The following is a 57,671-nucleotide window of genomic DNA, read 5'->3' as shown; positions in this document are numbered from 1 at the left end:
TGTGACATTATTGCTGAGCAGACCCAATATCATCTGGGAAGTCGATTTGAAGTTGAAAGTGATGCATGGGCAGGTCACATATTAATAAACCAGCTATGGGATTCTAGCCGCAATAAAATTAACCAATTGACGAGTTACCCATTCGTTCACAAGCATAGCAACTACAGTTATTTTACCTTTGATTCTAGTGTGCGTTATCAAATTAATTCTTCGCAGCAAGCTAGTTTAAACGCGGCTAAAGGCGTTCGAATTCCCACTTTGTTCGAGCGTTATGGTGACAGAGGCATGTTCAAAGGTAACGATGATTTAATGCCAGAGGAGTCGCAAACACTGGCACTAAGTTATGATTACGCTACTAAAGATTGGCAATTTACTCCCAGTATTTATTTAACCGAACAAGAAAATGCGATTGTTGCAATATTTAATACAAGTGGTGTTGGGTCATACGAAAACATTGCCAAATCCACTATTATGGGTGTTGAATTAATAACACATTATTCCCTATCGAATAATCTAGATTTAGCTTTCAATTTGGCACTAATTGACTCAAATACCCAATCAGACAAAACACAATTCAATAATAAAATGTTGCCCGGCATTTATCATCAACAATACCAGGCAGAATTGAACTATAAAATTAACCAATTAACGACCCTGTCTTTAAGCGCCTCTCACGAACAAGACCTGTATTTTTCCCGCGCCAATATACTTACCGAAAAAGGTAAGGCAGAACGCACGCTAGTTGATTTTAATGCCAACTATAAGTTCGGCAATTGGCGAATCGCTTTTCAAGCGCTGAATTTATTTGACAAGACCTATCAAGACTTAGCAAATCGCCCTGCGATTGGACGATCTTTTAAACTTAGTTTTACTTTTGAGGATATAAACTAATGACTTCCGCTTTTTTTAAAGTTAGCTTAATTTCATCTGCCCTGTTATTGGCAGCATGTTCTTCAGACAATAACAACGAACCACAAGAGGTAGCAGCAATATCAGGGGTTGCTATCCATACAGTTGCAACTGATTATGTTAGTGGTCAACAAGTAGTCATTGCAGATAAAGACACATATCAACTAACCAATACAGGTGTTGCAGTAACAGACTCAGCGACTGACTATACAATTAGAACTTATCAAGATGACTTGTACCACATTGGTAGATGGAATATTGATACAATTGAAAAATTTAGCGCTGATGCTCTACAAAGCTCTTCATACAAGTTCTCGACTCAACAAGCAGGTGAAGAAGCGTCTGGCAATCCTTACGACATCGTATTTTTAAATGAACAAAAAGCATTTGTAATTCGTTACGGCTTAGATGAAATATTGATTATCAACCCAAGTGCCACTCAAGCATCCGACTTCGTTACTGGTAGCATTGACATTTCAGCTTACAACACAAACAAAGGTGAGCCAACGGCCGCAGACGGTTTAATTCACGATGGTAAGTTATTTGTTGCGATGCAGCGCCTAAATGCTTTGTGGACTCCTGAAACGGCTTATGTGGCGGTATTTGATGTAGAAACAGGCGTAGAAATTGAAACGAATGCCAGTACAACAGATACAGTTAAGGGCATTCCGCTAACTGGCACCAATCCGATTCAGGATAGTTTGAAGATTTATGCCGATGACTTGTATGTAACAACTCATGCAGAAAGCTACCCAGCGGATGCGTCACAAAATATATTGCTCAGTAAAATTGAAAAAATTGATTTGGCAACCTATTCATTAGATGTGGTTTTAACCGCTGCTGATATTACTGGCAACACCTCAAGTACACTAAATGAATCTATTATAATCAGCGACACAAAAGGCTATTTCTTTACAACAAATACATCTACCAATATTTCGGGTGTGTATCAGTTTAACCCATCAACTGGGGTCATTACCTCCAGTGATGTTGCTGCGACTGTTACAAACGCAGAAGGTGTTGCAGATATTGCATTAGACTCTGAAAATAGAATGTGGATTTCTGTGCAACATGCTGTAGCACCAGGCGTTGATGTTTATTCAGTAGATGATAATAGCTTACTTGAAAACCGCATCACAACAGTTTTGCCGCCAGCAAGAGTGGAATTTTTCTACTAAACACCTCAATAAAGTAGCTTTAAAATGCCTTGTTAAACACAAGGCATTTTAGTTTTTCCACCACCCATTCAGCGTTATCTAGCGTTAAATCGTGCCCGCCATACCCGCTTAAATAAATTGGTATTTGCCATTTTTCTGCAAGTGCGGTTGAACATTGATAACTAACCAATTTATCTGTTTTTGAAGCCAGCAGCTGTATTGGGCAGTTTGGTTTATCAGGTAGTTTAAACTTTGCTGCGGCTTTAAGTTGTATTAAAAAATTTTTAATACTAACGGGCGCATCAAGCGCAATATATTGCCTTTGTTGAATAATTGCAGACTCATTGAAACGCTCACTGGTCATTTTTAAAATTAGCTTTTCACGTTCACAAGGTTCATTGATGACAGCTTTTATAATATTGGTGTAGTTGTCGCTGCGCAGTCTTTTATAAAAAGGAATTAACCCAGATACACTTGTGTTTATTAATGTCATTGAGCTAATAGGCCTGAGTAAAGCCAACTCAATTGCCACCATTGCCCCCAAGCTTATTGCAACGACATGAATATTGGCGTCTGACAAGTTCAAACGGCTCAGTTCAGCATTTACAAACTCTGCATTGGCTCCAATAGTTGTCAGTGATTTCAACGTATTGTTTTGCCCGTTGCCCGGCAAATCAATACAAACAATTTGATGTTCTGGAAAGGCATGTTGCAGTTTAGCGATAAAATCGCCCCAGTGGCGCTGCTCTCTAATTAACCCGCGCAGCAATAACAATACGTTTAATTGTCGTACCATAGCATCGTAGCCTTTTGATCCATATTGAGACTTTTACCATCGTACAACCAATTCTGATACGAAGCACTTGCTCTAATTAAAAACTCCATCAACACCAAGTGCGAGCGCAATACTCGCTTCACTCGGTGCGGTTTAATCGGATGAAACAAGCCAACCGCACGTAATAGCTGGGCTGGGTTTTTGCGCACCCAACGCCACGAGCCCATTTCAAGTGTTAGTGGCAAAAAGGTTGTTGGTTTTTCCAATGACAAATCGTATAAATAGTCCCACAAATCACCATGACACAAATAATGTTTGGCTTGTGGCTCAAACTTATAAGAATGGTATGGGTAAGCTTGAAATAATAAATCGCGCAAATGAAAAACTTCACCTAAATGTTGAATAGGTTGAAAGCGACTACGTGCGTACGGAAACCAAATTCGGTCGTGTAAGCCGAATCCAGAGTGGCAATCAAGCACCAATGAAAAAGGAGAATTAAAGGTTTGTTGCTGAATAAAGTTTACCAAAGCTTGAGCTTCAGGCTGCATTGTTTCACCGGCTTTGCCCCTATACCATGGAATTCGGGGGCTAATTCGATGTCCGCCGACTAAAAATGATGTTTTTTCTTGGCTATTAACCGGAGCGTTACGCATTAAATCGACACTGTTGCCATTTGAACGCCTGTGCGTAGCCATGCCGACAGGGTTTAACAACGGAATAAAGTTTAATCTAACTTGCTCTAATAAATGGTGCAGTGATACATCCCATGCAAGTCGACCAATAATGCCTTCTAAAAACGCTAATAATACTTGGCTGCCAATGCGCTCTAACCCATGTACACCACCGACAAATGTCATGACAGGTTTAGAGGTATCGGTACTGCCCATACTAATCGCATGGATCGGCAACAAATGGTCTTGATAACTGACGTTTGCTAAAACTTGGCTTTTTATCAGTGGAGAAGCGAGTTCTAATAGGTGTTCAAGTTGTCGTAATTCAGGTAATGCACTGTCTACAAACTTCAAATTCACATTGTTCCCTTTTGACTTGCCTAACCATAGATTGCAGCATAAGTTTAGGTCAATTTTGTGACATCAAAGGAGGTTTTGAAGGTTTGTTTTTAAATAAAGCTATGCCAACCAAAAGTGAGGTCGGCATAGCTGGTTTTAAGTTTATTCGCTTTCGCTTTGTTGGTTGTCGTCTTCAAGCGGCTTTAAAAAAGAACTAAGTGATTTGTTAACCAAAGATGTTTGATAAGTCTCGAGGGCAAATTGCCATTTAGGCTGCATTTGTTGCTTATTGTCGACCATCAATAAGGTTTGTTCCCCTGCTTGATGAATAAACACCTCAATTGATTTATCGTCAACCAAGGTAACAGTCAACTTATTTAAACTTTCTTTGTCTTGCCAAATTTCAGCAGAAAAGTTTTCTACTTTAGCAAAGTTTAAATTGGCGATTGAGCTAATATGAGAACGTGCCACGCCTGCGTAAGTTAGCTCGCGCTCTTCAGGTGTGTCCAATAAAACATATTCTTGAACCTCTTGTTGACCCTCTTGTTCGGTCTCAGTCCTTTCAATCGTCCAATTTAACTCTGGGTCTGAAGCACTAAACGACTGCAAACTTTGGATATCGTCCAACTTAAAGTCAAATAACTTTGTATTGATCCAATCAGAGGCTTGATTTGGCATACTGATATAATCATCCAACAACCATGTCTGGTTTTCTGAAGCTAACCGTGCAAATTGACCACTACTAGCAGGGTTTCCAAACACTAATTCATGCTCATTTCCAGCAAGCGTTAAAATCACTAAGTGACCAGCATTTGCATTTTCCGTTTCACTTTGATCTATCGAATTGGGGTTAACTAAACCTAATAGTTCAAAGTTTTCTGGCTTGGCTGTTTTAGGTTCTATATTTTTCGCGCCAATAACTTGGTTGTACCACTTAGACAATTTACTTGTGTCTATTTGGTAGTTGGCTGAATTGGCCATTAACCAAGTATCATTAGCCTGTTGCGCATCAATAACTAACTTATTTTCAGGTGAATAAATCTTTACACCTGTCAACTGAGTTTTGTTGTCGAGTACACTTTGAATCCAATGCTCGACTTGTGAATTTTGCTCTACTTGTTCTTGTTGCGATACGAATAAAGCAGCAGCCATTGCAATGGCTGCGGTTAGTGACAACAAGGTAATGGTTTTATTTGTCATTATTTACCTCCAAAGGTGAAGCAATTAAGCTAACTTTTTGCGTTTAAATGCTAAGCTGAATAGCCATAACAAGAACGTAAGTAATAATGGAGCCACAATAATATTGGCAAATTTCAATTGTGTGCCCAAGCGCTCAATGTCTTGGTTTAACTGGTGCTGAACATTACGAAGCGCTTTACGAATGGATAACTTTTCTTGAATAAAGTTATTAATTGCAGCTTCTTGCTCAGGTGTAATAACCAGTGCACCGCCCTCACCTTGCTGGTTTTGTAGTTGTGCCAGTTGTGATTCTGTTTCTTGCAAACGTGCTTGCAACTGTTGCTCTTGAGTACGGAATTTAGCTTCAGCGGCGACTTCAATTTCTTTAACCTTAATAAATGGACGAGTAAATTTACCTCTAGCACGGATGCTGATTAAATCATTACTGCCACCTAAGTTTTCCACCGCATTTGCAACTAAGTCGCCGTTATTGGCAAATGCTGAGGCAACAGTTTGTCCAAAAAAGTTGCTTTTTTGCACCCAAAAACGGTCTGCAAGTAAGTCTGTATCCGCAATCACAATGATGTTTGCTTGAGTACTGCGAGACTTGTATCCATTTTGTTGTTTAGATTCGTCATCTTTAAAGCGCGAGTTAACTTCACCAGTTACACGCAATGCTAGTTGATATTGCTCGCCTGTACTTTGGTAATGATTAAATAGCGTTTTGGGATCAGATAATGTGGAGTATACCGCGCTAGAAGTTAACCCTGCGTTCTCACTTGAAGAAAGTAACACTTCGATGGATGCGCTAGCATCTTCTTTAGCGCTCAATACACCAAACGATGCGCCGTTAATACTTTCTAGCTGACTAGTAACAGGATCTGATTTATTGATCATTTGGTTTGGTAAACCCAAGTAAGCTAAATGTTTACCCACACCACCAGATGGCATTCTAATTTCAAGTGCCGACATAGAATCTAACACGATATTGTCGCTCTCAAATTCCAGTCCCCAGGCCGCCAAAAACTCTGATAGAGCAATATTGCTTGAATTAGCTGCCATCATTGGATTCATTTGCTGTTCTGCGTGTGGATCAACAAACGCTAATACACTGCCGTCATTAATAATATACTGGTCGATTGAATATGCTAATTCATCGGATAATTCTGCTGGGTTTATTAGCATCAAAACATCAGTATCCGCTGGTAATGATTCTGCATCAGATGCGACCATTTCAACTTCGTACATTTGTCTTAATTGCTCAAAGAAAACCCAAGGCTGAGGTCTTTGTTGCTGCATCATCATTGGGTTCATTGGTTGTTGCGGTTCACCAGCAATTGGCAAATCAGTAATAATGCTAACTTTTATTGAGTTTGGTTCGATAAGGTTTTGCAATAGTTTACTGATGTCGTATTCAAGAAATTCCTCTTTGTTCGGGTCAAAAAACGCTATAATTTCTTGTGCATCTAAAGCATTGCGACCACCTAAGCCGAAATATAAGTTCTCACCCAAACCACCTACTGGTGCGGCAGTTAAACCAAACTCAGCTGCTTTGTCTTCCTCCTCTGAAAAAGGCTCTGGGTCGATAATATGAAGTTTTAACTTTCCTTTACTATACAGCTCATATTCTTCAAGCAAGTTTTTAACCCGCTCAGCATAACTGCGAATTTGTGTTAACCCTTCTGAGGTTTTGTCCGAAAAGAAAAAGTACAAATGCACAGGCTCATCAATTTTGTCCAAGATGTTCTTAGACCCTTGCGATAAGCTGTAGACTTTATTTTCAGTTAAATCCAAACGATATGGATTTAGATAGGAATTGTTTAATAAAGTAACCGCAACAAATAAAACTAAAATCGCGGTTAAACCGACAGATAAACTCATTTTTTTCATTATTATTTATCCTTTTAGTCCGCTTTTTTGTATTCAACAATTAATAGACATGCTGCTAACCAAGCAAACATGCTCAAGATAAAATAGATTATGTCCGTTAGGCTTAGCACGCCTTTACTAATGGCTTCAAAATGCAACATAAAGCTAAACGACGCGACCATATCTAATACCAAAGTCGGAACAAAACCTTTTAAAGCATTTAAAACAATAGAGGTTCCGCTTAGTACAAAAGCAAAACAAACAACCACGGTTAATATAAATGCAATTATTTGGTTTTTACTTAAAGCGGACATGCAATGGCCAACAGCAAGGAATGCGCCCGCTAACAACCAGCCACCTAAATACGCGGCTAAAATAGTGCCGTTGTCCGGTTGACCTAAATAATTCACCGTAATCCAAAGAGGAAAAGTTAACAGTAAGGCTAAGCCCAATACTAACCAAGACGCTAAAAATTTACCCATAACAGCTTGACCTGTTGTTACCGGTAATGTCATAAGCAGTTCAATAGAGCCTGATTTGCGCTCCTCAGCCCAACTTTTCATTGCGATGGCAGGTACTAAAAACAGGTACAACCAAGGTAAGAAATTAAAGAAAGGTTGCAAGTCTGCTTGGCCGCGTTCATAAAAGTTTCCAAAAAAGAAAGTGAAAACACCACTTAACATCAAGAACATGAATATAAAGACGTATGCAACAGGCGTTGCAAAAAAGCTCGAAAATTCACGTTTAAAAATAACGCCAACCATGTTTATGCTGCCTCCTCTTTAGTTAGACTTCTAAACACATCATCTAATTGACCTACTTCGTTGTACATAGCTTTAATATGCCAGCCTTGAAGATGAACTAAATCCATAATTTGAGGGAATAAACTCTCATAAGATTCGTGGCCGATGACAGATACAGTATGCGAATCGCGTTCAATAATTTCAGTAACACCTGGCGCCAGTTTTAACTGAGAAATATCAGGTTTGTCGCCTTCAAACTCAATGGTTACCGCATTATGGAATTGTGAGCTTTGTTGCAATTCTTTTGGTGTGCCATCAAATACTTTTTTCCCATTTGCAATAATAACTGCTCGGTTACAAACCGCTGTCACTTCCTCAAGAATGTGAGTTGAAATGATCACAATCTTATCTTTAGATAAGTTTTGAATTAACTTGCGAACTTGGTGTTTTTGATTGGGATCTAAGCCATCAGTCGGTTCGTCTAAAATCAAAATAAGTGGGTCATGAATAATGGCTTGAGCTAAGCCAACTCGGCGTTTAAAACCTTTAGATAAGTTTTCAATAGGTCGATTAAGAACTTGTTGTAATTCTACTTTTTCTACAACGTCTTTGATACGTTGATTTTTTTCTTTGCCTTTAAAGCCCCTAACTTGCGCAATAAAATGCAAAAATTGCAACACCGTCATGTCGGCATATGCTGGTGCCCCTTCAGGCAGGTAGCCAATTTTCTTTTTAATATTTATCGGTGCTTTGGCCAGCGATTCCCCATCAATTAAGATTTCACCACTACTAGGCGGCAAAAAACCGGTGATCATCTTCATCGTAGTTGATTTACCCGCGCCATTTGGACCGAGAAATCCGACTATGTCCCCTGGTTTGACTTCCAGCTGTAAGCCATCAACAGCTACAAAGTCACCAAAACGTTTTATTAGACTTTTTATTTGGATCATAAGCGCTTGCTCTCCATTTTTAATTAGAGTTTATTAAACTCAACTTACATATGAACTTGCAAGGCTAATATCAAGGGATCAGTAAATGTTTTTATACTTTATAGGCGGTTAACAGAGATAATGTTAGAAAAAGCAACTAATGAGGCCAATTGTTGCTATAACAATTGGCCGAAGGAAACTAGAGATTAATAGTTAACATTCAGGAATTAAGATTTTTTAAAGATGCTTACTGTATTTCTGCCACCTTCTTTAGATTCGTAAAGCGCGTGGTCTGCAGCATCAATCCATTCATCAACATTTTTAATGTCGTCGTTCAGTTCTGCAATTCCCATACTGACGGTATATTGGAAGCTTGCATCTTGATAATGCACAGTAGAGCTTGCAATGTGCTCTCGTAGCCTGTCGGCAAATACTTTTGCATTTTCGGCAGAGGTATCAACCAACAGCATGGTATATTCTTCACCGCCATATCGACCTGCGATATCGGTTTCACGCATATTCATCACTAACTGGTCAGCTGTATTTTTAATAGCCGCATCACCTGCAGGGTGACCAAACTCATCATTGACCCGTTTAAAGTGATCAATGTCGAACATTAACAAAGAGATTGGACTGCCACTTCTTTGAGCGCGTTTGAACTCTCTTTCCGCACACTCTTGCCAGTACCCTCGGTTATATAACCCTGTTAACCTATCTGTACGCGACAAACGTTTTAGTTCATCGTTAACAGCTTTAAGTTCAATTCTGTTAACGGCTACATCAGTCACATCATAAACAATAATACCGATACGTTCGACAACTCCAACAGATGAATCAAGTGGAATAATGGTGATGTTTTGATACATAAATTCGGCAGAGCCAGTAATCGGACGGTAATTTTTAAACTTAAATAAGTACGGTCGTTGTTCCCAAGTTGTAAAAGCTCGGGTATTTAACTGAAATACACATTCAGCTTTGTGCCTAAACCACTCTTCGTTGATTTCAGGAAAGGTTTCAAATAGGTTCTTCTCTCTCACTTCATATGGGTGTAAGCCACTGTGGCTTTCCATAAAGTTGTTCCATAACTGAATGCGGTACTCTCTATCAAGTACCACTAGACCTACGTCCAAGTTTTGTAGCATCCCCATGTAGGAATGAAATTCTTTAAAGTTGTCAGACGAATTATCAGCCATTAATCTTCCAGTAAGTAGTTAACTTTTCTATTTAAAACTTCAATTGCATCTTCTGCAAATAGCAGCAACAAATCACAATTAATATTATAACCTTCAATTTTGTAGTTTATCTCGATGGCTAGCGTTTTAGTCCACCGATAATTGTTTGCTGCAACTAAATCATTCAAATTGACGTGTTGACCCAACACAACTGGGTGCCCTTGGCTAAAACCAACATCCAATTGTTCACCAATTCCTCTTAAGCATGCTCCAATTAAAATATTGGCAACGTCCATTAACAGCTCTAATTCCAAAGACTTGTCAGCAGCGCCGCCATATTTCAATAAGTCAGAAATATCGTTAAAGCTGGTATCATTAAAAATCAGCAGTGCTTCGCCTGATATGCCATTGCCGATAAACCCTTGGCACACACCAGACACAGTTTCACTGTTTTCAATGCCGCTCAACGCCATTCTTAGTTCATTGACTTCAATCAAATTTACGACAGGAATAGGCAGTATAACTTTTACATCCAACAACCTAGCCAAAAGATCGGCCGCTTGCCCCATGGCAACGTTGCTAATCTCTTGATAGCAGTCTCTCTGATCTTCTGTTATTGATACTTTCGGGGTTTGAGTCACAAATACTTTCTCTGTTTTCTATGTTAAATAACGCCAAAACGTTTTAAGACTTCTAATACTTTATCTTTAGAAGCTGGCTTTTTAATGAATTCCATAGCCCCCAATCCCATCACTTCGGCATGTGCTTCAGGCTGGATGTCTCCAGAGACAACTATCACCATCGCATTTAAATCTTGTTGTTTGATTTGGGCTAATGTGCCAAATCCATCGAGTACAGGCATGGTTAAATCTAAAAATACAATCTCGCCTTTGCCCTCTTTAATAGCTTGGATGGCTTCTTCACCATTACAGGCAAAGCTAATTTCGACATCCCATCCGTCGGGTAAAGCTCGTGCCATCTGTTTTCGAGCAAAACTTGAGTCATCACAAATTAAAACCGGTATCGACATACTGTTTGTTTCTTATGTATTTAGGAAAATTAAATATTTATACATCTAGTTTTGGTCACATTTTGCAATTAAGCAACCTTATTTTTACAACTTTTTGTTCAGGCGGATAAAAACTGCGCAATTTAAGCAAAGCGGTTGATATATTAACCTTATTGAGTATTTTTTATCTGGATTATCTATGGTAGTTTAAAACCTTACCGAAACTGTAAGCCTATAAATTTAGGAAAGTTTTAATGCATCAATTCGAGTTTGACCCAACTTATGGTTATTCTTTAGACCAATTACTTAGGGTCAGTTCTCCTGAAGCACCTGATGATTACGAGTCATTTTGGCGACATAAGTTAAGTGAATCTCTCAGTATTGCGCCACACCCTGAACTTTCGGACACGGGTATAACGCGAGATAATTTGCGTGTATTCGATATAACTTTTCGCTCGACCGACAACGCTAAAGTAAAAGGTTGGTTATGTTTACCAGCATCCGGAGAGATAAAACGTGGTTTTGTTATTGGCCATGGCTATGGCGGCCGCACCGAACCGGATTTCCACCTACCTTTTAACCACGACAGCGCATTATTATTTATTTGTCATAGAGGCTTAAGCCTCAGTCATCACCCTGGGGTATCTTCACAGCCTCACTGGCACGTTTTGCATGATATAGATAAACCCAAACACTATATTTTTAGAGGTTGTGTTGAAGACGTCTGGGTATCTGTCAGCTGCCTGCTAAGGTTATTTCCTCACCTTTCAGGCCACTTGGGTTTGTTGGGCATTAGTTTTTCTGGTGGAATAGGCGCAATGGCGCTCGCCTGGGATTCTCGAATCAAAAAAGCCCATTTTAACGTCCCAAGTTTTGGTAACCACTTGCTCAGACTCGCGCTAAAAACCACAGGTAGTGGTGCTGCGGTCCAAATCTACTGTAAAAAACATCCTGAGGCGGTTTTAACCACATTGTCATACTACGATGCTGCAATAGCAGCTAGATATATCAAGGTGCCGGTACATATTGCGGCAGCAAAATTTGATCCTATGGTCGCCCCACCCGGTCAATTTGCTATATACAATGCGTTGAATCATCAAAAGCAGTTAAATGTATTAACTGCGGGGCATTACGACTACCCAGAGCAGGAACAAGAATCACAAATATTACTCACCGAACTAAGTGAGTTTTTCGCCGACTTATAATTGTTAGGACAAAGGAAGATGAATCGAGAGTACCACAAGTGGTGGAGTAAAAACTTGGACCGAGATATGGAGTTGCTCGTATTTGGTCACTCTGGTGAGAAAGTCTTGGTTTTTCCAACTCGAGGTGGACGCTTCTTTGAGTACGAAGATCTTCGCATGCCCAAACAGCTGGCAGATAAAATAGAACAAGGAAAATTACAGCTATATTGTGTAGATGGTATTGATGGCGAATCATTTTATTGCTTTTGGGCACATCCATCTGGACGCATTCAAAGGTATCTAGCATATGAGCAGTACATACTCAAAGAAGTATTGCCCTTTATGAAAAAGAAGAATAAAAACCCCGTTGTGGTATCGCATGGTTGCAGCTTAGGCGCTTTCCATGCGGCTAATATTGCGTTTCGCCATCCAAATAAATTTAATAAATTAGTCGCATTTAGTGGCAGGTTCGACTTAACTTTAAACGTTGAATATTTTAAAGATTTATTTGATGGTTACTATAGCGAGGACGTTTATTTCAATACACCGACGCACTTTTTACCAAACTTACAATGTAAAAAAATTCTCAAACAACTCAGAGCTATGGATATAACCTTGGTCATAGGTGAAGAAGACCCTTTTTATGATAATAACCGCGCGCTGAGTGATATTTTACGCAAGCAAAACATCGAGCATAAATTATATGTTTGGGGAGAACGGGCACACAGAGGATATTATTGGCGTCGAATGGCTCCATTATATCTGTAAAAATAAATTGGAACTTATACTACACTGTAAAGTTCTTAATCTTTAAGACTCTTTTTATTTAGGGGGCATTCATGTCTGAAGCTATCAATAAGAATTCATCAACCCCGCTCGTCCTTGTAGGCGCCGGCATAGCAATATTAGCTGTCGGTGTCGGATACCTTGCTTTTTCTGGCGACGAGCAAGAAAAACCTCAGCCGGCACCTGTCGTAGTCGAAACGCCAAAACCAACTTACACACCGCCTCCGGTTGTTCAACCAGCAAAACCAGTCGCACCAATCGAGCCTGTAGCTGAAGTATCTCCTCCAGATACTGCAGACATCCCAGAGCCTGAACCCGCGAAGCCGCCCAAACCAGAGCTACCTGATTTGAATATGAGTGATAACTTGGTCCAAACAGATTTGTCACAAGTATATTCAGGTACGCAGGCTTCTAACTTGTTTGTAAACCAAGATTTGATCAGAAAGTTTGTTGTTTTTGTCGACAACGCAGCAAACGGTGATTTGATGCAAAGCCATGCGCCAGTTTCAGCGCCGTCGGACAATATCAAAGTCGTTGCTGGTGAAGACAATACTTATACTTTAGATGCAAGTTCTTTTAAACGTTATGACCCTTATGTCTCGCTATTCAGTATGATAAGCACTGACACATTGCTGGATATGATGAATAAGTACCAACCTCTATTAGATGAAGCTTACCAAGAAATTGGCTACACAGATCAAGGCTTCGTCAATAAACTAATTGATGCAATAGATGTTGCTTTGGCAACCCCTGTAATCGAAAAAGAAATTAAACTGGTTGCTCCTTCAGCCATGTATAAATTTGCAGATCCAGAATTAGAATCATTGTCAGGCATTCAAAAACTGCTTATCCGCATGGGCCCCAAAAATCAGTTAAAAGTACAAGCAAGGTTGGAACAAATTCGCTCTGAACTGATTAAATAAAACTAGGCCGTGTTGAACTTTCGTGTACAATTTTAGTATTGCCAGCTCGTTAGTGCTGGCAAGCTAAACCGCTCACCATGAGCTTTAATGATTACGCGTTGCTGACTAATTTCTTCTAATACTACGCCTGTAACTATTTGTTGTTGCTCCCTAATAATTTTGCCATTGACTTTAACCCAACGCTGCTCAGGTTCAGATGAGTATATGTGCGTTTGGAAATCTAATGCTGGAATACGCGCTTGAAAAGCATCAGGGAAATCAACTAAAGGTTTTACCTTAAACAATGCTGGACTCACTGTATTTGCAGTTGAATCAGCGCTTCCAGCCATCGTTTGCTCTATTGCTGCGTTAAACTTAGCCAAAAGACTCGGATCAATATCCATCTCTTGTAGCTGCTCTGTTTTTATCGGCGCTATTGTTTGTGTATCGTTCGCTTGTTGTGCTACTGGCTGCACGACATCTGTGTCGATTTCAGCTTCAACTTGTGCTCGGTTTTGTTGCGGAGCATTTACTGGCGGCGTCGCTTCAGGTTTAACTTGAGCTTTATCTTTGGTTGTTGTGGTTAAATTAATATCGCCTAATAAAACGGGTTGGCGAACATGATTAATGACAGTTTGCGTCTGACTCTCTATTCGTGGTTGTTCAGGTTTGACTTGCGTCACTGTGGGTAAGCTTTCTGGTTGATTAAACAGCAGTAAGAACGCGCCAAAAATCATCGCAACCAAAATAGCAACCAGCAATAGCAATACTAATCGATTGCTTGATTCACCTGAGGCAGATTCAGCGTAAAGATTTTCAGCAAGATAATTTGGGTCTTGCTGTTGTCGTTTTTGTGCCTCTAAAAGTATCGACATAAAATATTCCTAATAAACTTTAGCAACTTGATTAAGGGTATTTTGCTGAATGAATGTTTGCATCGGCAAGTCTGCTGAGCTCTTAGTTGCTAAACCATTGTTGGTTTGCACAATATTCAACTTGCTTAGTAAAGTTTCGTCAAAAGAATCGAGCAAACGTCTTGGTTTGCCAAGGATAAAACTAAGCTGGTTATCCAACCACTGAATGTGTGCTTGTGGGCTATCAGCCGAAATGCTGGCGACCCTGTCGATAAATGGAGGCTGCCATATGTACAGTGCCTGGCCACGCCACATACTGCTTAATTGCGCGTAATCAACTTTAATTTCAGCGTTATCTACCTGTAAAATAAACGAACTGCTTTGCCAGCCCATATCAGCGCTTTCTACAGCCTTTAAAACAGCATAGCGAATATTTTCTTGGGGCAAATACAACTCGATCACCGCAGGAACATTTAACGCCAGCAGTTGCTCCAAGGGGCCTGTCCAATTAGAACAACTCAATTGATAGTTATGATACTCTGAACACTGCTTTTGTATAAAAGATGTATTATCGATTGCCATTTGCCCGTCTGCAGGCAACTGCCATAGCTTGGCCAAAGTAGAAAACTGAGCATTTAAGCTACCTTGCGTTTGCGCAATTTGCTCAACAATATGACTATATTGCTGTTTCTCGGAAATAACTAGGGGCTCTAGTTCAGGTTCATCTGTAGTACCCACTTTAAAACTTTGCACATTGTAGGTATATGCAGCAGCGGCAATCAACGCAAAAATAACAACAGCAAAATAAATAGAATTGCGTTTTGCCCACACAACAAACGCATTCGAGTCATCTACTTCGTAGTCACCAACTTCTTTAGCAGCGGCCAATACTATTGCTTTATCTACTTGCAATTTATTCGCTGCATATGCGCCCATCAAAGCTCGATCGCACAATAAATTAATAATACGCGGTATGCCTTTGCTAATTTTAAAAATACTGGTGACTGCTGCCTTGGTAAAAATAGGCTTATCACAGCCCGCTACTTTCATACGATGATTGATATAAAATGCAATTTGCGATTCAGTCAGCGGCAATAAGTGATATCTTGCGGTAATTCGTTGAGCTAACTGACGTAACTCTTGGCGCTTTAACAGGGTTTGTAATTCGGGTTGGCCAATTAAAATAACTTGCAGGAGCTTTTTTGTATTGGTTTCCAAATTAGTTAATAAGCGCAACTGCTCTAAAACTTCTGGTTTTAAATGTTGGGCTTCATCAATTATCAATAAACATTTGTTATCTAATTCATGCTGTTGTTGCAAAAAACTTTTAATCGCATCTGTTAACGTTTTTATTGTTGCTGTATCAGGGTTATAGTGAATGTTGAATTCATCACATGTAGTTGCGAGCAACTCCCATTCAGTCAGTGTTGGGTTTAAAATAAATGCAATTTGAGTGTTGTCTGGAATTTGTGACAAAAGACAGCGAGAAACGGTCGTTTTGCCAGTTCCAACTTCGCCAGTCAGCAGTACAAAACCGCCAGTTTCATTTAATCCAAATAATAAGTGAGCAAGAGCCTCTTTGTGGCGTTCGCTCATGTACAAATATTCTGGATTCGGCGCAATTGAAAATGGAATTTCCTTGAGACCAAAAAATCCTTTATACATAATACCCCAAACTGTTTAAATGCAAGACGCGTTATAGTAGTGGGTCGAAGGGAAAATTCCAAGAGGTGTTAATGCAAGTCTATTTAGTTGGTGGCGCAGTAAGAGATAAACTTTTAAATTTAAAAGTAAAAGATAAAGACTGGGTGGTTGTTGGCGCAACCCCAAAACAAATGCTTGATTTAGGTTACCAGCAAGTTGGAAAAGATTTTCCGGTTTTTTTGCACCCTAAAAGCAAACAAGAATACGCATTGGCAAGAACAGAAAGAAAAATTGCTGGCGGTTACACTGGGTTTGAATGCCAATTTGGCACAGATGTCAGTTTGGAACAAGATTTAATCCGCAGAGATTTAACCATTAATGCAATAGCAGAAGATGATAACGGCCAATTAATTGACCCCCACAATGGCCTGGCCGATATCCAAGCCAAATTGTTGCGCCATGTGTCACCAGCTTTTGTTGAAGACCCATTAAGAGTACTGCGAGTTGCACGGTTTGCCGCTAGGTATCATTCTCTTGGTTTCACCATTGCAGCAGAAACCATTGAATTAATGCAGCAAATGGTTAACCACGGCGAGCTTAATCATTTGCAACCCGAGCGAATTTGGCTTGAAACTGAAAAAGCACTGATGACTGGTGCCCCGCAAATCTATTTCAAAATACTCAAACAAGTTGGCGCACTTAAAGTAATTATGCCTGAGTTAGATTGTTTGTGGGGGATCCCAAATCCTGAGAAATGGCATCCAGAAATCGACACGGGTATTCATTGCATGATGGTTGTAGAACAGGCAAGCAAGCTTAGTGAATCAACTGAAGTTAGATTCGCAGCCTTATGTCATGATTTGGGTAAAGGGTTAACCCCACCTGAAATGTGGCCTCGTCACCACGGCCATGAAAAAGCTGGTGTTCAACTCGTTAAAGATGTTTGTAGTAGATTGCGTATCCCTAATCACTTTAGAGATTTAGCCTGCATTACCAGTGAATTTCATTGTCATATCCATAAGGCATACGAGTTAAAATCAACAACCTATCTAAAAATGTTTGATAAAACCGACTTGTGGCGCAAGCCTGAAAGATTCAAACAATTTTTACTTTGTTGTTTAGCCGACTTTAAAGGCAGAAAAGATTTTGAAAATAGAGATTATCCCCAATTTGAGCATGTGAGAAAAATTGCTGACGCGTGTTTGTCGATAAAAGCGCAGCCATTCTTGCAACAGGGCTATAAAGGCTTGCAAATAAAACAAAAAATCTATGATGAGCGCATCAAGGTAATTAAGCAACTCAGCCCAGCTCCAAATTAGCATAAAAACAACCTGACAAAACTTGCCTAAATGCATATACACTGTCTACACTGTAACATTATGTTAACCAAATAAGACAGTTGATATGCCTTGGTCAATCATGCTCGTTGTCGCGTTGATTGTGTTCCTTTTTGTTATAGCAAATTGGTTAGTTTGGCATGTTCGGATTAAACCTTTAAAGCAATTTGAAAAGCTTACCCAAAGCCTATTACAAACACTCAGTCAAGATGATGGTCAGATTTGGATTCTAAATCTTAAAACTCAATACCTATATTATTACCACCCCAATACACTCGAACTAACTGAAATTACCCTATTAGATTGGGATAACCCTCAACATCTACAAACTTGGCTTCATCGCGACGACATAGAAAAAGTTAGAGAGAAATTCAAAGACTTTTTAAACAATCGCAACCAAGCATTTACAGCAGAATTCAGGTTAATGACAGGCAAAGGCTCATTTAGATGGGTCCAGCTAAAAGGCCAATGTTTAGACAATAGCCGCAATGACATTTATATGTACGGATTACTACAGAATATTGAAAACCTAGTCGCGACTAAAAACGAACTAGCACAAAGCCAATCTAAACTAATAGAAACACAATCTGAACTTGATCAAACCTCAGATTTAACCCAAGACGCATTAAGCGAAGTAGCAACCTATCAAGAAGAGTTGCTTGCACACAGACAGATGGTCGACATAGCAGAAAGAGTGCCTGAATTTGCCCATGAAATAAACACACCAATTGGTATATGTGTAACGGCGACCAGTCATATGCAAGAAGCCATGCTTAGCATTAATAATAAGATTTCATCAAACACACTATCGAAAAAAGCCCTAGAAAAATACCAAGATGAAACATCCAACACATTAAAGTTAATGCAGCAAAATATCGAAAGAGCGGCCGATTTAATTCAAAGTTTTAAACAAATAACCGCAGACCAAACCAGTGAACAACAGCGTCATTTCAACTTAAATGTGTTGATTAACGACACGCTCAATACACTACGCCCAAAACTCAAAAACTCACCGCATACAATCGAACTCAACACGTCTGAAACAATCGAAATGTACTCTTACCCGGGTCCATTGAGCCAAATACTGATTAATTTGATTAATAACAGCTTAACCCACGCATTTACAGACCTAGACACGGGAACCATTAAAATATCAACTTTTGATTATACCACGGGCGATCCAAGTGTACTGATAATATACGCCGATAATGGAGTTGGCGTGACGGCTGAGCAACTAGAAAAACTGTTTACCCCCTACTACACCACAAATAGAGAAAATGGTAATACAGGACTTGGTATGGCAATTTGCAAAAACATGGTGGAAAAGCTGGGTGGCGAGATCGTCATTAATTCACAAAAACACAGCGGTTTTGAAGCCTATATCAGGTTACCTATCGAATTAGATAATATTAGCTGATGCTTGATTTAAATAAATGAATCAGTTACTTTAATCGCAATTATCGATTTATATACACCAAGGCGAGTATGTTATTTTTTAACCATTGTTTACATGGACTTCATGATTTGAGTTAGCCTTTGGTGTACCCGAAGGCTAAGATTTGCCTTTCGGATTGGAAAATATTACCCCCGAAAGGAGTCTTTCGGGGGTTTTTGCTTTTATAAGGCCGCAAAAATACCTTATAATTAGCCGCCCCGAATTGAGCGCTATACAATAAAGCAGTAGCACATTAATTAAATTTACCCAAAAGGATACGCGCAGATGTCAATTTACGACGCTGTTATGGCTATACCAAGAAGTGGTCGTACTTTTGAAAATTTTATAAAAAAAATCGGCAACCAAGCGACAGGTTTAACCGCCCCAAACGAATTAATTAGCGCAGTTAAAGGTGGCAAAAAGCGTAAAAGTCCTGACTACGCACAAGCAAAAACTTATTTAGATGAGTTGCAAGGCCAACAAATAGCCAATCATTTAGGCTTGTTTATCGACCGCAAGCGTGAAGAAAGACCTTACCGTGTTGGCTTTTTAGGTGCAGATATTCAAGTAAACGACCTTAAGGTACGGGTTGAAGGCGACGAACCACACAATTGTTCTTCTTTGGTTGGTTTAGGTGAAGCAGATATTGCCGTGGCAGGTTTAGATGAATTACTCGCAGTTACGCACAATTCACTGAATGCATCAGCGACCAAATGGGGGATGTACAATTACAACCTCAAAAAAGAGCACAAGGTTAGAATTGCCGGCTCTGCAATGTTAACCCGCTACAACGATGTTGTTTCACGTGACGTGCAAGATATGGTCGGCTTTTTCTTAATTGCTAAACAACGACCAAAAGACGATGTCGGAACTGGTTATCCAAAAGACTACTTACAACACTTAGAACACCACAAAAACCGTGTGTTTGTAAAAGGTCGGTATGCTGAAAAAGTACATAAATCGTACCCAAAGCTGAATATAGAGCCAGTGCATGATGTAGAAGATGCCGTTAACGACAGTAATACTGGTGATGTCGGTTTAGAAATAGTGCAAACGGGTTCGACGCTACGCCGCAAAAACCTAGTTTTATTAGGTGCACCACTATTCTTATCTGAAAGTTTATATGTTGTTGACTACTACAAATATAATAAGAAAAGTGATGAAGGCTTAATTCAGTTACTCGATGAGTTAACCCCAGTCGGCTATTTTGAGCAGGAGCGACTAGTCCAATTTGCTTATTGGTATCACGCACTGCAAGAAAACCTTGGTGATAATTGGATCAATAAACCAGACATTCTAGATATCTTTTGTAGTCAACAAGATGCATTACGCGGTTTGCGTCCATATAGTTTAAAAACTCGATATTGGACGCCATCCGACAGCTACAAACGCGATGACGCATTTAGGTTTGTCGATAATTCGTTAGCAGAATTGCAAGAAGTATATAATCAAGTATTAAATGGCCGCATATAAAACTCGGCTATATTTTCGGAGTTAAAGCATGAAAACCTTAGTTTGGAACGAATTAAGCCAACAAGAGCAACAACAAGTATTAGCTCGCCCTGCATTGGGTGACAGCGCAAAACTAAAAACGCTTGTACAAGACATCATTGCTCAGGTTCGTGAACATGGTGACAAAGCTTTATTTGACTTAACCGAAAAATTTGACGGCTTAAAGCTAGATTCATTGCGCGTATCACAAGCCGATATCGACGCATCTGAAAACGAACTATCCGCAGAAGTCAAAAGTGCGATTGAGCTGGCACATCAGCAAATACATAAGTTTCACGTTGCGCAGAAAGCGGAAGTTATCACAGTTGAAACAACCCCAGGCGTTGTATGTGAATTGCATACTCAACCAATCGAAGCTGTTGGGCTATATATTCCTGGTGGCACTGCGCCCTTGCCTTCAACGGTTTTAATGTTGGCAACACCTGCTCGTATAGCTGGTTGTAAGCGTTTAGTATTGGCTACGCCTCCGGGAAAAGACGGTACGGTAAAAGCTGAAATACGCTACGCTGCAAAAATATGTGGAGTTGATGAGTTATATTTAGCAGGTGGCGCCCAAGCAATCGCTGCACTCGCCTACGGCACTGAAAGCATCAAAAAAGTGAATAAAATATTTGGCCCTGGCAATAGTTTTGTCACTGAAGCGAAACAGCAAGTTAGCCAAGACCATTTAGGTGCCGCAATTGACATGCCCGCAGGCCCAAGCGAAGTATTAGTGATCGCAGATAGTAGCGCCAACCCAGAATTTGTTGCAGCTGATTTGTTGTCTCAAGCTGAGCATGGTAAAGACTCACAAGTAATTTTATTGACCAATTGTGAAAACATGGCAAAAGCTTGTGAAAAAGCGGTGTTTAAACAACTTGCAGTATTGCCACGTGAAGATATTGCCGCAGCTGCGTTATCACACAGCCGCACTATAGTGACAGATTCGCTTGAGCAATCTATTCAAGTAAGTAATGAATACGCACCTGAGCATTTAATTGTTCAAACCAAAGACCCACGTGGCATTTTGCCAAAATTAGAAAACGCAGGGTCAATATTCCTTGGTGCATATTCACCAGAATCAGCAGGCGACTACGCCAGTGGTACAAATCACGTATTACCAACGTATGGTTATACCAAAACCTACAGCAGTTTAAGTTTGGCAGACTTTGGTAAACGCTACACTGTGCAAGAATTAACCGCACAAGGCATTCAAGCAATTGGCCCTGCCATTATGGCATTAGCCGAAGCAGAAAGCTTAGATGCGCATAAAAATGCGGTAGCCGTTCGACTTGACGCACTAAAACAATAACGGCCAACAGTACAAAATTAATTGATAAGTGAATAAATAAATGAGCTTAGCGGACAAACTTACAAGAGAAAATATTCAACAGCTAGTGCCATACGCGTCAGCACGCCGCAGTATGACTGGTGGTAATATATGGTTAAATGCCAACGAATCTCCGTACGCAAATGAGTACGAATTAGACTGTTCTGTATTAAATAGATATCCAGACTTTCAGCCTAAAGGGCTTATTCAAAGCTATGCTGCATATGCTGGGGTAAAACCAAGCCAAGTATTGGCAGGCCGCGGTGCAGACGAAGCTATCGAATTGCTAATCCGTACTTTTTGCGAAGATGACGAACAGATTCTAATTTGCCCACCAACCTATGGCATGTATGCAATCAGTGCACAAACCTGCAATATTGACTGCAAAAAAGTGCCGACTAAAGCCGACTTTTCGTTAGATATTGACGCCATTCAAGCGGCAAAAGACAATGTGAAAGTGGTATTTATTTGCTCGCCAAATAATCCAACTGGTACTTTAGTTTCGCACCAACAAATTGAGCAAGTATTAGAAATCTTTAAAGACCAAGCGATTGTCGCAGTAGACGAAGCTTACATTGAGTACGCAATGGATACTTCTGTTGCTAGCTGGATAGAAAAATACGACAACTTAGCAGTTTTGCGCACCATGTCTAAAGCATTTGGGTTAGCAGGTTTGCGTTGTGGGTACACTTTAGCAAATGAAAATATCATACAAGCTATGAGCAAAGTAATTCCACCCTATCCTGTTAGCTGGCCTGTTGCACAAATTGCAACACAAGCGCTGTCGGAATCTGGTCTTGCTCTTATGCAACAACAAAAAGCACAAGTGCTAGAACAAAAGCAACGTATAGTCGATGCGCTCGCGCGTTATGATTATGTGTACGAACAAATTGAAAGCCATTCTAATTTTATTATGTTCCGCAGCGAGCAGAAAAAAGCATTATTTGATACTCTAGTGCAAGCAGGCATTTTAATTCGCGATTATTCTAGTCAAGTTTTATTAGATAACAGCTTACGTATTTCAGTGGGTTCTAAAGAAGAAACCGACGCTCTATTAGCTGTTATGGATGAATTTAAAGGTTAAACAATGAGCAAACAACGTATTTTATTTATCGACCGTGACGGTACATTAGTCACTGAACCACCAGTAGATTATCAATTGGACTCATTGGAAAAACTTGTTTTTGAAAAAAATGTCGTCCCTGCTTTATTAACATTGCAAGCCCATGGTTATCGATTAGTCATGGTAACGAATCAAGACGGTTTAGGAACCGCTAGCTTCCCGCAAGCAGATTTTGATGCACCGCATGAAAAGATGATGCAGGTGTTTACTTCACAAGGCATCAAGTTTGACGATATCTTAATTTGTCCTCATTTTCCGGATGACAACTGCAGCTGCCGTAAACCTAAATTAGGTTTAGTTGCTGAGTATTTACAACAAGGCAAAGTAGACTTTACTGACTCTTATGTAATTGGTGATCGTGAAACTGATATGCAGCTTGCGGCCAACATGGGTATTAGAGGCTTCCAATATGGCCAACCTAGTATCGACTGGGATCATATTGTTGAAGCGTTAACGGTAAAAGCCCGTACAGCAACAATTGAACGAAATACCAGTGAAACGCAAATTAAAGTTAGTGTGAATTTAGACAAACAGCAAAAAGCAGACATTCAAACTGGTGTTGGTTTTTTTGACCACATGTTGGACCAAATCTCAACACATGGCGGTTTTTACATGAATATTGCTGTGAATGGTGATTTACATATAGACGACCATCACTCTGTTGAAGACACTGCGCTTGCACTTGGTTTGGCGCTAAAAGAAGCATTAGGTACAAAACGTGGTATTGGTCGTTTTGGCTTTAGTTTGCCAATGGATGAATGTTTAGCTCAATGTGTGTTAGATATTTCTGGCCGCCCTTTCTGTAAATTTGATGCAGAATTCACCCACGCAAAAGTTGGCGAATTAGGTACAGAAATGGTTCCACATTTCTTCCGTTCATTAGCCGATAGCATGGGCATTACCTTGCACCTTTCAACTGATGGCGACAATGATCATCATAAGGTTGAAAGCTTATTTAAAGTATTTGGACGTGCACTTCGTCAAGCCATTCGTATTGAAGGCACAGAGCTGCCAAGTAGCAAAGGTGTATTGTAATGGATGTAGTTATCATCGACACTTCGTGTGCAAACTTATCTTCCCTTAAATTTGGTGTTGAAAGATTAGGTTATAAAGTTGCAGTAACCGACAACGCAGAACAAATTAAAAATGCCGATAAAGTGTTTTTACCAGGCGTTGGTGCAGCTGGTGCTGCAATGCGAATTATTAAAGAAAAAGGCATACCAGAAATAGTACAAGGTTTACAACAACCAGTATTAGGTATTTGTTTAGGCATGCAACTAATGACTGAACATTCAGCCGAAGGTAACGTGGATTGTTTAGGATTAATCCCAGGTACGGTAAAACCAATCAAAGCAGAAGGGTTACGCTTACCACATATGGGCTGGAATACCCTAACGGAAATTAAAGATTCCCCACTGTTTGAAGGTATTAACCAACAAGATTATTTTTATTTTGTGCACAGCTTATGTGTAGCACCTTCAGAATACACGCTGGCGACCTGCGATTATGGTCAAACCTTTTCAGCCAGCATTCACCACAAGAATTTTTACGGCGTGCAATTTCACCCTGAACGCTCAGGTAAATCAGGCGCACGCGTAATCCAAAACTTTTTGGAGATGAAACAATGATCATCCCTGCGATAGATTTAATCGACGGCAAAGTCGTTCGCTTATACCAAGGCGATTACAATCAAAAAACTGAATATAAACTTGATCCAATTGACGTGCTCACCACCTATGCGAAAGGTGGTGCAAAATGGTTACATATAGTTGATTTAACCGGAGCAAAAGATACTGACAAGCGTCAAATAGAACTAATAAAATCCATGGTCGATACTGGTTTAATGCGCTTTCAAGCTGGCGGTGGTATTCGTCGCAAACGTGATGTTGAGCAATTGTTAGAAGCCGGTGTTGAACGTGTGGTTATCGGCTCACTAGCAGTTAAACAACCAGAATTAGTTAAAAGCTGGATTGACACTTACGGCCCAAATGCAATTGTATTAGCACTAGATATCAACATTGATGAAGATGGCCACAAATGCATTGCAACCCACGGTTGGCAAGAAAACTCTGGTGTAAAACTTGAAGACTTATTGGCTGATTACAAATCAGTTGGTGTTAAACACGTATTGTGTACCGACATCAGCAAAGACGGCACCTTAACCGGTTCTAATGTTGATCTATACAGCGAAGTTGTTGAACAATTCCCACATATTCACTGGCAAGCGTCAGGTGGTATTGGTCAATTAGACGATATCAAAGCGTTAAAACCAACAAAAGTCAGCGGTGTTATTTTGGGTCGCTCTTTATTAGAAGGTAAATTTACCATCGAGGAGGCAATCCAATGCTGGCAAGGCGAATAATTCCTTGTTTGGATGTTAGAGACGGCAAAGTGGTTAAAGGCGTAAAATTCCGTAACCACGAAATTATTGGTGACATAGTACCACTTGCTGAAAAATACGCAGAAATGGGTGCAGACGAGTTGGTATTTTACGATATCACAGCATCAAGCGACAGCCGCGTAGTCGACAAAGCTTGGGTGTCACGCATTGCTGAACAAATTGACATTCCATTTTGTGTTGCAGGCGGAATAAAAACAATTGAAGACGCACGTATAATTTTAGAAATGGGTGCAGACAAAATTTCAATTAACTCCCCTGCACTCGCTAACCCACAATTGATTACTGATTTAAACCAAAGGTTTGGTCAACAGTGTGTGGTGGTTGGTATAGATTCTTTCTACAACAAAGAAACCAACCAATATGAAGTTTACCAATTTACTGGTGACGAAAAACGCACACAAAAAACCAGCTGGACAACATTCGACTGGATTAAAAAAGTGCAAGAAAAGGGTGCTGGTGAAATAGTTTTAAACTGTATGAACCAAGACGGTGTGCGCCAAGGTTATGACATTGACCAACTAAAACTGGCACGCGAAGTGTGTAATGTTCCTTTAATTGCATCTGGCGGTGCTGGCGCAATTGAACATTTTACCGATGTATTCAAAATTGCCGACGTAGACGGTGCATTGGCTGCTAGTGTATTCCACAAAGCAGTTATCGCAATGGACGAGTTAAAACAAACCTTAATCAATGAAAAAGTGGAGATAAGACCTTGTTAGTTACGGCCGAAACCATTGACCAACTTGCTTGGGATAAAGCAGAAAGCGGTTTATTGCCGTTAATTGTACAAAATGCCTACTCAGGAAAAATATTAATGCAAGGTTTTGTAAATCAAGCAGCATTAATAAAAACCTTTGAAACTGGCTTTGTTACCTTTTTCAGTCGTAGTAAACAACGTTTATGGACTAAAGGTGAAACATCTAACCACACATTAGATCTAGTTGAGTTATCAACTGATTGTGACAGCGACAGCTTAATCGCCTTGGCTAAACCAAATGGCCCAACCTGTCATTTAGGTAACGAAACCTGTTGGGATGAAGAAGGTCAACCACAACTTGCATTCTTATCTGATTTAGAACAAGTCATTGCGAGCCGCAAAGGTGCAGAACCAGAATCAAGCTACACAGCTCGCTTATACGCAAAAGGCGTAAAACGCATTGCACAAAAAGTAGGTGAAGAAGGTGTTGAATGTGCGTTGGCTGCAACCGCTGGTGATAAAGAAGAATTAATTTGCGAATCAGCTGATTTGTTATACCACTTAACTGTGTTATTACAGTCAATGGATTTAGAAATGAATGACGTTATTAATAAACTAAAAGAGCGTCATAAATAATTAGTATTTAACTAGTTTGCTTCAATAAACATAAATAGAGATTAATAGTTTTATTTAAACAAAAGCCTCCGGTGAAAACCTGAGGCTTTTTTCATTTGTGACAAGTAACAAGTAAACCAACATATTGCTTATAATTATATTATGTCCATTATGTTTAAACGAAAAAAGCGGATTGCCAAAACAACCCGCTTTTAATAAGCAAACAAATAAGATTTAACTGGGATTAAAACTTATAAGTAACACCCGCAGTAATACGACGGTCCGCTAAACCTTGGAAACACAATAATGCACCTTCGTTTACACAAGACTGCTGAATTTCAGACTTAGTTAAGTTAACCGCTTCTATACCTAAGTTTAAGTTGTCGTTAACATCGTAAGATACACTTGCATTCACCTGACCGCGGTCATGTGTGTATACAGGGAAACCTAAAGTTGAGTTACGCGACGCGCCTGCTGCTGTGTCGTCGGTACGAAATGCTTCACGCCATGTATAGCGAACGCGAGCTGATAAACCATGTTTCTCATAATATGCAGTAATGTTATATGCATTTTCTGAGAAATCTAGCAAACCTTGTACCGCTTTAACTTTGGTGAATTGTCTTTGGTCATACACACCTTGAATAGCGTTAAAGATATCTGTACCTCGAGTCGCAGATTCGTTTTCTACAGAACCACCTTTATACTCTTGAATTGTGTAGTTAGCTTGAATACCAAAACCAGAGGCCCAACCTAATTCACCTTCGAATTGCGATAAATCATATTGGAAAGCCATCTCGATACCTGACTGAGTTACAGTCGCTGGATCATTTAGAGAAGTTTCAATATCAACACACATACCTTCTTTAGATGGATCACCTAAGATTCCAGGTTGTACTGCTGGGTTGTATACACCACCACCAGGACAATTTGGATCGGTTTCTCGCCATTTCCCACCATCCGGTCTTGGGAATGTTGCTGCACTTTCAGTACCTGTCACGAATAAGTTTGACATATCCTTTTCGAAGTACCCTACACTTAATACAGCAGCTTCTGCAAAGTACCATTCAGCAGAAATGTCATAGCTAGTAACTTCCATTGGAAGCAAGCCAGGATTACCAATTTCTACAGACGCATTTTCGTTAGTACCAAAAGTAACTGAGGTATTCATGTTACCGAATTCAGGACGTGTAATGTCTTTACCCCATGCTGCACGAACAATTAAATCGTCGGTAACTTCAGCAATTAGATTTAATCGAGGTAGCGTATAGTTATAATCATCACTATAAGTAATTTGCTTAACTTCGCCATTAATTTCCGTATTACCAATAGAGTTTACTTCACTCTCGATATATCGAACACCAAAGTTACCACGTAACATTTCGTAAGAAAAATTAGCTTGTGCATAGACAGCCGTAGTATCTTCTTCTACTTTAAAACCAGCGGTAGATTGTGGATCGGTATTAAGATAATCAATTTCATTACTAAACGTAAAGCCTTTGCTTTCCATATTTGCACGGTGGGTTTCCAACGCACCATACAGAGTATCCATTACTTTTGTTGGGTTAGAAAATGCAAGCTCTGGATCAACTATTACATAGTTTCTAAGAGCCAGCTCACGGCCATCAGCATCACCAAAGTTATCAGGTCCTTCAACTAAAATATCTTTAAATAAACTACCGCTTGGGCTATCAATCATTTTACTGAAGCCGCCCACTCTATCAGAAACAGAAAGTGATTCATGGCTTGCTTGATTAATTCTAAAGCCTGCGTCAATTGAAGATATAATACCATCGTCAAAGTAGTAAGTTGCATCTACTCTAAATGCGGTATCGCTGTTTTCTGTCTTACCATGACTAAAATCAACTTGATCAAGTACGACGTTATTAGGGTCAAGTAATTGAGCTACAGTTGGTGCATATGGAGAAGCGAAATCAATACCAAAAGTAAGCGCACCGCCTCTTAAGTCGTACGCAAATGGTACAGCGTTATCGTTACTGGTACTGCTGGTAATCTCGCCGTTGTCATCTAACCCATCTAACGGTGTATTAGGATTAGGGTTGATAAAGTTTAACTGAGTGTCTAGTTTTGGTGTTTCTGTATCTGAGCTAGCACTAGATAACTCAGCTTTTACTTTAAGGTTATCAGTAACTTGCCACTGTCCACCTAATCTAAATAATTTAGTTTTGGTTACACGAGCACCAGTGTCACTATTAAAACGCAAGTTTGGATCATCATCGTCTTTTGATAAAAACGGTTGGATTGTCCCTTTTGTTGCGACTTGAATGCTACCTAGGTCTTGGCCACCTAAAGAGCCAAAATTAACTGTCTCAAATTGCTCTGGTAAATTCTGATTTAATACAGAACTAACGCCAGAACCTTGAACACGAGTACTTTCTTGTCTTACTTCTTGATCGGTAACTACTGCATCAAAGAAGAATCTCATATCATCGTTTGGCGCATACTCGAATGAACTAGCAAGATTTTTAGTGTTATATTCGAAGTTTTCAGTTTCTTGGTTTAGGAATTGAATGCCCACAAAATCAAAATCTTGAGCAACAGGACGGACTGTTGAGGCATCTTCCCAACCAATTGCATTATCATCATCGTCCCATTCATTTGCGACCTGAGCATTTTTGTTTTCAACCAAACCACCATCACGGTCTACACGAGGACGGAAAGAAGTAGCTTCTTGCTTAGAGAATGCACCACTTACAACAAAACCGAAACGACCTGAACTATTTTCCCAGTTGTCACCGAATGCACCAGAAATTCTAGGCATAATACCATCAGTTGTAAGGCTGCTATCCTCACCTTGAACACGTACTGTTGCTAAAGTATCAGATAAAGCTAACGGTCGAATTGTTTTTAAATTAACAGTACCACCAATAGAGCCTTCTATCTGTTGCGCAGTAGGTGCTTTGATTACTTCCACACCAGCAATAATGCCAGCAGCTAAATCTTCAAATTTCATACCGGTACGGCCATCACCAGTACCGACAGTTTGCATACCATTGACTTGAACAATGTTTGCATTACTACCACGAATTTGTACGCCAGTACCTACACCTGCAGTACGGGTAATTTGAATACCTGTTACGTTTTCTAACACTTCAGCTAAGTTTTGGTCAGGCAATTTACCAATGTCTTCCGATTGAATAACTTCAATTAAGTTATTAGCATCGCGTTTTTGATTAAGCGCGCTAGTTAATGAAGCACGAATACCTTGAACCTGAATAACCTCTGTATCTTCCGTTTCTTCTGCTGCGTATGCATTTGCGACCATGCTTAATGCACCCGCTGAAATCAACGAACAAGCAACTTTTGATAATTTAAATTGCATTTGTATAACCCCTTGTTACATATCTTATGTTGGTTAGACCATGTGTATGATTATTGTTTAACACCAAAAACCACAGGTGTAATACAATACTTGCATACAAATATAATTTTAGCAACATAAATGTAAAACATTTATTAATTTTTTTATTGGTATTGTTATTTAATATAGTTTTACAATAAAACTGTCAGGTTTGATAAAAAGGCATGTAAATCGTTTAAGAATGTATAAAACCACATTGTATGACAAAGTGGTTTTAATAGTATTAATTCGACTAAATGGGTAACTATGAGTGTTTTCGATTAGGTATGTTGACTACATTTGTAGATGAGTGATTGTTTTCTATATCTTTTTCTGGGAAGGTTAAGCTAACTGAGCGGCCGTTTTCAAAAGTTTCAACTTCATAAGAAAGGTTTATCTTGTTAACAATTTTTTCAATCAAAACTAAACCAATACCAAAACCTGGCTCTTTGTGTTGTTGCACTAGTTTATTTTCAACTGTATTTTGATTCAAAATTGTTAAACCATTGCGCATCACAGCGATATGAACTAGCCCTTGAAGCGTATTTTGAAATGCGTTTCGAACCAAATTATTTAACACAATTTGTAACAAGGTCGGATGCGTATTTACGCAGAGCGCATCACCACTGACAATCAGTCTTACATTCTTCCCTTCAATAATTGATTGATTGTCTTCAATCGACTTTTCGATCATTTTAGCCGGCTCACAACTGCTAAACCCAGTGTTGTTTTGTCCCTCTCGACTAATCCAAAGCAGTGCCTCTATTTGATACTTCATGTCAGCAACGGCGATTTCCATTCGCTGCAAAACTCTCCTTTCATCTGGAGACAAATCACGCATCATAGCTTCAAGTATTTCCATATTAGTTGATAATACTGCAACTTGCGTGCGTAATTCGTGGCTAGTAAATCTGGCAAACGAATGCTCTTTTTCTAATAGCTCAGTAAATTTATTAATGCTGTTATTAACTGTGTATGCAAGCGAAGTTAACCCATCAACTTTTAGCTTAGGTGGCGGGTCAACTTTTTTCGACGCGGACAAATTATCAGCCCAGTTAGCCAACTGACGCACAGTTAAATTTACATGATTGATATAATAGAGTTGTACGATAAAGATTATCGCGATAATAACAACCGCAATAAACACTGCGGGTTGCATACGTCCGGCAAGCATTGCGTCTAATAGAGATTGATTTTGCGGTGTGACCCGATAATAGGTATATAAAGTGCGTTGTTGAAACTCTATAGGATAAATGAGAATAAGCTCTGCAACGGAGAAAACGCCTCGAAAATTAGAAATGGCTAGCGTAATTTTGTTGGTGGTTAATTCCGATTGCTCTGCCACCTTTGGAATGCTGGCTTTAAGGCTGGTATATGAAGTTACTAATTGCAATTCATCACTACCAATTGGGTAGTGTGGTGCGGTTAAATATTTGTCAGGATTAGTTTTAATCCGAGTAATAGCACGTTCAGTGTAATCAACTAAAAAATGGCTTTGTTTTGTGGCGTGTTCTATATGAAACTGGATCGCCACATAGATGACATAAATAAGCACGAAAACCGCTATAAAAGCGGTTCCCACTAATGTACTGCGAATTTGTAACGCGGTATTTTTGATCATTTAGTCATGCAATTTTTTCTTTAGTTCAAAACCAAATCCATGCACTATGTGTAATAGCGGCACCGAGTAAGCTTTATCTAAGCTTTGACGTAGCCTATGAATATGAACTTTTAGCGCACTGCTATCAGGGACATCTTCGCCCCAAATTGCATACTCCAAATCTTGTTTACTCACTGCATTTGGATAAGCCTTCGCCAATGCTGCAAGAATAGACCAACCAGAAGGGGTCAATTTTAAAACCTCTCCATCACGCTTAGCCGATTTATTCTTTAAATCAAGCGTTAAGCCCAAGTCTTCAATCTTTAAGCATTTAACCATACCACTTTTGCGTGTCGACAACACTTTAATACGAGCAAGCAACTCTCTGAGTTCAAATGGTTTAACGAGATAATCATCCGCGCCACTATCGAACCCGGCTAACTTATCATCAATTTCGTCTAGTGCAGACACCATCAATATTGGCACTTCTTTGCCATCTTCACGAAGTGTATTGCACATTTGCAACCCAGACATCATTGGCATATTTACATCAGTAACAACCACATCATAGGTATTTTCGTTAACCAAATTTACCCCATGCACACCGTTGCCACAATGATCACAATCTATCTGATTTAATTCCAAATAGTGCATAACAGTAGCAGCTAAATTTTGATCATCCTCAATCAATAAAACTCGATTACCCATGGAACCATCCCCCAATGCAATACATAAATAATCAAACGAGATACTATTGAACAAATTAAAACAATTAATTTGTTAAATAATTGTTTTAATATATACCTAGAAAAATATGTTGCAATATGCATTCGTATGCAAAGGAATTTTCTTGCATTAGCAGCGGTTAATTTACACACTGAATAACTGAAAATTGTAAATTTTCTATTAACACTGGAATTATCTTGGCTATGCGTCAAACCCAAAAAATCATTATTTTTATTAGCTTAATAACTTTATTAGTTGGCTGTGATCGTTTTTATACATTAGAAAAACACCGTCCAAAAGTGTTTAGTTTAAGTGACTTTGAGCAATCGCAAGGTTACCAGCTGAGGTATGACTTATACCTGCCCAATTCTTATTTAGGTTGGACACACAATAAAAAAACATTAATGACATTTGATAGTCAAACCAACACCTATTGGCTTAAGAATATTGATATCACTAAACCGCAAGTTGATGATGTAGGTAGCCGCTTTAAAATTGCTAGTAACGACTGGCAAAACCAGTTTGGTTTTGGCGAATATGATGTATCTCAAGACGAATCGAGTTTCGGAATTCCTACCGACGGTGCTATTCTACATTTACACTACTCACATAACAGCCGTGATATGTTTATCGAGTACCCAAACCCAAAACACGGCAAGTATTTATCGATAGGGATAAAAGTAACTGAAAGTTCTTTAAGGCCATCGGCAATTATGTATGCACAGCTAACCGACAACCCCATTCCTTAACGTGCCTACTGCCAAGCAATGGCAAAAATAATTTACATAGGTAAACATTTAACCTTTAAATTAGATTAAAATCTGGTTAATCTTAAGCACCTGCGATCATCTTGTTAGAAAAACAATAAAAAGGAAGCTATTTATGAGCAAGCCTATCGCACTTTATGCGCTTGATGCCAACCTTGATATAGAAGAATGCTGCCAAAACGCTAACTACTGGGGAGCGAATACGCTTATTCTCTCGCCAGATTTATACAATGAACCTGAATTACCAAGTTTATTAGAAAAGTACAATTTATCGCTTTGGTTAAATATCTCAGTATTAAATAATCCTGACTATTTAATTGGTGAGCCAAGCCGTCAGGCCATTACCAATTTAAAACGCCCTGCTAAAACAGATTGGTGTCACTTTGTTTGTCCGAGCGATCGCGTCTATCTAAATCACCTGGAAAGCGAAATTGAACAGTATTTGGAAGAAATGTCTCCAACCATTGTTAGTTTAGATTTTTTAAGACAATTTGTTAGTTGGCAAGGCAAAGCTTTTGAACAAATAGAAGCACAAGATTTAGAGTACGGCTGTTTTTGCTCTAATTGTCTACAAAATTTCAGCATTTCCGACCATTACACGAATCAAGCGCAAGCACAAATTGAAGCGGGCGAACTATCGTCTGATTACGCCAACTGGCGCAGTCAAAAAATCCTTGATATTGCGCAGCACCTAACCCAATTAATCCGCAAACTTTCGCCAAAGAGTAAGCTAGTATTGAATACCTTACCTTGGCCTGACGGTGTACTTAATCATGCCAGCACCCAGTTAGCTGGACAAAATAAAACTGAACTAGCACTCTTGTTTGATGCTATGTGTCCCGTCGCTTTTACCCACTTAATGCCTCAGGATATGCAAGAAAAAGCACGAGTCATGCAAACCATTAGTGATGAAACTCACTTACCTATATTTTATGGTTTGCAAGTTTCTCATTGGCGAGCGAAAAACCAAATAAGCAATAATCAATTTGAAGCCGAATTAAAACAAAACCTTGCTCTGAGTAAACACGGTTTGGTTATTTATAACTATGACGAGCTCAACTGCTCTCCAGAAAAGGCAACCATTTTAAAGCGACATTTAAATCCAGAAATTCATTATTAACCTGAGCTGCAAAAAGTAATTTTTATTCAAAGCTCAGGTTTTGTGAGTTAAAAGTTTAAATAATAGTCGCGGCATAAATTTCTGTAGTCAGTCGTATAGTGGTTTTGTTGGTTGTAAATAACCAATTGGTTTACTTCAGGAATAGTCATTTTCGTACGATTTTGCGCTGTTTTCTCAAAGCGAACGCATACCCGCTTCGCGCTTGTATCTGATTCTTTAGGGTAAATATGCAGTTCAGCAACACTAAATAAATTTACTTGGCTAAATATTTGTTTAACTTCAACTAAATCGCTAAAAGGAAAAACCAGTTCTGCAAACCCACCATAGCTTAAACGTAGGCTGATTTGCTCAGCCAATATGTGCCAATTCAAATGGGTTTGCAGCCGAGCCACCGCTCTACTCTGTTCAATTGTTTGCCCAGCAGTAAAATATGGCGGATTACAAATAATACGCTGAAATCGTGTTATATCTGGGTAAGATTGAATATCGCAGTTAAATAATTGAATACACTGTGACCAAGGGCTTTGAGAAAAATTGTATTGTGCATCGACACATGCGCCAGCATCCAATTCTACCGCGGTGAATTGACCGTTCACCTCAGCTAATTTCTGTGCCAGCATTAAAGTTAATAAACCTGTTCCACAGCCAATATCTAAGACATTCAGTTTTGTGTTCTCTTTATTGACACTTGCAATTGCCCAGCTTCCCAAGATTAAACTATCTGTACCCACTTTCATCGCACTATGGAGCTGGGTCACGGAAAATTGCTTACATTTAAAACTATTGCTTGCCAAATCCGCCTCCGCCTGGCGTTTCAATCGTTAGAATATCGCCCGCAGAGACCGCAACATTAGCATTATAGGCAAGTTCAATTGGGTTAGTTTGAGTAGATTTAACCAGATAATTACGTCCACACAAGCCATTACCACCACCAGACAATCCCTTAGGTGCATTGACTCTAGCATTTGCTAGTATGTTGATTTGCATGGGTTGTAAAAACTCAATCGAACGGACGAGCCCATTACCACCCGGGTATTGCCCCCGACCACCAGAGTTTTCTCTAATGGAGAATTTTTTCAGTTTAACTGGGTACCTTTGCTCTAATATTTCGGGGTCGGTTAACCGCGAATTAGTCATATGGCTGTGAACAGCATGTTGGCCAGCGTAACAGCAACCGGTTGGCGTAATACCTGCGCCAGTTCCACCCGCTAAAGTTTCATAATACTGATATTCAGCATTACCAAATGAAAGATTATTCATCGTTGTTTGCGAACAAGCTTGTTTACCTAAAGCCAAAAATAACGTTGATACCACTGCTTGAGAGACCTCAACATTGCCAGCTACCACAGCAGCAGGATATTCTGGGTTCAACATAGATTGTTTAGGCACCTTAACCGACAGTGGTCGCATGCAACCTGCGTTAAGTGGAATTGAATTTTCAACCAAACACCTGAATACATAAATAACTGCCGCATCGGTAATCGAACGCGGCGCATTAAAATTAGTTGGCTGCTGCGCGCTGGTACCAGCAAAATCAATCAGCGCAGTTTCCCCTTCAATAGTGATGTTCACACATATGCGGGCACCACAATCCATAGTGAGTTCAGCCGCGCCCGAATTAAGATTCTTAAGAGCATTTTTAACCGCTAGCTCACCATTGTCTAAAATTGCGTTAAGAATTCGTCGGCAATTATCTACGCCATACTGTTTTAACAATTGATTAAGCGCCTGTTGCCCCACCTTGTTTGCAGCAAGCTGCGCAGATAAATCCGCAATGTTTTGTTGAACATTTCGCGCGGGATATTTACTGCAACTAAATGCCTGCGTTATTAATTCAACTTGCAAGTTATCTTGCTCTGCGACTTTAAGCCCTTCAAATAACAAACCTTCTTGCTCAATTACACAACTATCGGCTGGCATAGACCCAGGAGTGATGCCACCTACATCAGCATGATGCGCACGGGATGCTACATATAAAACAGGTGTTTGCGACTGATAAAAAATCGGCGTCACAAGGGTTAGATCGGGTAAATGCGTACCGCCAAGAAATGGTGAATTAATTAAATAGCTATCACCCGCCTGCATCGTCGTTTTGTGCTGTTGGATTACACTCAACACACTATGAGACATTGAGCCAAGGTGGACCGGAACATGAGGTGCGTTAGCAATTAGCTCTCCGTACTCGTTAAAAATAGCACAGGAAAAATCGAGTCGTTCTCGAATATTAACAGAGTGAGCTGTTCGCGCTAACACTTCGCCCATTTGTTCAGCAAACGACATAAACAAATTGTTGTAGATTTCTAGCTTAACAGGGCTGATATCGAGTTGCTGCGGGCAAACTGGCGTTGGTAATTTGTTGTCATGACGTGTTTTTTCACATAACAAAGTTTTGTCTGCTAGCTGGGTGACTTGCCAACCAGCTTCAACAACATTGCATCCAGTCTTTTCTACCACCAACGCCGGGCCAACAATGACCTGATTCTCCGTTAATTGTTCTCTTTGATAAACACTAAAATGATTCGAGTGTGTTAGTTCAACTTGCGCGAGCAGTGGTTCGACACGAATGTCAGTAGCAGTCAGGTCGACTTGTGAATTTAAATGCACCTCAACTACATATGCATCTATCAAAATGTCCGATTGTTGAATATAACCAAATTGTTTAACATGCTGCGCTTCAAAGTCTTGAATAATGGAGTCTAAATCATCTGAATAATCAACCTCAAAGCGCACTTCTGCACCTTGATATTTAACTAATAACTTTGCCTTGGTTTCGATAGCTGCAGTTGTTTTTACGCCTGTTTGCTGAGTCAATTGTTCAACAAACTGCTGTTGTTTCGTTTGTATTTGTTGTTTTAACTGTTGAAGTTGGTTAAAACTCAGCACTTGCTGGAAGCTAAACTCAGCACCCATACCTTGATCGGACAAACCAATACCAAAAGCAGACAATACACCAGCATAGGGATGAATAATCACTTTAGACATGCCAAGCGCCTCAGCCATCAAACAAGCGTGCTGACCACCTGCTCCACCAAAACAACTTAAAGTATAATCGGCTAGGTCATAGCCACGTTTGGTCGATATATGACGGACAGCATGCGCCATATTGTCTACCGCAACTTCAATGAAACCATTTGCGATTTGTTCAATGGTTAGTTCAACGTCATCTAGTTTTAATGCTTTTTGTACCTGCTCAAGTTTGTTGATGGACGCTTGTTTATCTAGCGGTAAATCACCATTGTGGCCAAATACAGCTGGAAATAGCTGTTCATTTAATTTTCCTAGGACCAAATTACAATCTGTTACCGTCAAAGGGCCACCTTTTCGATAACAAGCTGGGCCAGGATTCGAGCCAGCAGATTCAGGGCCAACTTGAAAACGTCCGTCTGCATAAATACAAACAGAGCCTCCACCCGCTGCGACAGTATGAATATTTAACATAGGCGTTGCTAAACGCACACCTGCCACTTCAGTACAATAACTAAATTCGTATTGGTCTGCGTAATGCGATACGTCAGTAGACGTGCCCCCCATATCAAAGCCAATAATTTTGTTATGTTGGCTATGCTTAGCTGTTTTAACCGCACCTACAATACCACCAGCTGGACCAGACAAAATTGCATCTTTGCCTTTGAAACTGTCCGCTTGGGTTAATGCGCCGTTTGATTGCATAAAATATAAGTCTACCCCATGCAATGCATCTGCAATTTGGCGAACATAATTTTGCATAACAGGTGTTAAATAAGCATCAGCAACACAAGTGTCACCACGCGGGATCAATTTAATCGTTTGACTTGCTTTATGTGACAATGAAACTTGGCTGAATCCAACCTCTTTTGCGACTAACTCTAGTGCTTGTTCATGCTGAGGGTTTATCCAACTATGCAAAAGTACAACAGCAATTGCATTATATCCACGCTGTTTAATTTGTTGTAATTGTGTACGTGCATCTTGAATGTCTAGTGGTTGTTCAACCTGTCCATTTGCACAAATTCGCTCGGAAATTTCAAACGCTTCAGTGAACAAAGTATCTGGTAAGTTAATTTGTTGGGCAAAAATATCCGGTCTATTTTGATAGGCAATTTTTAAACAGTCTTTAAAACCTTGAGTTGTCACCAGTGCTGTTTTTTCGCCTTTACGTTCGAGTAACGCATTGGTAGCAACCGTTGTACCAACTTTAACACTATCAATCAACTCAACAGGAATGGCTTGTTCGTAGCTTAATTGCAATAGCTCACGAATACCTTGAATTGCAGAATTCTGGTAGCGTTCTGGATTTTCAGACAATAGTTTATGGGTAGTGAGTGTACCGTCGGGTTTAACCGCAACAATATCGGTAAAAGTGCCACCTCTATCAACCCAAAACTGCCAACCCGCCATGCTTATTCCTCTTTATTTAATGCCACAAAACGGCGGAGGATTCTAACATAATTCGCTAAATAGCCATCAGCTAATTATCGCTTGAACAGCTTAATTCAATTGATGTCTTTATATTTGCCTAGTTTCCAAGATTTCTATCACCTGCCGTTGAATGTATTGAGCCAATGGTTGAGCTTGCGGCATATGGAAGTGATGAGCGCCATCAAAATATTTAACTTGGCACTTAGTAAAATAGTCTAAATGTTTTTCTATCGTGTTTTTTATCACCTGATAGCCATTGCCAGCTAAACAAATGGTCACTGGACTTTGTATTGCTGCCAAAATTTCTTGAGCTTGGCCAGGTGTTAAACGTATCGGCGATAAAGTCTGTAACCTTGCATCACTTCTCCAACTAAACGAATTTGCTTCAATATAAAGGTTGCGTTTAATTAATGCCTCAGCATACTCAGCTGCTAGGTGATTTTTTTCAACACGCATTTGTACCAATGCTGGCAATAAATTTTTGGGTCGCTTGGTTGCCGATTTAACGCGCTTGTCAGCCATTTTTATCCGACTTTCAAAAGCGAGGTGTACATTTGTGGCCAACTCGTGTTCGGGCTGAGTAAATGCACCAGGCGACTCTAATAATATTAAAGCTTTAACGAGCTGGGGTTCACTAGCTGCTAGCACCGCTGAAATTGCCCCTCCAAGCGAATGCCCAATCAAATAGAGCTCAGATATTTGTACCTGCTGGCAAAATAGTTTGAGGTCGTAAACCCAATCAATTAAATGGTAATGAGCATCGAGACTACGATGATCACTATGCCCATGCCCCATCAGTTCAACTATGATTAATTGATAGTCATCGAGATATTTTGCCAATGGTACAAAGCTTTCAGAATTATCTAACCAACCGTGTATACATAATAAAGTCGGCACGTTTTGCTGGTATTCATCCCAGCTAAAGTTAGTTAGATAACACATAGACTTGCCATGATTAAGCGTGCAAGACCTTTGAAATAAGCTTCTTTGCATTAGCGATTAGTCTCGTGTCGACGACTTTTTAGTTCTTGTACGTTTACGTTTATCAACTGGGATATAATATGGGTGCAAATAGTGATAACGCTGCCAATACCAACGACTAGAATATGGCCAAAATGGATCGCGCCATAAGTCTGCTCGATTATCAGTTTCTTTAGCTTCAGGCCATATGTAAACCTGAGCTTGTTTTAACACTGGATAGCTTATTTCGTAATCACCCACTTTGCCTTGCTCAGGCTTAGATATAGTCCCCAACGCACTAACCAAACGGCCCGATTTATAAATACCGGGCTCTAAAAACTGCTCAACATAGACGCGAAAACGTCCTTTAGATTTATCCGTCACTTTGGGCTTACTACTGCTATAGGCATCATAGTGCACCAGTTCCAACATGGTTTGCTTAGGTAAATTTTTAACCGCTACAATAACGCCGCCCCAACGCGCTTGCTCTCCAACCACAGCTTGAGCTTGTTTATTAGCTTGGTCGTAATTAACAAGGCGTACATTGTCGGCAACACGTAAATTTTCTGGTACCGTACTACAAGCGGCTAGTCCTACAAGTAAGCTTATACTCGTGACAACTTTCGCTAAGCTTTTGTTAAGTAATAACATAAATCTAATCAACCATAACAACTCGATTAGTTTAAGTATAACAGCTTAGTCAATATATTCATGCGTTATCTGTTGGTTCATCACGTCTTCAAATGCTTCTACGGGCAAAGGCTTATAGAAATAAAAACCTTGAAAACAACATACATTCAAGCTCTGCAAAAAGTTTAGTTGCGCCTTAGTTTCAACCCCTTCTGCTATAGTAGAGAGGCCAAGGGCTTTAGCGATATAGGCAATTGCTTCAACGATTGCTTTATCATTTTCGTTATTTGGTAATTCTTTGATAAACGACTTATCAATTTTTAACGTATTCAATGGAAGCGATTTTAGGTAGGCCAAAGATGAATAACCTGTTCCAAAATCGTCAATCGATACTTTGATGCCATTGCGATGAAACGCATTTAAAATTGGTAAGGCGGCATCTAAATTTTCCAGCAACAGGGTTTCCGTTACTTCTAGTTCAAGCAATTCGTTTGGTAACCTGTGCTGATGAAGCAAATTGAGTATGTCATCTTGCAAGTTTTGATTAATTAACTGTCGTGCGGATAAATTCACTGCGACTGGAATTTTGATGCCTTTTTCAAACCAAAGCTGCAATTGTTTGCAAACTTTTGTTAGTACGATTTTGCCAAGCTCAATAATTAAACCCGTTTCTTCTGCTATCGGGATAAAATCCGCTGGTGAAATCAAACCTCTTGTAGGGTGAAACCAACGCGCAAGTGCCTCAGCACCAACAATTTGCCCCTTGCTATCCACCTTCGCTTGATAAAACACATCAAAACTATTTGACTCTAACGCCTTGTGTAAATCTTCTTCTAATTGAGCTTTGTCTTTAAGGCTAGTTTGTAACTTGGGTTGAAAAATGGCAATTTGTTGATTGCGTAATAACCAAGCGTCGTTTAATGCAATATCAGCATCGCGCAAAATATCTGCCGCATTAATATAACTGGCTGTTTGAGCCACTATTGCAGTTGAAAAAGTTAGATGAATTTCTTTGTGTTCAATCATTAATGGCGTTTTAAGCGCTGGAATAATTTTCTGTTCAATAATGTCAACGCACGACTCGACGCTGCTGGCATTTTGTACTGTTAAAGCAAACTTTTCGTCATCAACCCTAGCCAGGCTTTCTTGCGGCGGTACAATTGCGGATAAAGTGCTTGCAACTTCAAAAATGAGCCGATCACAAAAATGGTGTCCGTAACTATCTCGAATTAATTTATACCGATTTAGTGAAATTAAAATAACGGTAAAATTGGTAATTTGTTGCGCTTGTACTGCCTGTAATAATAATTCCATTCGGTCAATAAACGCAGAGCGATTCAATACATCTGCTATTGGATCAATTATCTTCCGATTAGTAAAATCTGTCATTGAACCAGCCATTCGATAGGCTTTACCATTTTTATGCCGGATCGCTGCGCCGCGCACCATCATCCATCTATAGGTTCCATCCGCATGCTGAATACGGCATTCTTGACAAAAATGCTCTGATATTCCCTCTAAGTGATGGCGTAAACTACGATTAAACTCAAAAGTATCATTTGGATGAATGCGCTCGACAAACGCATTAAATTGATTCGGAAAATCCTGTTCATCATAACCAAGCATTTTTTTCCACCTAGATGAAAAAAATGCCTCGTCCGAACTAATTAACCAATCCCACAAACCATCATTGGCGCCCATTGCTGCTAAACTAAACCGTTCGTTTGCTTGGCGTCTGTCTGAATCTAACCTTTTAATCAATAATAAGTTTTGAATTCGTGCTAATAAAATCTGTACATCTATGGGTTTAGTGATGTAATCATTTGCGCCTAAACGCAAACACGAAACAATTCTACGGTTATTTCTATGCGCGCTGACCATCACAACAGGCAAACTGATTGCTGATTCAGTACTGCGAATTAATTCAAGTATGGTTACACCCGAACCGTCAGGTAAACTAATATCTAGTATCACTAAATCATATTGATTGTTTGAAAGAAGTGCTTGCGCCTTTTTAACGGTATCACACGTGTCTAAATCAATTGTAGAATCAGCCTTGAGAGTTGCTTTGATTAACTCCCGTGCAATTAATTCATCTTCAACCAACAGTATTCTAGCCATAATCCATAATCCTTCAGCCTAGTGAATACTATAAGTAATAGCGCGTTTAGTAAGGGGTAACAAGTTAAATACACATGTATATTTTTCAAACAGATACTAAGAGCTAACCATAGCAATTCAAGTTTACATACAGATCAAGGTGTTACATTATTCAAAGATGCTTTTGTGACATATACATAACGCTTTGATTTAACAACTCAAAGCGTTATGAATAAATGTTCTATAGGTTAGGTTTATTTACCTGGCATTTTTTGCCAAGTAACCTCATCTCTAACATATACAGGTGAGATATCAGCTGCTTTTTCTAATTGAGCTTTTGTGGCATTTTGCGCAGAAATTAGCGCTATATCTAAAGCGGTTGGAAAAGGTTGTTGATTATAAATTTGTGTAGGCAACTGCTCAGTAAGTTCTTGCTCATAGGTTTGCCACCCCGTACCAACACTAGTCCAAGCTTGTTGTTTGTCTAACTCCAATAAAGCACCGGCTGGTGGACAAACACGCTCTTTTAAAATGCTTTCAACTTTACCTAAGCCCGTTACTTTATATGCAGCAAGGTAAATTTCGTTCATACGCGCATCAATAGCTGGAATCACATATGCAGGTTTAGAGTGCGCTAATTGAGTTCGGTATACACAATGTGCCATTGCAGCCAATGTTGAAACGCCATATGCGGGTTTGTCTGCACCAAGTGCTAAACCTTGCACTATACCTGTTGCAATGCGCACACCTGTAAAACTGCCAGGACCTTTACCATAAGCAATAAGGTCAACATCACTTAGTTGAATGCCAGCTTGGGTTAATACCGACTCTGTCATCGACAATATTCGTTTGTTATGCTCTCGCGGACACACAGCAAATTCAACAAACTCTTTTGACTGCTCACCGTCATTCAACAATAAAGCTGCAGAGCAAGCTTCAGTTGAGGTATCTAAGGCTAAAATGTACTTCATATCTATCACTCTTTAAATCTGTATATCAATTTCACTTAACGCTGCTTTAAAAACTCACAGGCTTTGTCTAGTGAACGACTACGCTGCATATCAGGCAAACTTTGAATAAAAGTTTCACCATATGGGCGTGATACTAACCTTGGGTCGCAAATTATTAATACGCCGTGATCAGTTACGTCCCGAATTAAACGCCCTGCCCCTTGTTTTAGGGTGATAACAGCTTGTGGAATTTGAATTTTACTGAATGGATCTTCACCTTTTCGTCGGCAATTTTCTATACGAGCTTGCATCAATGGGTCGTCAGGTGCTGCAAATGGTAGTTTATCAATCACTACACACTTTAATGCATCACCGCGAACGTCGACGCCTTCCCAAAACGCGCCTGTGGCCAACAACACAGGTTTATTAGCTGCTAAATATTGTTTTAATAATTCGCGCTTCGGTACTTCACCTTGAATAAACAGTGGATTATCGATTTTGCTTTTAAGTCTATCTGCAACCAAATTCATCATTCGATAACTGGTAAACAGCAAAAAACAACTGCCTTGTGCCGCATCTATTATTTTTAATGACAGGTCGACTAGCGCATTTAATGCAGCTCTGTCATTCGGTTCAGGGAAATACCTTGGAATACATAACAGCGACTGCTTTTTATAGTTAAATGGGCTATCTAATTGAATAGAAGTATACTCCTCCAACCCCAGTAAATCGGTAAAGTGATCAAAACGGTCGTCTACCGATAAGGTTGCCGAAGTCATTAACCAGGCTTGTTTTTTCTCTTGACGTAAATTAGAAAATTTATCAGCAATTGAGAGTGGCGTTAAATTTAAACTTGCATGCCGCGGGGTTGTTTCATACCACAAACTAACATCAGGTTGTTGCCAAGTGGTCAGTTTGGCTATTTTCTGTTTAGCTTCAAAAATACGTTCAAAACAATTGTCAGCTGATTTTGAGCGGCCAATCTGCTCTTTTAATACCTCGTAGGCAAAATCAATTGATTTAACTAAAGCGTCTAATTCACGCTGACATTGTTCAGTTTGGCCTTTGTCTCGCCAATTACCTTTTTCGGGTAATTCAGGAAAAGATAAACGGAATTGTCGAGCGTTGGTCATTAGGTTTTTGGCCGCCTTGCCTAATTGCTGTGCATCTTTTAACTCAGTACGATAAGCAAGCTCCATGTCTTTGCCTAGCTCAACTAAGATACGGGTAGAAATTCTATCGCCAAAATATTCACAGGCAATATCAGGAATTTGATGCGCCTCATCAAATACCACTACGTCTGAATCTGGCACAATTTCACCAAAACCAGTATCTTTAACCGCCATATCAGCAAAGTATAAATGATGGTTAATGACCACTAAATCGGCTTCGGCGGCCTTTTTACGCGCACGCACTAAATAACAATCATTGTAGCTTTCACATTCTTTACCTAAACAGTTGTCTATAGTGCTGGTAACGAGCGGAATGGCTTTGGAATCTTCAGTAATTGTTGTTACTTCACCAATATCGCCCGATTCAGTCGATAGCAACCACTTGTCGATATTTTTTAAATCTTTAAGCAGTTTTTTATCTTCAAGCATTGGGTGCGCTTTATGTTGACTATGTCTAAGTAAACACAAATAGTTAGCTCGTCCCTTGAGTAACGCGGTTTTACTGCGGCTTTTTAATGCACGCTTAACTAAAGGCAAATCACGATGAAACAACTGCTCTTGTAAGTTTTTAGTACCGGTAGAAATAATAACTTTTTTGTCACTTAACAAAGCAGGAATTAAATATGCGAAAGTTTTGCCCGTACCAGTCCCCGCCTCGGCAATTAATAAGCTTTTGTCTTGAATCGCTTTTTCAAAAGCTAACGCAAGTTTTACTTGAGGTACACGCGGCTGAAAGCCATCAATTGCTTTTGCTAACGCACCATCTTTTGAAAAAACCTTATCAACCTGACTCAAAACTTAACTCTGATAATTTGTGAAGATATAAATTGGGGTGGGATTATGCGTGTTTTTTAGGGGTATTTAAAGTTTTCTAACGGTAAACTTAGTCGGTTGCTGCGGTTTATACTTCTATGTCCACATGCTTTTGTCCCTTATCGTCCACATAAACGCCCGACTCAGATTGCTGTTGCTCGTCAGGAGCATGATACCGAGTATCGGCAGCATGGTGAGCGAGTCTATTATTTAAATACCTGTCCTGCGGAGCATCTTCGTGTTGTTTGACTGAAGCTTTAACTCTTTTTACATTCAGCTTTGGAGGTTGCAGCTTGTTTTGAACAATACGCGGCATAAACGGGATAATCATATCTGTGTTCATTTCATGCCCTCCTACTTATTTAACCCAATCACCTATATATCGGCAATCATTGGGTATTTTTTAATTATATACCCAAGCTAGTTGAAGATACAGGCCCCAAAAGTTTGCAGATAGATGATACGATTGCTCAATAGCAGTTAGTAACGAGCAATAAATAGTCAGTTTCAGAAAGTTGTGAGATTTTATGCGGATAAGCTTTTAGTTTTAACCAAGCTGGGATATCTTTGAGTGATGATTTATCACGTAACAAAACTTCAATTTGCTCACCCTTTTGAGCTTTTTTTAGGCTAAGCTTTAAAGTAAGCAAAGGCATTGGGCAACACATGTTACGGCAGTCAATAGGTTCAGACATAGTAAAATTATTCGGGCTTGTTGATCTTTGTTTATAAATTGAGCTGAATGAAAACTGCCTAAGACAAGGCAAAAATAATAAAATTTACTTTGCCTTTAAGTTTAACAAATATTTGCAAGATTAGAGAGCTCTACAATGAATAACTCTGGCTTACCGGAAAATCCGACTCTTAAAGACATTAATAAGTTTAAACGCCAACTGAACTGGGGTGATTTACCGCCTTTTTACCATATGATAGCGTCATCGGTGAGTGAACTAGAAAGTATTCAAACCATGGGATTTGATAATGCACTAAACAAAATATGCAAACCGAATAACTGGAATTTGCAATTGTTAGGTGGTTATTTTGACGACCATAACCAAGTTCACGTAGAGCGCAAACCACGATTGGCCATTTATCAATTGTTTACTGACAGAGGGTTTGAGCTGCATTGCTTCCCTTACGCCAAAAACAAAGAAATCGATCAATATGTTCGTGGTCACAAATTAATGGAGTTTATCACTTGGGATCCAGGCACAATGAAAGTGCTGTGTCGGGTCAACTCGTTACATAAATTTATCGATTATTACTTTCAACGCGGCGATATTGCTGACCGAGCATTAATTTTTTATGCAATGCAATGTGTTGATAAATTGATAGGTTACATGAAATCACATGTAGATGTAGTAAAAGTTGATGGCGTAACAATTGAACAGTACTTTAAGGCACAAGAAAAATCGATCGCATCAGATGACTATGATGATTTGTTATTAGGTGATCTTAAAGGAAACGATTTGTCAGATTTTGGCTCTAAGTAACACAAGTACCAATTAAGTAAGGATAGTTGTTTGTTCAATAAACTGAAATGCATTACAGTTGCGGCTGCGCTCGGTATTGTTACAACTTCATCGCCTGTAGGTTATGCATCAATAGCGAATAACCATAAATTACCTACGTTAGGCACAGTTGCAGCTGGCAGTTTAACCATTGAAAAAGAAAAAGTATTGGGCCAAGTGATTCGGCGGCAACTACGAGCAACCTCACCGGTGATTTCCGATCCTTTATTAGACCAATACCTAAATGATTTGGGCAATAAATTGGTCTCGAAAGCGCCCGATGTTCGTTATCCATTTGATTTTTATCTAATTAAAAATCCACAAATTAATGCCTTTGCAACTTTTGGTGGTGTTGTTGCTATACATACCCGAACCTTGTTAGAAGCAAAAACCGAAAGTGAACTGGCGTCTGTAATTGGCCATGAAATTGCTCACGTGACTCAGCGGCATATCGCCAGAACCATAGAACAAAACGAACGCAATGCGCCGCTTACCATTGCCTCATTATTAGGTGCAATATTAATCGCGATGGCGGACCCAAGCGCAGGTGCAGCCGCCATTACTACCGCCCAAGCTGGTAGCCAACAAATGGCATTGAATTATAACCGACAAAATGAAAAAGAAGCCGACCGTATTGGTCTACGCATTTTAATCGACGCCGGATTCGACCCAAGAGGGGCACGCGATTTTTTTGTTCGCTTAGCCGAGCAAAGCCGCTACTCAAGTAAATTGCCCGCTATGCTTTATTCGCATCCATTGCCTGATAGTCGAGTCAGTGATATACGCGCACGCATAGATGGCTTGCCACCTGTACGCGCCGACGAAAGTTTATATTTTAATTTAGCCCAAATAAGAACATCAGTTTTTTACACCCAAGTACCAAGCTATCATATTGAATACTTTCAATCGCAACTAAACAGCATGGGCCAAGCTAACAACCCACTACTCAAATACGGCTTAGCTTTAGCGCTCATGAAAGAAGAAAAATACGCACAAGCAGAGCCTTTAATAAATGAGTTATTACAGCTTGATGCAAACAATTTGTTTTATTTGGACTTAAAAACCGACATTGCACTGGGCTTAAAACAATATGCGTCTATACTTGAATTGTTGAGCGGCAAGCTGGCATTGATGCCTAAAAACCAAGTTTTGCTGCTTAATTATGCAAACGCTCTGTTGACAGCTAATCAAGCTCAGAAAGCAGTTGAAATATTGAAAGATTTTATTATTCTGCACCCCGAGCACTATCTGGCGTGGCAACTGATGGCTCAAGCGTATAAACAGCTTGGTAATCGTTCAATGTATCATCAAGCTCAGGCAGAACTATATGCTTTAGTCTTAGCTTATCCTAAAGCAATAGACGAATTGCACACAGCGTTTAACTATATTGAACGGCAGTCTGAAACTGAAAAACGGCGAATTTCTGCCAGAATAAAACAATTGCGTGAAGAACAAGAGAATATCAAAAGGCTTTAAATATGGCTGAATATATTATTTATCACAACCCACGTTGCAGTAAGAGCCGTGAAACACTAGCACTTCTCCAAGAAAATGGCATTGAGCCAGAAGTGGTTGAGTATTTAAACACCCCACCAACTGTTGCTCGATTGGCAGAATTGGTAGACATGCTCGGATTAGAAACCGCGCATCAATTAATCCGAGATAAAGAATCAATTTACAAGGAATTAGATTTAGACGAATTAATGTTAGATGAAGAGCTACTGCCGCTTATGAATGAATACCCAAAACTAATTGAACGACCAATTGTTGTAAAAGGCAATAAAGCAGTTTTGGGCCGACCACCAGAAAACGTATTAGATTTAATTAATGACTAATATACTGGTTTTATACTATAGCCGAAACGGTAGTACCAAAAACCTTGCGCATCAAATTGCGCAAGGTGTTGAAAAAACAGGTGCCCAAGCGATCATTCGAACCGTTCCTTCTGTGAGTGCAGACACCCAAGCAATTTCTCCAGAAATTCCTTCTGACGGCGACATCTATGCAACCGAACAAGACTTAGTCAATTGTGACGGTTTAATAATTGGTTCCCCTACCCGCTTTGGCAATATGGCTGCGCCGCTCAAATATTTTTTAGACAGCACCAGTAAACTTTGGCTAAAAGGTAGTTTGTCAGGCAAACCTGCGGCGGTATTTTCGTCTACTTCAAGTTTGCATGGCGGCCAAGAAAGTACCTTGTTAACTATGATGCTACCGCTCATCCATCATGGTATGTTAATTGTAGGACTGCCATACAGCGAAGCGGATTTGCACACAACCACAACCGGTGGCACACCATACGGCGCAACCCACCTAGCTGCAGAACAAAACACACAACTATCATCAGCAGAAATTAACCTTGCACAAGCTTTAGGTTATCGAGTTGCTGATATTGCTACCAGACTCAGGTAAACTATACGCCCTTTGAGTTAACGCGTTGTACTGATATGACCCAAGAACAAAAAATTATCCGTGCTAAGCACATAGCACTATTTGGATATTTAGGATTAATTGTATTAGTGCCTGTATGGCATTTATGGTTGGCGCCACCTATGGAAGGATTATCAGCCACCTTCCTAGTTATATTATGGTTAACCCCTTTGTTAATACCTTTTAAAGGCTTAATCACTGGCAAACCATACACCTATGCTTGGGCTAATTTTATTGCCATGTTCTATTTTTTACATAGTTTAACATTGGTTTGGGCGTCTGAATCCGAACGATTCTTGGCAATAATTGAATTTTTATTAGTTACCACATGGTTTTGTGCAGGTAGTTATTATGCTCGTTGGCAAGGACAATATTTAGGTATTGGACTGAAAAAACTCAAACAAGTGCAAGCTGAAGAAAAAGCCATGTTTGAACCTAACAACGCCTCAAGCGGCACCGACAAACAGCAATAACTAAAGGCTATGCAAATTTGATAAACATAGTTGCAACGAATACTGATTTCTACATTTGTGAAAAACCAGCTGGATTAGATTTTCATGACGATGAAGGCCACGCTGGTTTTTTTAGCCTACTGAAAACGCAAACCAACGAAAATTTATATCCCGCCCATAGACTAGACAAACAAACCTCTGGTTTAATTTTGGTCACGAGAAACCTAGCTGCCGAACACGCTTTTAACCAAATGTTTTTAACCCATACTATAGAAAAATATTATTGGGCCATTGCAGGGAATAAACCCAAACAGAAGCAAGGGCGCATTATTGGTGATATGGAAAAAAGTCGTAATCGCGCTTGGAAACTGAATAAAAGTAAAAACAACCCAGCTAAAACATTTTTTTACTCATATGGCTTAGGTGATGGTCATCGCCTCTATTTACTTCGCCCCTACTCTGGCAAAACTCATCAGCTACGTGTGGCGCTAAAATCCATTGGGGTTGCGATTCTTGGCGACGATATCTATAAAGGCCCAGCGGCAACGCAATTACACTTGCACGCAAGTTGTTTGAAATTCAATTATCAGGGCCAAAATTTCAACTACTACCTTCCACCAAAACAGACTAATTTTCAAAACATTTCAGCACAATTTATCGAAGATAATCAATTAAACCAACCTTGGTTACTAAATTGGCCTAAACTCTAGTACAGAGTCGCCTAAAAATTATAGACCCCAAAAGCCATGCAAAAAATTGAAACCATCAACACATTAAAAGAAATGGAGATCCTTGCGCGCATCCCCTTGTTTAAACACTTAACCCCACAAGAACGAGCCTGTTTAATCACCGATGAGTTGCAATTTTATATCGCCGAAAAAGAAGACTATGTCATAAAGCAAAACGACCATGATCACTGCTTTTATATTCTGCTAAGTGGCACGCTACAAGTGACCAAAAATGCCAACCACGCTGTGATTGCCAATATCGAACCTGGCGGACTGGTTGGTGAAGTTGGTTTTATCACTAACCAACCAAGAACGGCCTATGTTCAAGCTATCGAAAAGTCTATGTTAATCCGTGTTGACCAGCAAATTATGGCTAGACTGCCACTTAAGATGCGCGAACAAATTAAAGACAAACTGATAGACAGCCTAGTTGATCGAATTAATTACCTAAACGATGAAGTAATCATGCTCAGCGAACGTGTTGAAAGCGTAGAAACTAAAACAAACGCACAATCAGATGAATGCATCCAACTCGCAGACGACTGGCAAGAAGAAAATTAATATAAAATCGAATCATTAAATCACCTCAATTTGCCACATATCGACTCGCACCTATTGTATACAATCAACATTTAAATTAACATACTGCAACATAGTCACAAGTCATTTACAAAACATTAGGTAATTTTTATGTATACCACTCGCACTCAACATACGAAATTAGCCAGCTTGATTATACTAGCTTTATCATTATCCGCCTGTGGCGGCTCGTCTGAATCGGATGATGGCAATGATTCGCCCACAACTCCGGTTGAACAAACAGATACAACACCAAACACTTTTAACTTTTCGGCTCAAAACAATGTCGCTTTATCGACACAAATTACTTCAGCGTCAATTACTATTACAGGCATTAATACAAAAACACCAATTAGCATTAGCGGTGGTGAATACGCAATTGACAATGGTGCTTTTACATCAGCTCAAGGCGAAATTGAAAACAATCAAAGCATAAAAGTAAGATTAACCAGCGCCGAACACTACAACAAAACAACATCAGCCACAGTAACGATTGGCGGGGTTACAAGTAAATTTGACGTGACCACAGAGCAATTTGGTGGCGTTCAAGTAGATATAAACTTAGATACAAAACACAGTTTGAATGGTTTTGATTCATTTGATAGACAAAAATACATCACAATACATGCGACACAAACCGAACCTGATTGGGGTGAAAACGACGGACATAGCGCGAATGCTGCCAATAAAGATCCGGACTTAATGCTCAACTTTGTCAATAACTACGACGTTTATTATGGTCGTGAAACAGGTGGCAATAAGTGGCACCTACGCAATGTACAAGAAGACACAAGCAAGCCTGGTTTCGTTGATGAAGCATCCATGGCCAAACGAGGCAGTGATACCAAATGGGGCTATTCAAATTTTAGCAAAAAGATTAACCAAGATGCTCGCGCTGCAGAAGACCGAGGGCTTGATCTGATAATTGGCGCACAACAACACCCGTATTGGCCAGAAGGCACGCTAGTTAATGCAATAGGCTCTAACGACTGGGCATTTTCAACTACCGACACATCAGCGGAGCCTTTGGGTACCGCAACAGGTCATTATTTAGCACATTACTTAGCTAAGTTTTTTAAACAAGAAAACGATACACAAGGTCAGCCAAAACCAAAATATTTTGAAATAATGAACGAACCACTTTATGACCTAACAACAGTTAGAAGTGGCTCAGACCGAGTTGACCCTGCAACCATATTTGAATTTCATAACACAGTCGCTGCTGAAATTAAAAAATTGCCAGAAAATAGTGACATATTGGTAGGCGGTTATACGGTTGCATTTCCTGATTTTGACAAAGATAACTTCCAAAGATGGTTCGACCGCGACAAGCAATTTATAGATATTGCTGGTGCAAACATGGATTTCTATTCAATTCATTTATACGACTTTCCATGTTTTAGAAACAGCGAGCGCTACCGTAAAGGTGCCAACGCCGAAGCAACGATGGATATGATGGAGCACTACAGTCGCATAGCAACTGGAACCATGAAACCTTATGTAATTTCAGAATACGGTGCAGCTATTCACTGTTTAAATAAAGCAGGCTGGAGCCCTGAGCGTAATACATATCAACTTCGTGCGGTAAACTCGTTGTTGATGCAGTTTTTAGAGCGACCTGACGTCATCGCGAAAACCATTCCATTTATTGTCGTAAAAGCTGAATGGGGACGAACTGACTACCCTTATGGTCCACGCTTAATGATTCAAGAATTTGAAAAAACTGGCGACCCAACTCAAACAGACTGGGTATACTCTGATTTAGTAAAATTCTACCAATTGTGGTCAAACGTAAATGGCACTCGAGTAGACAGCAAATCGTCAGATTTAGATATTCAAGTAGACGCATACGTAGAAGGTAAAAAAGCATACGTCATCCTAAATAACTTAGAGTTCGACGATGCAAACATCAAATTAAACACACTTGGCTTAAACGGCAACCAAGTAGCAAGTGTAAAAATTAAACACTTAGAAACCTTAGCCGGTGCTGAAATGCAATCAAACCTAACAACCCTTGATAGCCAAACTTTGCCAGAATCTGTGACACTAGGTAAAGAAGCCACCATGATTATTGAAATAGCCTACACACAAGACGTACAGATTTCAGAAGAAGTTGAAGAGAAAAAATACTACGCCACAGAGTATTTAAAAACCATTGAAGCGGATACTCAAATTGAATATACGATCAATGATGTCGCAATTGATACAAATGGTGAAGCGGTATTGCGCATTGCCGTTGGCCGTGACCATGGCTTATCGCTAACGCCTAGCGTTAAGGTAAACGGCACCCAAGTAGAAATACCAAATGACTTTAGAGGATACAACCAACAACAAGGTTCAACCATGACAGGTCGTGACAACTTTTTTGGTGTATTAGAAATACCCGTTGATTACGCATTGCTGCAAGCGTCAAACAAAATTAGCTTAACTTTTGCGGACGATGGTGGCCGAGTAGCTAGCGCCAGTTTGCAAGTATTTAACAGCAGTAAACAACTAACTCGCAGCTTTTAAACAGCCAATGTTTGCCGAGGGGCAGTTCCCCCTCGGTAATGTATTAAAATACTAACTTGAATATGTGTGATTACCAAGGGATTATGTCGGTCTAATTGCCGAGCGACTCTGTCGTAAATAGCATATCAGCCAGTTGCTAAACTGGCTACCTTTTGTGCCGTTTCAGCCAGAGCATTAGATTTTTCGACTCGCAATGCGGTGGTATTCATATTGTTTCTTAGCCACATGTTGCGCACACCGCCCGCGCTAATATCAACACCTAGGGCTTCACTGAGCTTTATCGCGACTTTCTGCTGACCCAGGTGAGGGTGTTCAATTGAGAATTGTACAACGGCGTCTTCTATCGCCTTATCCACGCAGTTTTTGTGCCGTAGATTAGGTGTTTCTTGGCGTTTTAATGCTTCAGGGCCACCTTGCTTAACCAGTCTTAAGTGCCGATGAATAGTGTCTCGTGATACGCCACTTTGCCGTGATGCAGCGCTGACGCTTCCGAGTTTTTCGATTAACGCTAATACTTCAAGTTTCTTCTGTACTGCCAAGTCTTCAGATGCCAGTTTGCTTGGTTCATTAACTTCCGAGATCTTGAGTTTGCGACCAGCGAAGTGAGCGGTAAAACCTTTTTTACTCGTGTTCCTTATCTCGATTTTCTGATTGGCAATGGAGTGCTTGAGCGGTGAATCTATTAGGTAGAACTTGTTGCCATAACTGAAGGTATGGTCGTTACGTATTTTACGATGGTCTTTAATGACGCAGATATCATCAAGGTTGATGTGTTTCGACAGAGGCGTAAATTCAGGTGCTTGCTTTGATTTCACTTGAACTTTCGACTGCCAGAACTGCGGAATGAATACATGCTTAAGGTAGGCATTGGCAGCAGCAATATCGTTAATATTGTTCAACCGAAGCTCGGGAACAAGACGGTCTTGGAAGGTATCGAATGCTCGCTCAATACGGCCTTTGCCTTGTGGTGAATTGGCAAAGATGATTTCAATGCCCAGCTCCTCACAAGCCCTCTGCATCTGTGAGAAGTTGCAGCGTTTAGGGCCGCCGAAGATACCGGCTCTGTCCACATAAAGCGTTTTAAACACACCTTTCGTTTCGATACATTCTCTCATGACTTTCAGGCATCCAACGGTGGTCTCTGACGGGAAGAACTCAGCATAAACTTCACTGGTCGCATCATCAATCATGGCAATTAAACAGTGCTTTTTATCCCCAAACCAACGATGTGGACTGCCATCCATTTGCATCATTAGACCCGGTGCTTCCATGCGCTCTCTGCGCTTTCGAACATTGCTACGTCTTCGTTTGGCTCGTTTAACGTGATGAATATCATGTGCCCAACCGCGAAGGGTTTCACGCTTAATAACAATGTTCTCATTCGTAGCTAATTGTTCAGCCAAGTGCAACAGATTCAAATCGTAATATTTTTCCTGAATCAATTTTTGAACCGCTTTTTTTATTGATACCGGCGTTTTGTTGGGTGGGGCTTTACCACTGTTACCATGAACAGCGAATTTAATACCGACTTGCTGATATTGCTTTACGTAGCGTTCAATAGTGCGTCGAGACTTACTGAGTAACTTAGCAGCATTGGCAATTGTTATCCTGCCTTCAACCACTTTAGCTATGATATCAACGGTGAGTTGAGCTTTAGAATCCATCACAATCATCCTCAACATGCCTTCTAGTATTCCAAAAACAAAACACTAACAGACACGTAAAAAAGTGACCGACAAATTTCCTTGGTAATTAGCGATTACGACAGAATCGCTTGGTAATTAAGATACGACAAAGTCGCTTGGTGTTAACATACTAACTTGAATATGTCTTAACTTTATCTGTCAGATTCGATTAACAGAACTCAATCAAACCCGACTGTTGACAACGTGCCAGATATAGTCTTTGAACCTTAATAATCTATACTTTGAATTAAGTTGTAATTAAGCTCTTTAGAAAGTAACACAGGCTCATTTTAGTCAATAAGCCTGCTCTTAAATTCTGTTTTTACCTGCGTGGAAAGAGTTTATAGACTTAAGCTTTAATTTAAACTTAAAGGTACTCCTCTTTTATCAAGCATTCCGCTATATCGAGTTAAAACAAGAGCACCTAAAACAACAATTGCCCCTACCCAAGGTGTATTCATTAAGCCATGTTCGGCAACAATATTACCACCGCCCCAAGCTCCAATTGCAATTCCGACATTAAAGGCCGCTATATTTAATCCGGATGCTACATCAACCGCATTAGGGGTGTATTTTTCTGCAAGTTTTACAACATATACTTGTAGGCCCGGTACGTTTCCAAAAGCAAATGCACCCCAAATCAAAATAGTAAGCGCGGCTGCAATAGGGTTGTACGCGGTAAAGTTCAACATTAATAGTATCCCAGCAAGGCCAGAAAAAATGATAGTTAACGCTTTAATTGGGCCAAAATTATCAGCCATTTTCCCGCCCCAGATGTTCCCGATTGCAACTGATACACCGTAAACTAAAAGTAACAGAGCAACAGAGCTAGAATCAAAGCCACTCACTTCATTAAGAATTGGGGCTAGGTATGTAAAGGCTACAAAAGTTCCACCGTAACCAATCGCAGTAATTGCATAAACTAATAGTAATCGTGGGTGCGTTAATACTTTTAGTTGTGACGAAATTTTAGTTGGCTTCACTTGTTTTAAATTATTAGGTACTAAAATGGCGCTGCCGATCATAGCTAGTAGCCCCAAAATAGATACAGTTAAAAAAGTTGCCTCCCAGCCAAAAACTTGACCAATATAAGTACCTAGAGGAACTCCAGTAACTAACGCAACTGTCAACCCAGTAAACATGATAGCTATAGCACTTGCTCCTTTTTCTTTAGGCACTAAACCTGTCGCAATGGTTGACCCAATAGAAAAGAAAACGCCATGCGCTAATCCAGTTAAAATTCTAGCTATTACTAATGCCTCAAAGCTTGGTGCCTGCCACGCAACTAAGTTTCCAATAACAAACAATCCCATAACTGATAATAAAACATGTTTTCTATTCCATTTACTGGTTAACGCTGTTAAAACTGGGGCACCAACGGCTACTCCTAAAGCATAAAGGCTCACCAATAAACCTGCTGAGGGTATTGAAACATTAAGGTCTTGTGCCATTGTTGGAAGTAAACCAACAATAACAAATTCTGTCGTTCCTATGGCAAAGGCGCTAAGCGCCAACGCTATTAATGCAAGTGGCATGATTGTCTCCAAATTAAATTATTTAGTAGATATAAAGCAACGAATGAACGAATCGCTTTGTTATTTGTTGAAGCAATTATTAACTGATAGGATTTTGTAATAAATGCCACTTATGGCAAATAATTTTTGTAAAAAATAGGGTTAATATGGCGATCAAAACAAGGTCTGATGATTTAGAGGTATTATTGGCGGTCATTGAGTTTGGAGGTTTTTCTGCCGCAGCAGATGCTCTTAACATTCAGGTGGCTCGTGTATCCCGTTCAGTTACTAAGATTGAAAAAGCGCTTAATACCGCTATTCTGATTAGGACAACTAGGCGAGTGATGTTAACAGATGAGGGAAAAAGGTTTATTGATGCTGTAAATATAGGTTTGCAACACATACAAAAAGCAGAGGAGGACATTATTGCTAAAGGTAAAATGCCTCAAGGTAAATTGCGTGTTGATGCAGCTAGTCCATTTATATTTCACCAATTGACACCTCACATAAACGCATTTAATAAAGCTTTCCCCGAAATACAAATTGAATTGAACTCTAACGAGGGGATCGTTGATTTAATTGAGAAGCGCACTGATGTTGCAATAAGAATAGGAAAGCTGGAAGATTCTACATTACATGCGAGAGCTTTAGGCAGAAGCCCTCTCTTTATTGTTGCCTCTCCAGAGTATATTGCGCAGAATGGTTTAGCTCAAACGCCCAGCGAACTTAAAAATCACAAGTTAATTGGTTTCTCAAATATAAAATCACTCAACAAATGGCCTATTAAAGGTTTAGATAGTGTGACTCCGACAATGACGGCCAGCAATGGAGAAACAATTAGGCAACTCGCATTGTCAGGCAACGGTATTACTTGTTTATCTGGTTTTATGGTTAGCAAAGATATTAAATCAGGCAGGCTAATTTCATTGCTTGAACCTTATAGACTAACTGGCACTGATCGTGAATTAGTAAATGCTGTTTACTATAAGTCCTCGTCAGTTACAGAGAGAGTGACTACATTTATTGATTTTATAAAACCGAGGTTGACGCTGTAATAGATAGTGTTTATTTAGCTTTCAGGCAGTTCTAACTGGAAGCTTAAGCTGAAAACACTCT

Annotated in this window: 49 protein-coding genes and 1 pseudogene (1 of these 50 running past the window's edge); 26 read left to right on the top strand and 24 right to left on the bottom strand. The window is 39.8% G+C overall.

Annotated features, from left to right (window positions below; translation table 11 throughout):
- Together DS2_RS11740 and DS2_RS11735 are read left to right on the top strand one after the other, a co-directional pair.
- Nucleotides 1–891 carry the 3' portion of a TonB-dependent receptor gene (locus tag DS2_RS11740; RefSeq protein WP_051479827.1) on the top strand. It extends 1,107 nt beyond the left edge of the window, so 891 of the gene's 1,998 nt are visible here — the last part of the coding sequence; the start codon falls outside the window, past its left edge; its stop codon occupies nt 889–891.
- Nucleotides 891–2,087 carry a hypothetical protein gene (locus tag DS2_RS11735; protein ID WP_051479826.1) on the top strand — a complete coding sequence of 399 codons (1,197 nt, stop codon included), beginning with the start codon at nt 891–893 and terminating at the stop codon, nt 2,085–2,087. The genes DS2_RS11740 and DS2_RS11735 overlap by 1 nt, the downstream gene beginning before the upstream one ends.
- Before the next feature lie 19 nt (nt 2,088–2,106).
- Here DS2_RS11735 and DS2_RS11730 read toward each other — a convergent pair whose 3' ends face one another.
- The 8 genes and pseudogenes from DS2_RS11730 to DS2_RS20850 all read right to left on the bottom strand — a co-directional run bounded on the left by DS2_RS11730 (nt 2,107) and on the right by DS2_RS20850 (nt 10,773).
- Nucleotides 2,107–2,862 carry an alpha/beta fold hydrolase gene (locus DS2_RS11730; RefSeq protein ID WP_035014992.1) on the bottom strand — a complete coding sequence of 252 codons (756 nt, stop codon included), beginning with the start codon at nt 2,860–2,862 and terminating at the stop codon, nt 2,107–2,109.
- Nucleotides 2,847–3,872, bottom strand: a complete 1,026-nt coding sequence (locus DS2_RS11725) for a DUF2817 domain-containing protein (protein WP_035014991.1) — start codon at nt 3,870–3,872, stop codon at nt 2,847–2,849. The genes DS2_RS11730 and DS2_RS11725 overlap by 16 nt, the downstream gene beginning before the upstream one ends.
- A 141-nt stretch (nt 3,873–4,013) precedes the next feature.
- Complete coding sequence (locus DS2_RS11720) at nt 4,014–5,051, bottom strand: DUF4340 domain-containing protein (protein WP_035014990.1); 1,038 nt, start codon at nt 5,049–5,051, stop codon at nt 4,014–4,016.
- A 24-nt stretch (nt 5,052–5,075) separates the two neighbouring features.
- Nucleotides 5,076–6,920 (bottom strand): GldG family protein, encoded by a 1,845-nt coding sequence (locus DS2_RS11715; RefSeq protein ID WP_035014989.1) that lies wholly within the window; start codon nt 6,918–6,920, stop codon nt 5,076–5,078.
- 14 nt (nt 6,921–6,934) lie between these two features.
- A complete protein-coding gene (locus tag DS2_RS11710; RefSeq protein WP_035014988.1) occupies nt 6,935–7,663 on the bottom strand; it encodes an ABC transporter permease in 729 nt (242 codons plus the stop codon).
- A gap of 2 nt (nt 7,664–7,665) precedes the next feature.
- Nucleotides 7,666–8,592: an ABC transporter ATP-binding protein gene (locus DS2_RS11705; RefSeq protein WP_035014987.1), complete on the bottom strand. Its 927-nt coding sequence runs from the start codon at nt 8,590–8,592 to the stop codon at nt 7,666–7,668.
- A gap of 206 nt (nt 8,593–8,798) precedes the next feature.
- Nucleotides 8,799–9,764 carry a sensor domain-containing diguanylate cyclase gene (locus DS2_RS11700; RefSeq protein WP_035014986.1) on the bottom strand — a complete coding sequence of 322 codons (966 nt, stop codon included), beginning with the start codon at nt 9,762–9,764 and terminating at the stop codon, nt 8,799–8,801.
- Nucleotides 9,764–10,773, bottom strand: a pseudogene (locus tag DS2_RS20850) (response regulator). Before DS2_RS20850 ends, DS2_RS11700 begins: the two are co-directional and overlap by 1 nt.
- Before the next feature lie 233 nt (nt 10,774–11,006).
- Between DS2_RS20850 and DS2_RS11685 the strand changes: the two are divergent.
- From DS2_RS11685 to DS2_RS11675, 3 genes are all read left to right on the top strand, one after another.
- Nucleotides 11,007–11,957: an acetylxylan esterase gene (locus DS2_RS11685; RefSeq protein WP_035014983.1), complete on the top strand. Its 951-nt coding sequence runs from the start codon at nt 11,007–11,009 to the stop codon at nt 11,955–11,957.
- Nucleotides 11,958–11,975: 18 nt separating this feature from the next.
- Nucleotides 11,976–12,704, top strand: coding sequence for an esterase family protein (locus DS2_RS11680; RefSeq protein ID WP_035014982.1), 729 nt, complete (start codon nt 11,976–11,978; stop codon nt 12,702–12,704).
- A 71-nt stretch (nt 12,705–12,775) separates the two neighbouring features.
- A complete protein-coding gene (locus tag DS2_RS11675) occupies nt 12,776–13,645 on the top strand; it encodes a DUF3014 domain-containing protein (RefSeq protein WP_051479825.1) in 870 nt (289 codons plus the stop codon).
- A 32-nt stretch (nt 13,646–13,677) separates the two neighbouring features.
- Here the strand turns inward: DS2_RS11675 and DS2_RS11670 are convergent, their stop codons facing one another.
- Nucleotides 13,678–14,499 carry a general secretion pathway protein GspB gene (locus DS2_RS11670; RefSeq protein WP_035014980.1) on the bottom strand — a complete coding sequence of 274 codons (822 nt, stop codon included), beginning with the start codon at nt 14,497–14,499 and terminating at the stop codon, nt 13,678–13,680.
- Between the two features lie 9 nt (nt 14,500–14,508).
- The gene (locus DS2_RS11665; protein WP_035014979.1) at nt 14,509–16,143 is read right to left on the bottom strand and encodes an ExeA family protein; all 1,635 of its coding nucleotides are present in this window, start codon (nt 16,141–16,143) and stop codon (nt 14,509–14,511) included.
- A gap of 71 nt (nt 16,144–16,214) precedes the next feature.
- Here DS2_RS11665 and DS2_RS11660 point away from each other — a divergent pair, with 71 nt between their 5' ends.
- The 10 genes from DS2_RS11660 (at nt 16,215) to hisIE (ending at nt 26,572) form a co-directional block, all read left to right on the top strand.
- On the top strand, nt 16,215–17,441 hold the full coding sequence (locus DS2_RS11660) for a multifunctional CCA addition/repair protein (protein WP_035014978.1): 1,227 nt from the start codon (nt 16,215–16,217) through the stop codon (nt 17,439–17,441).
- A gap of 85 nt (nt 17,442–17,526) precedes the next feature.
- Entirely contained in the window at nt 17,527–18,876 is a 1,350-nt protein-coding gene (locus DS2_RS11655; RefSeq protein ID WP_035014977.1) for a sensor histidine kinase, read from the top strand.
- Nucleotides 18,877–19,179: 303 nt separating this feature from the next.
- A complete protein-coding gene (locus DS2_RS11650) occupies nt 19,180–20,367 on the top strand; it encodes a hypothetical protein (RefSeq protein WP_035014975.1) in 1,188 nt (395 codons plus the stop codon).
- 28 nt (nt 20,368–20,395) lie between these two features.
- Complete coding sequence (gene hisD / locus DS2_RS11645; protein ID WP_035014974.1) at nt 20,396–21,697, top strand: histidinol dehydrogenase; 1,302 nt, start codon at nt 20,396–20,398, stop codon at nt 21,695–21,697.
- Nucleotides 21,698–21,737: 40 nt separating this feature from the next.
- Entirely contained in the window at nt 21,738–22,799 is a 1,062-nt protein-coding gene (hisC, locus tag DS2_RS11640) for a histidinol-phosphate transaminase (protein ID WP_035014973.1), read from the top strand.
- Nucleotides 22,800–22,802: 3 nt separating this feature from the next.
- The gene (gene hisB / locus DS2_RS11635; RefSeq protein WP_035014971.1) at nt 22,803–23,873 is read left to right on the top strand and encodes a bifunctional histidinol-phosphatase/imidazoleglycerol-phosphate dehydratase HisB; all 1,071 of its coding nucleotides are present in this window, start codon (nt 22,803–22,805) and stop codon (nt 23,871–23,873) included.
- The gene (hisH, locus tag DS2_RS11630) at nt 23,873–24,466 is read left to right on the top strand and encodes an imidazole glycerol phosphate synthase subunit HisH (RefSeq protein ID WP_035014970.1); all 594 of its coding nucleotides are present in this window, start codon (nt 23,873–23,875) and stop codon (nt 24,464–24,466) included. Before hisB ends, hisH begins: the two co-directional genes overlap by 1 nt.
- Nucleotides 24,463–25,200 carry a 1-(5-phosphoribosyl)-5-[(5-phosphoribosylamino)methylideneamino]imidazole-4-carboxamide isomerase gene (hisA, locus tag DS2_RS11625; protein ID WP_035014969.1) on the top strand — a complete coding sequence of 246 codons (738 nt, stop codon included), beginning with the start codon at nt 24,463–24,465 and terminating at the stop codon, nt 25,198–25,200. The genes hisH and hisA overlap by 4 nt, the downstream gene beginning before the upstream one ends.
- Nucleotides 25,182–25,958, top strand: coding sequence for an imidazole glycerol phosphate synthase subunit HisF (gene hisF / locus DS2_RS11620; RefSeq protein ID WP_035014968.1), 777 nt, complete (start codon nt 25,182–25,184; stop codon nt 25,956–25,958). Before hisA ends, hisF begins: the two co-directional genes overlap by 19 nt.
- Nucleotides 25,952–26,572: a bifunctional phosphoribosyl-AMP cyclohydrolase/phosphoribosyl-ATP diphosphatase HisIE gene (hisIE, locus tag DS2_RS11615; protein WP_035014967.1), complete on the top strand. Its 621-nt coding sequence runs from the start codon at nt 25,952–25,954 to the stop codon at nt 26,570–26,572. The genes hisF and hisIE overlap by 7 nt, the downstream gene beginning before the upstream one ends.
- A gap of 223 nt (nt 26,573–26,795) precedes the next feature.
- On the opposite strand, the gene DS2_RS11610 is transcribed toward hisIE, so the two are convergent.
- The 3 genes from DS2_RS11610 to DS2_RS11600 all read right to left on the bottom strand — a co-directional run bounded on the left by DS2_RS11610 (nt 26,796) and on the right by DS2_RS11600 (nt 32,217).
- The gene (locus DS2_RS11610; RefSeq protein WP_035014966.1) at nt 26,796–29,891 is read right to left on the bottom strand and encodes a TonB-dependent receptor; all 3,096 of its coding nucleotides are present in this window, start codon (nt 29,889–29,891) and stop codon (nt 26,796–26,798) included.
- A gap of 283 nt (nt 29,892–30,174) precedes the next feature.
- Nucleotides 30,175–31,530 (bottom strand): sensor histidine kinase, encoded by a 1,356-nt coding sequence (locus DS2_RS11605; protein WP_035014965.1) that lies wholly within the window; start codon nt 31,528–31,530, stop codon nt 30,175–30,177.
- Nucleotides 31,531–32,217 (bottom strand): response regulator transcription factor, encoded by a 687-nt coding sequence (locus DS2_RS11600; protein WP_035014964.1) that lies wholly within the window; start codon nt 32,215–32,217, stop codon nt 31,531–31,533.
- A gap of 221 nt (nt 32,218–32,438) precedes the next feature.
- Between DS2_RS11600 and DS2_RS11595 the strand changes: the two genes are divergently transcribed.
- Nucleotides 32,439–32,984, top strand: coding sequence for a hypothetical protein (locus DS2_RS11595; RefSeq protein ID WP_035014963.1), 546 nt, complete (start codon nt 32,439–32,441; stop codon nt 32,982–32,984).
- A 133-nt stretch (nt 32,985–33,117) separates the two neighbouring features.
- On the top strand, nt 33,118–34,122 hold the full coding sequence (locus DS2_RS11590; RefSeq protein WP_035014962.1) for a hypothetical protein: 1,005 nt from the start codon (nt 33,118–33,120) through the stop codon (nt 34,120–34,122).
- A gap of 47 nt (nt 34,123–34,169) precedes the next feature.
- Here the strand turns inward: DS2_RS11590 and DS2_RS11585 are convergent, their stop codons facing one another.
- From DS2_RS11585 to DS2_RS11545, 9 genes are all read right to left on the bottom strand, one after another.
- Nucleotides 34,170–34,880: a tRNA1(Val) (adenine(37)-N6)-methyltransferase gene (locus tag DS2_RS11585; protein ID WP_152537596.1), complete on the bottom strand. Its 711-nt coding sequence runs from the start codon at nt 34,878–34,880 to the stop codon at nt 34,170–34,172.
- A gap of 22 nt (nt 34,881–34,902) precedes the next feature.
- A complete protein-coding gene (locus tag DS2_RS11580) occupies nt 34,903–38,499 on the bottom strand; it encodes a hydantoinase B/oxoprolinase family protein (protein ID WP_035014961.1) in 3,597 nt (1,198 codons plus the stop codon).
- Nucleotides 38,500–38,607: 108 nt separating this feature from the next.
- A complete protein-coding gene (locus DS2_RS11575; protein WP_035014960.1) occupies nt 38,608–39,462 on the bottom strand; it encodes an alpha/beta hydrolase in 855 nt (284 codons plus the stop codon).
- A gap of 57 nt (nt 39,463–39,519) precedes the next feature.
- Complete coding sequence (locus DS2_RS11570) at nt 39,520–40,131, bottom strand: Slp family lipoprotein (protein ID WP_051479823.1); 612 nt, start codon at nt 40,129–40,131, stop codon at nt 39,520–39,522.
- Nucleotides 40,132–40,176: 45 nt separating this feature from the next.
- Nucleotides 40,177–42,231, bottom strand: a complete 2,055-nt coding sequence (locus DS2_RS11565) for an EAL domain-containing protein (protein ID WP_035014958.1) — start codon at nt 42,229–42,231, stop codon at nt 40,177–40,179.
- A gap of 233 nt (nt 42,232–42,464) precedes the next feature.
- Nucleotides 42,465–43,181: a tRNA (adenosine(37)-N6)-threonylcarbamoyltransferase complex dimerization subunit type 1 TsaB gene (gene tsaB, locus DS2_RS11560; RefSeq protein ID WP_035014957.1), complete on the bottom strand. Its 717-nt coding sequence runs from the start codon at nt 43,179–43,181 to the stop codon at nt 42,465–42,467.
- 35 nt (nt 43,182–43,216) lie between these two features.
- The gene (locus tag DS2_RS11555) at nt 43,217–45,127 is read right to left on the bottom strand and encodes an ATP-dependent DNA helicase (RefSeq protein ID WP_035014956.1); all 1,911 of its coding nucleotides are present in this window, start codon (nt 45,125–45,127) and stop codon (nt 43,217–43,219) included.
- A gap of 106 nt (nt 45,128–45,233) precedes the next feature.
- Nucleotides 45,234–45,488 (bottom strand): hypothetical protein, encoded by a 255-nt coding sequence (locus DS2_RS11550; protein WP_035014955.1) that lies wholly within the window; start codon nt 45,486–45,488, stop codon nt 45,234–45,236.
- A gap of 127 nt (nt 45,489–45,615) precedes the next feature.
- The gene (locus DS2_RS11545) at nt 45,616–45,840 is read right to left on the bottom strand and encodes a sulfurtransferase TusA family protein (RefSeq protein WP_035014954.1); all 225 of its coding nucleotides are present in this window, start codon (nt 45,838–45,840) and stop codon (nt 45,616–45,618) included.
- 135 nt (nt 45,841–45,975) lie between these two features.
- Between DS2_RS11545 and DS2_RS11540 the strand changes: the two genes are divergently transcribed.
- From DS2_RS11540 to DS2_RS11505, 8 genes are all read left to right on the top strand, one after another.
- A complete protein-coding gene (locus DS2_RS11540; protein ID WP_035014953.1) occupies nt 45,976–46,638 on the top strand; it encodes a hypothetical protein in 663 nt (220 codons plus the stop codon).
- A 30-nt stretch (nt 46,639–46,668) separates the two neighbouring features.
- Nucleotides 46,669–48,132: a M48 family metalloprotease gene (locus tag DS2_RS11535; protein ID WP_035014952.1), complete on the top strand. Its 1,464-nt coding sequence runs from the start codon at nt 46,669–46,671 to the stop codon at nt 48,130–48,132.
- 2 nt (nt 48,133–48,134) lie between these two features.
- Nucleotides 48,135–48,491, top strand: coding sequence for an arsenate reductase (glutaredoxin) (gene arsC / locus DS2_RS11530; protein ID WP_035014951.1), 357 nt, complete (start codon nt 48,135–48,137; stop codon nt 48,489–48,491).
- Nucleotides 48,484–49,068 carry an NAD(P)H:quinone oxidoreductase gene (gene wrbA, locus DS2_RS11525; protein WP_035014950.1) on the top strand — a complete coding sequence of 195 codons (585 nt, stop codon included), beginning with the start codon at nt 48,484–48,486 and terminating at the stop codon, nt 49,066–49,068. The genes arsC and wrbA overlap by 8 nt, the downstream gene beginning before the upstream one ends.
- Nucleotides 49,069–49,103: 35 nt before the next feature.
- Nucleotides 49,104–49,559, top strand: coding sequence for a DUF2069 domain-containing protein (locus DS2_RS11520; protein ID WP_035014948.1), 456 nt, complete (start codon nt 49,104–49,106; stop codon nt 49,557–49,559).
- Nucleotides 49,560–49,576: 17 nt separating this feature from the next.
- Nucleotides 49,577–50,248: a pseudouridine synthase gene (locus DS2_RS11515; RefSeq protein WP_051479821.1), complete on the top strand. Its 672-nt coding sequence runs from the start codon at nt 49,577–49,579 to the stop codon at nt 50,246–50,248.
- Nucleotides 50,249–50,284: 36 nt separating this feature from the next.
- Nucleotides 50,285–50,827: a cyclic nucleotide-binding domain-containing protein gene (locus tag DS2_RS11510; protein ID WP_035014945.1), complete on the top strand. Its 543-nt coding sequence runs from the start codon at nt 50,285–50,287 to the stop codon at nt 50,825–50,827.
- Between the two features lie 129 nt (nt 50,828–50,956).
- Complete coding sequence (locus tag DS2_RS11505) at nt 50,957–53,356, top strand: agarase (protein ID WP_035014943.1); 2,400 nt, start codon at nt 50,957–50,959, stop codon at nt 53,354–53,356.
- 125 nt (nt 53,357–53,481) lie between these two features.
- Here DS2_RS11505 and DS2_RS11500 read toward each other — a convergent pair whose 3' ends face one another.
- Both DS2_RS11500 and DS2_RS11495 read right to left on the bottom strand, forming a co-directional pair.
- Nucleotides 53,482–55,029, bottom strand: a complete 1,548-nt coding sequence (locus DS2_RS11500; RefSeq protein ID WP_035014942.1) for an ISNCY family transposase — start codon at nt 55,027–55,029, stop codon at nt 53,482–53,484.
- 368 nt (nt 55,030–55,397) lie between these two features.
- Nucleotides 55,398–56,576 carry an MFS transporter gene (locus DS2_RS11495; protein WP_035014941.1) on the bottom strand — a complete coding sequence of 393 codons (1,179 nt, stop codon included), beginning with the start codon at nt 56,574–56,576 and terminating at the stop codon, nt 55,398–55,400.
- 152 nt (nt 56,577–56,728) lie between these two features.
- On the opposite strand from DS2_RS11495, the gene DS2_RS11490 reads away from it, so the two are divergent.
- Nucleotides 56,729–57,610 (top strand): LysR family transcriptional regulator, encoded by an 882-nt coding sequence (locus tag DS2_RS11490; protein ID WP_035015013.1) that lies wholly within the window; start codon nt 56,729–56,731, stop codon nt 57,608–57,610.
- The last annotated feature ends 61 nt before the right edge of the window (nt 57,611–57,671 follow it).

This window comes from Catenovulum agarivorans DS-2 (genome assembly GCF_000568405.1).
GTDB classification, from domain to species: Bacteria; Pseudomonadota; Gammaproteobacteria; order Enterobacterales; family Alteromonadaceae; genus Catenovulum; species Catenovulum agarivorans_A.
Note: the sequence above shows the minus strand (reverse complement) of the source record. Positions and strands in the feature narration are given on the sequence as shown.

What these genes read in the sequence shown, in the direction of transcription:
- DS2_RS11610 (WP_035014966.1), bottom strand. Translation starts at nt 29,891, where the DNA reads ATGCAATTTAAATTATCAAAAGTTGCTTGTTCGTTGATTTCAGCGGGT.
- DS2_RS11545 (WP_035014954.1), bottom strand. Translation starts at nt 45,840, where the DNA reads ATGTCTGAACCTATTGACTGCCGTAACATGTGTTGCCCAATGCCTTTG.
- DS2_RS11500 (WP_035014942.1), bottom strand. Translation starts at nt 55,029, where the DNA reads ATGATTGTGATGGATTCTAAAGCTCAACTCACCGTTGATATCATAGCT.
- tsaB (WP_035014957.1), bottom strand. Translation starts at nt 43,181, where the DNA reads ATGAAGTACATTTTAGCCTTAGATACCTCAACTGAAGCTTGCTCTGCA.
- DS2_RS11735 (WP_051479826.1), top strand. Translation starts at nt 891, where the DNA reads ATGACTTCCGCTTTTTTTAAAGTTAGCTTAATTTCATCTGCCCTGTTA.
- DS2_RS11670 (WP_035014980.1), bottom strand. Translation starts at nt 14,499, where the DNA reads ATGTCGATACTTTTAGAGGCACAAAAACGACAACAGCAAGACCCAAAT.
- DS2_RS11680 (WP_035014982.1), top strand. Translation starts at nt 11,976, where the DNA reads ATGAATCGAGAGTACCACAAGTGGTGGAGTAAAAACTTGGACCGAGAT.
- DS2_RS11550 (WP_035014955.1), bottom strand. Translation starts at nt 45,488, where the DNA reads ATGAACACAGATATGATTATCCCGTTTATGCCGCGTATTGTTCAAAAC.
- DS2_RS11715 (WP_035014989.1), bottom strand. Translation starts at nt 6,920, where the DNA reads ATGAAAAAAATGAGTTTATCTGTCGGTTTAACCGCGATTTTAGTTTTA.
- hisF (WP_035014968.1), top strand. Translation starts at nt 25,182, where the DNA reads ATGCTGGCAAGGCGAATAATTCCTTGTTTGGATGTTAGAGACGGCAAA.
- DS2_RS11675 (WP_051479825.1), top strand. Translation starts at nt 12,776, where the DNA reads ATGTCTGAAGCTATCAATAAGAATTCATCAACCCCGCTCGTCCTTGTA.
- wrbA (WP_035014950.1), top strand. Translation starts at nt 48,484, where the DNA reads ATGACTAATATACTGGTTTTATACTATAGCCGAAACGGTAGTACCAAA.
- DS2_RS11495 (WP_035014941.1), bottom strand. Translation starts at nt 56,576, where the DNA reads ATGCCACTTGCATTAATAGCGTTGGCGCTTAGCGCCTTTGCCATAGGA.
- DS2_RS11510 (WP_035014945.1), top strand. Translation starts at nt 50,285, where the DNA reads ATGCAAAAAATTGAAACCATCAACACATTAAAAGAAATGGAGATCCTT.
- arsC (WP_035014951.1), top strand. Translation starts at nt 48,135, where the DNA reads ATGGCTGAATATATTATTTATCACAACCCACGTTGCAGTAAGAGCCGT.
- DS2_RS11520 (WP_035014948.1), top strand. Translation starts at nt 49,104, where the DNA reads ATGACCCAAGAACAAAAAATTATCCGTGCTAAGCACATAGCACTATTT.
- DS2_RS11700 (WP_035014986.1), bottom strand. Translation starts at nt 9,764, where the DNA reads ATGGCTGATAATTCGTCTGACAACTTTAAAGAATTTCATTCCTACATG.
- DS2_RS11570 (WP_051479823.1), bottom strand. Translation starts at nt 40,131, where the DNA reads ATGTTATTACTTAACAAAAGCTTAGCGAAAGTTGTCACGAGTATAAGC.
- DS2_RS11565 (WP_035014958.1), bottom strand. Translation starts at nt 42,231, where the DNA reads ATGGCTAGAATACTGTTGGTTGAAGATGAATTAATTGCACGGGAGTTA.
- hisD (WP_035014974.1), top strand. Translation starts at nt 20,396, where the DNA reads ATGAAAACCTTAGTTTGGAACGAATTAAGCCAACAAGAGCAACAACAA.
- hisH (WP_035014970.1), top strand. Translation starts at nt 23,873, where the DNA reads ATGGATGTAGTTATCATCGACACTTCGTGTGCAAACTTATCTTCCCTT.
- DS2_RS11650 (WP_035014975.1), top strand. Translation starts at nt 19,180, where the DNA reads ATGTCAATTTACGACGCTGTTATGGCTATACCAAGAAGTGGTCGTACT.
- DS2_RS11720 (WP_035014990.1), bottom strand. Translation starts at nt 5,051, where the DNA reads ATGACAAATAAAACCATTACCTTGTTGTCACTAACCGCAGCCATTGCA.
- DS2_RS11710 (WP_035014988.1), bottom strand. Translation starts at nt 7,663, where the DNA reads ATGGTTGGCGTTATTTTTAAACGTGAATTTTCGAGCTTTTTTGCAACG.
- DS2_RS11505 (WP_035014943.1), top strand. Translation starts at nt 50,957, where the DNA reads ATGTATACCACTCGCACTCAACATACGAAATTAGCCAGCTTGATTATA.
- hisB (WP_035014971.1), top strand. Translation starts at nt 22,803, where the DNA reads ATGAGCAAACAACGTATTTTATTTATCGACCGTGACGGTACATTAGTC.
- DS2_RS11705 (WP_035014987.1), bottom strand. Translation starts at nt 8,592, where the DNA reads ATGATCCAAATAAAAAGTCTAATAAAACGTTTTGGTGACTTTGTAGCT.
- DS2_RS11580 (WP_035014961.1), bottom strand. Translation starts at nt 38,499, where the DNA reads ATGGCGGGTTGGCAGTTTTGGGTTGATAGAGGTGGCACTTTTACCGAT.
- DS2_RS11575 (WP_035014960.1), bottom strand. Translation starts at nt 39,462, where the DNA reads ATGTGTTATCTAACTAACTTTAGCTGGGATGAATACCAGCAAAACGTG.
- DS2_RS11685 (WP_035014983.1), top strand. Translation starts at nt 11,007, where the DNA reads ATGCATCAATTCGAGTTTGACCCAACTTATGGTTATTCTTTAGACCAA.
- DS2_RS11660 (WP_035014978.1), top strand. Translation starts at nt 16,215, where the DNA reads ATGCAAGTCTATTTAGTTGGTGGCGCAGTAAGAGATAAACTTTTAAAT.
- DS2_RS11540 (WP_035014953.1), top strand. Translation starts at nt 45,976, where the DNA reads ATGAATAACTCTGGCTTACCGGAAAATCCGACTCTTAAAGACATTAAT.
- DS2_RS11730 (WP_035014992.1), bottom strand. Translation starts at nt 2,862, where the DNA reads ATGGTACGACAATTAAACGTATTGTTATTGCTGCGCGGGTTAATTAGA.
- DS2_RS11655 (WP_035014977.1), top strand. Translation starts at nt 17,527, where the DNA reads ATGCCTTGGTCAATCATGCTCGTTGTCGCGTTGATTGTGTTCCTTTTT.
- DS2_RS11590 (WP_035014962.1), top strand. Translation starts at nt 33,118, where the DNA reads ATGAGCAAGCCTATCGCACTTTATGCGCTTGATGCCAACCTTGATATA.
- hisA (WP_035014969.1), top strand. Translation starts at nt 24,463, where the DNA reads ATGATCATCCCTGCGATAGATTTAATCGACGGCAAAGTCGTTCGCTTA.
- hisC (WP_035014973.1), top strand. Translation starts at nt 21,738, where the DNA reads ATGAGCTTAGCGGACAAACTTACAAGAGAAAATATTCAACAGCTAGTG.
- DS2_RS11605 (WP_035014965.1), bottom strand. Translation starts at nt 31,530, where the DNA reads ATGATCAAAAATACCGCGTTACAAATTCGCAGTACATTAGTGGGAACC.
- DS2_RS11665 (WP_035014979.1), bottom strand. Translation starts at nt 16,143, where the DNA reads ATGTATAAAGGATTTTTTGGTCTCAAGGAAATTCCATTTTCAATTGCG.
- DS2_RS11600 (WP_035014964.1), bottom strand. Translation starts at nt 32,217, where the DNA reads ATGGGTAATCGAGTTTTATTGATTGAGGATGATCAAAATTTAGCTGCT.
- DS2_RS11595 (WP_035014963.1), top strand. Translation starts at nt 32,439, where the DNA reads ATGCGTCAAACCCAAAAAATCATTATTTTTATTAGCTTAATAACTTTA.